Source organism: Butyrivibrio sp. FCS014, from assembly GCF_000526935.1.
Taxonomy (GTDB): domain Bacteria; phylum Bacillota; class Clostridia; order Lachnospirales; family Lachnospiraceae; genus Butyrivibrio.
The window spans coordinates 1-54,725 of the sequence record NZ_JAHA01000005.1; the positions used below are offsets into that span (position 1 = coordinate 1).

Annotated in this window: 57 protein-coding genes; 37 read left to right on the plus strand and 20 right to left on the minus strand. The window is 42.1% G+C overall.

The genetic code is table 11. The features are described 5' to 3' along the window. The 9 genes from T456_RS19095 to T456_RS0103525 form a co-directional block, all read right to left on the minus strand. A partial coding sequence (locus T456_RS19095; RefSeq protein ID WP_035801152.1) for a hypothetical protein occupies positions 1 to 547 on the minus strand: 547 nt, incomplete at its 3' end. A gap of 13 nt (positions 548 to 560) precedes the next feature. Beyond that, positions 561 to 686: a hypothetical protein gene (locus T456_RS23355; protein WP_278246913.1), complete on the minus strand. Its 126-nt coding sequence runs from the start codon at positions 684 to 686 to the stop codon at positions 561 to 563. A 339-nt stretch (positions 687 to 1,025) separates the two neighbouring features. Beyond that, positions 1,026 to 1,331 (minus strand): InlB B-repeat-containing protein, encoded by a 306-nt coding sequence (locus T456_RS0103495; protein WP_155838013.1) that lies wholly within the window; start codon positions 1,329 to 1,331, stop codon positions 1,026 to 1,028. Between the two features lie 141 nt (positions 1,332 to 1,472). Next, on the minus strand, positions 1,473 to 1,904 hold the full coding sequence (locus tag T456_RS24285; RefSeq protein WP_442855973.1) for an InlB B-repeat-containing protein: 432 nt from the start codon (positions 1,902 to 1,904) through the stop codon (positions 1,473 to 1,475). Beyond that, positions 1,894 to 2,622 carry a hypothetical protein gene (locus T456_RS0103505; RefSeq protein WP_024864935.1) on the minus strand — a complete coding sequence of 243 codons (729 nt, stop codon included), beginning with the start codon at positions 2,620 to 2,622 and terminating at the stop codon, positions 1,894 to 1,896. The genes T456_RS24285 and T456_RS0103505 overlap by 11 nt, the downstream gene beginning before the upstream one ends. A gap of 94 nt (positions 2,623 to 2,716) precedes the next feature. Beyond that, positions 2,717 to 3,013 (minus strand): STAS domain-containing protein, encoded by a 297-nt coding sequence (locus tag T456_RS0103510; RefSeq protein WP_024864928.1) that lies wholly within the window; start codon positions 3,011 to 3,013, stop codon positions 2,717 to 2,719. 26 nt (positions 3,014 to 3,039) lie between these two features. Beyond that, positions 3,040 to 4,251 carry a hypothetical protein gene (locus T456_RS0103515; protein ID WP_024864929.1) on the minus strand — a complete coding sequence of 404 codons (1,212 nt, stop codon included), beginning with the start codon at positions 4,249 to 4,251 and terminating at the stop codon, positions 3,040 to 3,042. A gap of 26 nt (positions 4,252 to 4,277) precedes the next feature. After that, on the minus strand, positions 4,278 to 4,766 hold the full coding sequence (locus T456_RS0103520) for an RNA polymerase sigma factor (RefSeq protein ID WP_024864930.1): 489 nt from the start codon (positions 4,764 to 4,766) through the stop codon (positions 4,278 to 4,280). Between the two features lie 16 nt (positions 4,767 to 4,782). After that, positions 4,783 to 5,025, minus strand: coding sequence for a hypothetical protein (locus tag T456_RS0103525; protein ID WP_024864931.1), 243 nt, complete (start codon positions 5,023 to 5,025; stop codon positions 4,783 to 4,785). Between the two features lie 137 nt (positions 5,026 to 5,162). On the opposite strand from T456_RS0103525, the gene T456_RS0103530 reads away from it, so the two are divergent. Then, positions 5,163 to 5,861, plus strand: coding sequence for a YgjV family protein (locus T456_RS0103530; protein WP_081748974.1), 699 nt, complete (start codon positions 5,163 to 5,165; stop codon positions 5,859 to 5,861). Here T456_RS0103530 and T456_RS0103535 read toward each other — a convergent pair whose 3' ends face one another. Further along, on the minus strand, positions 5,862 to 6,098 hold the full coding sequence (locus tag T456_RS0103535; RefSeq protein ID WP_051464962.1) for a hypothetical protein: 237 nt from the start codon (positions 6,096 to 6,098) through the stop codon (positions 5,862 to 5,864). It lies immediately after the preceding gene. Positions 6,099 to 6,293: 195 nt separating this feature from the next. On the opposite strand from T456_RS0103535, the gene pta reads away from it, so the two are divergent. Then, positions 6,294 to 7,277, plus strand: coding sequence for a phosphate acetyltransferase (gene pta / locus T456_RS0103540; RefSeq protein WP_024864938.1), 984 nt, complete (start codon positions 6,294 to 6,296; stop codon positions 7,275 to 7,277). Between the two features lie 59 nt (positions 7,278 to 7,336). On the opposite strand, the gene T456_RS0103545 is transcribed toward pta, so the two are convergent. Together T456_RS0103545 and T456_RS0103550 are read right to left on the minus strand one after the other, a co-directional pair. Beyond that, the gene (locus tag T456_RS0103545; RefSeq protein WP_024864939.1) at positions 7,337 to 9,493 is read right to left on the minus strand and encodes a sensor domain-containing diguanylate cyclase; all 2,157 of its coding nucleotides are present in this window, start codon (positions 9,491 to 9,493) and stop codon (positions 7,337 to 7,339) included. Positions 9,494 to 9,506: 13 nt separating this feature from the next. Further along, entirely contained in the window at positions 9,507 to 10,913 is a 1,407-nt protein-coding gene (locus T456_RS0103550; RefSeq protein ID WP_024864940.1) for a sensor domain-containing diguanylate cyclase, read from the minus strand. 200 nt (positions 10,914 to 11,113) lie between these two features. Here T456_RS0103550 and T456_RS0103555 point away from each other — a divergent pair, with 200 nt between their 5' ends. Then, on the plus strand, positions 11,114 to 12,355 hold the full coding sequence (locus T456_RS0103555) for an extracellular solute-binding protein (RefSeq protein WP_051464963.1): 1,242 nt from the start codon (positions 11,114 to 11,116) through the stop codon (positions 12,353 to 12,355). Between the two features lie 153 nt (positions 12,356 to 12,508). On the opposite strand, the gene larC is transcribed toward T456_RS0103555, so the two are convergent. The 4 genes from larC to T456_RS0103575 form a co-directional block, all read right to left on the minus strand. Then, complete coding sequence (larC, locus tag T456_RS19100; protein ID WP_330369680.1) at positions 12,509 to 13,633, minus strand: nickel pincer cofactor biosynthesis protein LarC; 1,125 nt, start codon at positions 13,631 to 13,633, stop codon at positions 12,509 to 12,511. Between the two features lie 12 nt (positions 13,634 to 13,645). Then, positions 13,646 to 13,993, minus strand: coding sequence for a hydrogenase maturation nickel metallochaperone HypA (gene hypA / locus T456_RS0103565; protein ID WP_024864942.1), 348 nt, complete (start codon positions 13,991 to 13,993; stop codon positions 13,646 to 13,648). Positions 13,994 to 14,384: 391 nt separating this feature from the next. After that, entirely contained in the window at positions 14,385 to 15,689 is a 1,305-nt protein-coding gene (locus T456_RS0103570) for an ATP-binding protein (protein WP_024864943.1), read from the minus strand. Between the two features lie 42 nt (positions 15,690 to 15,731). Next, positions 15,732 to 16,910: a replication initiation protein gene (locus T456_RS0103575; protein ID WP_081748978.1), complete on the minus strand. Its 1,179-nt coding sequence runs from the start codon at positions 16,908 to 16,910 to the stop codon at positions 15,732 to 15,734. Positions 16,911 to 20,266: 3,356 nt separating this feature from the next. Here T456_RS0103575 and T456_RS0103580 point away from each other — a divergent pair. Together T456_RS0103580 and T456_RS0103585 are read left to right on the plus strand one after the other, a co-directional pair. After that, on the plus strand, positions 20,267 to 21,094 hold the full coding sequence (locus T456_RS0103580; RefSeq protein ID WP_024864945.1) for a ParA family protein: 828 nt from the start codon (positions 20,267 to 20,269) through the stop codon (positions 21,092 to 21,094). Continuing rightward, positions 21,094 to 21,666, plus strand: a complete 573-nt coding sequence (locus T456_RS0103585) for a hypothetical protein (protein ID WP_024864946.1) — start codon at positions 21,094 to 21,096, stop codon at positions 21,664 to 21,666. Before T456_RS0103580 ends, T456_RS0103585 begins: the two co-directional genes overlap by 1 nt. 89 nt (positions 21,667 to 21,755) lie before the next feature. On the opposite strand, the gene T456_RS0103590 is transcribed toward T456_RS0103585, so the two are convergent. Further along, entirely contained in the window at positions 21,756 to 22,040 is a 285-nt protein-coding gene (locus T456_RS0103590; RefSeq protein ID WP_024864947.1) for an HU family DNA-binding protein, read from the minus strand. 175 nt (positions 22,041 to 22,215) lie between these two features. Then, a complete protein-coding gene (locus T456_RS0103595; protein WP_024864948.1) occupies positions 22,216 to 23,565 on the minus strand; it encodes an MATE family efflux transporter in 1,350 nt (449 codons plus the stop codon). Positions 23,566 to 23,952: 387 nt separating this feature from the next. Between T456_RS0103595 and T456_RS0103600 the strand changes: the two genes are divergently transcribed. The 4 genes from T456_RS0103600 to T456_RS21020 all read left to right on the plus strand — a co-directional run bounded on the left by T456_RS0103600 (position 23,953) and on the right by T456_RS21020 (position 27,345). Then, positions 23,953 to 24,891 (plus strand): type I phosphomannose isomerase catalytic subunit, encoded by a 939-nt coding sequence (locus T456_RS0103600; RefSeq protein WP_024864949.1) that lies wholly within the window; start codon positions 23,953 to 23,955, stop codon positions 24,889 to 24,891. 73 nt (positions 24,892 to 24,964) lie between these two features. Then, positions 24,965 to 25,336, plus strand: a complete 372-nt coding sequence (locus tag T456_RS0103605; RefSeq protein ID WP_024864950.1) for a response regulator — start codon at positions 24,965 to 24,967, stop codon at positions 25,334 to 25,336. Between the two features lie 23 nt (positions 25,337 to 25,359). Next, complete coding sequence (locus T456_RS0103610) at positions 25,360 to 25,764, plus strand: amino acid-binding protein (protein WP_024864951.1); 405 nt, start codon at positions 25,360 to 25,362, stop codon at positions 25,762 to 25,764. A 264-nt stretch (positions 25,765 to 26,028) separates the two neighbouring features. Beyond that, positions 26,029 to 27,345 (plus strand): IS4 family transposase, encoded by a 1,317-nt coding sequence (locus tag T456_RS21020; RefSeq protein ID WP_024864952.1) that lies wholly within the window; start codon positions 26,029 to 26,031, stop codon positions 27,343 to 27,345. A gap of 186 nt (positions 27,346 to 27,531) precedes the next feature. On the opposite strand, the gene T456_RS0103620 is transcribed toward T456_RS21020, so the two are convergent. Further along, complete coding sequence (locus tag T456_RS0103620) at positions 27,532 to 28,314, minus strand: class B sortase (protein WP_024864953.1); 783 nt, start codon at positions 28,312 to 28,314, stop codon at positions 27,532 to 27,534. A gap of 112 nt (positions 28,315 to 28,426) precedes the next feature. Then, positions 28,427 to 28,777 carry a hypothetical protein gene (locus T456_RS0103625; protein ID WP_024864954.1) on the minus strand — a complete coding sequence of 117 codons (351 nt, stop codon included), beginning with the start codon at positions 28,775 to 28,777 and terminating at the stop codon, positions 28,427 to 28,429. 187 nt (positions 28,778 to 28,964) lie between these two features. Between T456_RS0103625 and uxuA the strand changes: the two genes are divergently transcribed. The 28 genes from uxuA (at position 28,965) to T456_RS19120 (ending at position 54,507) form a co-directional block, all read left to right on the plus strand. Then, entirely contained in the window at positions 28,965 to 30,041 is a 1,077-nt protein-coding gene (gene uxuA / locus T456_RS0103630) for a mannonate dehydratase (protein ID WP_024864955.1), read from the plus strand. A gap of 13 nt (positions 30,042 to 30,054) precedes the next feature. Continuing rightward, entirely contained in the window at positions 30,055 to 31,671 is a 1,617-nt protein-coding gene (locus tag T456_RS0103635) for a mannitol dehydrogenase family protein (RefSeq protein WP_024864956.1), read from the plus strand. Between the two features lie 58 nt (positions 31,672 to 31,729). After that, positions 31,730 to 32,227 (plus strand): hypothetical protein, encoded by a 498-nt coding sequence (locus tag T456_RS0103640; protein ID WP_024864957.1) that lies wholly within the window; start codon positions 31,730 to 31,732, stop codon positions 32,225 to 32,227. Positions 32,228 to 32,244: 17 nt separating this feature from the next. Further along, positions 32,245 to 32,775: a CYTH domain-containing protein gene (locus tag T456_RS0103645; protein WP_330369681.1), complete on the plus strand. Its 531-nt coding sequence runs from the start codon at positions 32,245 to 32,247 to the stop codon at positions 32,773 to 32,775. A 16-nt stretch (positions 32,776 to 32,791) separates the two neighbouring features. Next, positions 32,792 to 34,231 (plus strand): AmmeMemoRadiSam system protein A, encoded by a 1,440-nt coding sequence (gene amrA / locus T456_RS0103650; RefSeq protein ID WP_024864959.1) that lies wholly within the window; start codon positions 32,792 to 32,794, stop codon positions 34,229 to 34,231. Between the two features lie 17 nt (positions 34,232 to 34,248). Then, positions 34,249 to 35,097 (plus strand): AmmeMemoRadiSam system radical SAM enzyme, encoded by an 849-nt coding sequence (gene amrS / locus T456_RS0103655; protein ID WP_024864960.1) that lies wholly within the window; start codon positions 34,249 to 34,251, stop codon positions 35,095 to 35,097. A gap of 31 nt (positions 35,098 to 35,128) precedes the next feature. Then, entirely contained in the window at positions 35,129 to 36,598 is a 1,470-nt protein-coding gene (locus T456_RS0103660; protein WP_024864961.1) for a Y-family DNA polymerase, read from the plus strand. After that, entirely contained in the window at positions 36,595 to 36,816 is a 222-nt protein-coding gene (locus T456_RS0103665; RefSeq protein ID WP_024864962.1) for a hypothetical protein, read from the plus strand. The genes T456_RS0103660 and T456_RS0103665 overlap by 4 nt, the downstream gene beginning before the upstream one ends. Continuing rightward, positions 36,809 to 37,555, plus strand: coding sequence for an HAD hydrolase-like protein (locus T456_RS0103670; protein WP_024864963.1), 747 nt, complete (start codon positions 36,809 to 36,811; stop codon positions 37,553 to 37,555). Before T456_RS0103665 ends, T456_RS0103670 begins: the two co-directional genes overlap by 8 nt. 17 nt (positions 37,556 to 37,572) lie before the next feature. After that, complete coding sequence (locus tag T456_RS0103675; RefSeq protein WP_024864964.1) at positions 37,573 to 39,309, plus strand: sensor histidine kinase; 1,737 nt, start codon at positions 37,573 to 37,575, stop codon at positions 39,307 to 39,309. Beyond that, complete coding sequence (locus T456_RS0103680; protein ID WP_024864965.1) at positions 39,258 to 40,889, plus strand: response regulator transcription factor; 1,632 nt, start codon at positions 39,258 to 39,260, stop codon at positions 40,887 to 40,889. The genes T456_RS0103675 and T456_RS0103680 overlap by 52 nt, the downstream gene beginning before the upstream one ends. A gap of 125 nt (positions 40,890 to 41,014) precedes the next feature. Next, positions 41,015 to 42,556 carry an ABC transporter substrate-binding protein gene (locus T456_RS0103685; protein WP_024864966.1) on the plus strand — a complete coding sequence of 514 codons (1,542 nt, stop codon included), beginning with the start codon at positions 41,015 to 41,017 and terminating at the stop codon, positions 42,554 to 42,556. 85 nt (positions 42,557 to 42,641) lie between these two features. Further along, entirely contained in the window at positions 42,642 to 43,580 is a 939-nt protein-coding gene (locus tag T456_RS0103690; RefSeq protein WP_024864967.1) for an ABC transporter permease, read from the plus strand. A gap of 11 nt (positions 43,581 to 43,591) precedes the next feature. Further along, entirely contained in the window at positions 43,592 to 44,506 is a 915-nt protein-coding gene (locus T456_RS0103695; RefSeq protein ID WP_051464964.1) for a carbohydrate ABC transporter permease, read from the plus strand. A 41-nt stretch (positions 44,507 to 44,547) separates the two neighbouring features. Continuing rightward, a complete protein-coding gene (locus T456_RS0103700; RefSeq protein WP_024864969.1) occupies positions 44,548 to 45,426 on the plus strand; it encodes a Nif3-like dinuclear metal center hexameric protein in 879 nt (292 codons plus the stop codon). After that, positions 45,423 to 46,520: an alpha/beta hydrolase-fold protein gene (locus T456_RS0103705; RefSeq protein ID WP_024864970.1), complete on the plus strand. Its 1,098-nt coding sequence runs from the start codon at positions 45,423 to 45,425 to the stop codon at positions 46,518 to 46,520. The genes T456_RS0103700 and T456_RS0103705 overlap by 4 nt, the downstream gene beginning before the upstream one ends. 16 nt (positions 46,521 to 46,536) lie before the next feature. Beyond that, on the plus strand, positions 46,537 to 47,343 hold the full coding sequence (locus T456_RS0103710) for an alpha/beta hydrolase (protein WP_024864971.1): 807 nt from the start codon (positions 46,537 to 46,539) through the stop codon (positions 47,341 to 47,343). An 11-nt stretch (positions 47,344 to 47,354) separates the two neighbouring features. Continuing rightward, positions 47,355 to 48,173 (plus strand): alpha/beta hydrolase, encoded by an 819-nt coding sequence (locus T456_RS0103715; protein WP_024864972.1) that lies wholly within the window; start codon positions 47,355 to 47,357, stop codon positions 48,171 to 48,173. 2 nt (positions 48,174 to 48,175) lie between these two features. Next, positions 48,176 to 48,577, plus strand: a complete 402-nt coding sequence (locus T456_RS0103720; protein ID WP_024864973.1) for a DUF3237 family protein — start codon at positions 48,176 to 48,178, stop codon at positions 48,575 to 48,577. 102 nt (positions 48,578 to 48,679) lie between these two features. Then, positions 48,680 to 49,636 carry an SGNH/GDSL hydrolase family protein gene (locus T456_RS0103725; RefSeq protein WP_024864974.1) on the plus strand — a complete coding sequence of 319 codons (957 nt, stop codon included), beginning with the start codon at positions 48,680 to 48,682 and terminating at the stop codon, positions 49,634 to 49,636. A gap of 49 nt (positions 49,637 to 49,685) precedes the next feature. Next, entirely contained in the window at positions 49,686 to 49,874 is a 189-nt protein-coding gene (locus T456_RS0103730) for a hypothetical protein (RefSeq protein WP_024864975.1), read from the plus strand. Between the two features lie 24 nt (positions 49,875 to 49,898). Next, the gene (locus T456_RS0103735; protein WP_024864976.1) at positions 49,899 to 50,744 is read left to right on the plus strand and encodes an AraC family transcriptional regulator; all 846 of its coding nucleotides are present in this window, start codon (positions 49,899 to 49,901) and stop codon (positions 50,742 to 50,744) included. Between the two features lie 87 nt (positions 50,745 to 50,831). Then, positions 50,832 to 52,226 (plus strand): ABC transporter substrate-binding protein, encoded by a 1,395-nt coding sequence (locus T456_RS0103740; RefSeq protein WP_024864847.1) that lies wholly within the window; start codon positions 50,832 to 50,834, stop codon positions 52,224 to 52,226. Between the two features lie 72 nt (positions 52,227 to 52,298). Then, positions 52,299 to 52,715, plus strand: coding sequence for a carbohydrate ABC transporter permease (locus T456_RS21850; protein ID WP_081748977.1), 417 nt, complete (start codon positions 52,299 to 52,301; stop codon positions 52,713 to 52,715). Continuing rightward, positions 52,684 to 53,028 carry a carbohydrate ABC transporter permease gene (locus T456_RS22985; protein ID WP_242835861.1) on the plus strand — a complete coding sequence of 115 codons (345 nt, stop codon included), beginning with the start codon at positions 52,684 to 52,686 and terminating at the stop codon, positions 53,026 to 53,028. The genes T456_RS21850 and T456_RS22985 overlap by 32 nt, the downstream gene beginning before the upstream one ends. After that, positions 52,988 to 53,185, plus strand: coding sequence for a hypothetical protein (locus T456_RS22990; RefSeq protein WP_242835858.1), 198 nt, complete (start codon positions 52,988 to 52,990; stop codon positions 53,183 to 53,185). Before T456_RS22985 ends, T456_RS22990 begins: the two co-directional genes overlap by 41 nt. Beyond that, complete coding sequence (locus tag T456_RS21025; protein WP_051464965.1) at positions 53,182 to 53,544, plus strand: hypothetical protein; 363 nt, start codon at positions 53,182 to 53,184, stop codon at positions 53,542 to 53,544. Before T456_RS22990 ends, T456_RS21025 begins: the two co-directional genes overlap by 4 nt. Positions 53,545 to 54,156: 612 nt before the next feature. Next, complete coding sequence (locus T456_RS19120; RefSeq protein WP_024864978.1) at positions 54,157 to 54,507, plus strand: DUF4342 domain-containing protein; 351 nt, start codon at positions 54,157 to 54,159, stop codon at positions 54,505 to 54,507. The last annotated feature ends 218 nt before the right edge of the window (positions 54,508 to 54,725 follow it).

The following is a 54,725-nucleotide window of genomic DNA, read 5'->3' on the forward strand; positions in this document are numbered from 1 at the left end:
TTATGATCAGTTTATTTATATTAATCGCCTCATATGCAATCGCATATTCTGAGAATTTGTCTGTCTTAAATGTAATGGTTGTAGGGTCATCTGTTCCAATATCATCCAGTATATCTACAGATCCATTATGATATCTGAGCACACAGAACTTTCTTCCTGCCTTCTGATACTCTTCAGGAATCGGAATCATAACCTCCAGCTCCGCTGCAGTATTATTGATGATCGATGATGTTCCGTCGCTTGTCTTCATGATAAGGAAGTCGAAATAGGTGATTGCCTTATATCCAACCTTCTTCTGCATGGCCGACTTAATGGAAGTATCAACATACTCGGAATTCTCGCTGATATCCACATTAAAGGATATTGGCGTACCGGTAAGCACAGCAAACTTCTCGTCATCAGAGAGCGTCTCAGCAACTACACGCTCAAAATTAAGCAGTGTCGGCTTGCTGTAATACAGCTCTTCCGATGTTTCCTGAGGATTTTCCGCATAAGAGTTATTGATTGTTATCTGCAATGTTCCGTCTTCAAATGCCTCTCTGAGCATAGGATATACAGCGTCATCCCTGATAAGTCTCCTTAACGGTTTCCTCGTCAAGAATTATGCTTGCCATTACGCCTGTTGTAACGATGGTGGCCGTCTGTTGTCGGGCTTTCATCTGCCGGCGTATAAACATCCTCGTCATATTTCCTCGCCCTCAAGACTATCCCTGCTTCGGAACCTCGGCATCAATGATCTGCTGCTCGGGAACAGCAACCTTCTGCAGCAGTTTTTTCATTATATTCTGTCTTCTGGACAGGCTCTGCCTTCTTGGTGTTTGCCGATTTAGCAGTCTGAGAGTTTTTAGAGGAAGGCTGCGGTGCGGGTGCAGGTTTTTTCTCAAAGCTTACTGTAATGGTATGCCCGCCGCGAATATTGTTGAAAAGTATAGCTAGATACAGCACCTATATTCTTTCCGTCAATAATAACAGCAGATATGTTATAATCAGCCTGCGAACCATGTTGTAAGTCAGACTTGCCCCCCTCAGGAACCAAATAATCGCCCGCTTGGTATGATGGATCCTCCCGCATTGGTAATGCCGGAAACCAGCTTATATGTCGTGGCATTCTTCTTCTTAAAGTTTGCAACAACATTTATGTCGCTCTTAATCTCATTGATAGTATACTTGGCATCCCTCGATACAACCTGACTGTTTATGGTCCATCCTGTAAACTCATATCCATCATATGCCTGTGCTCTGAGTTCAACCTTAGTTCCCTTGTTATAGGTGCCTGCACCTTCGTATTTTCCTGTATCCTGAAGGATAAACCGATACATTAACATTGGCATTTATCCCTGCTGAATACAGCCTGGATGTTCCTGTCACTTGTAATATTATTCAGCTCCAATGAAGAAGCTTTGCTGATGGTCTTGCCATTCTCTACAAAAACCTTCCAAAGGAATAGTTTGCCTTTGCTTTGGCGGTAAGCGTTATCTTTCCGCCATAAGGTACGCTGGCACTGTCTGTAATGGTTCCCACCGTCCCCCGATGTTTACTGATGTTCTTACATAACAAGTGTTTCTTGAAAAAACAGCCTCAATATTTCTGTCTTCTTTAATATTTGAAATGGTAACCTGCCTTGCATTTGAAATAAGAGCCTTTCCTTCATACCACCCTTCAAAATTAAAGTTATTATTGGGAGATGCGGAAATAGTACAGCTTCCGCCGTCTTTTACAGCTCCTCCGCCGGCAACAGCTCCGCCCTCAGAGGGGTTTGCGCCAACATATACATAATGATCTACTGCACTTATAGTTACGATGGCACTGTCCGTTACTGATGAATCCTGAACAGATGTAGCTATGACCGCAAAAGAACCGGATGTTTCATCACTACTTATCTGAAGAAGTCCATCACCATTTATAGTAGTACCGGTACTCTGCTGTCCCGGCTATTGACCATACAACGGCTTCATTATATCCATTACCACCCGAAACAGCAGCCTGAAATTTATAGCTCTTTCCTGTCGGAAGCGAAACTGAACCGGGAGTGATATCGACGCTTGAAACATATGGCTCATTTGCTTTAATGGTCATTGTTACAAGAACTTCCGCTCTGTGATGTCGCCTGTAATCGTTAAGTGAAAAGAACTGATACTTTGCAGTGTACTTACCTGCAGGAAGATTCGTATTGGGCTTAATTGAAAATGTCGTTGTTGCTCCGGGCTCAAGATCCCTCTCCCCTTTTACGAGAGCAACGTCAAAAGCCGTACTCTCATCAAATTCTTCCCAAGTAAGCGGTATAGTTGTAAGACCGATGTTAACTATACCTATTTGTTTATCGCTTATGCTGGTTCCCTGATACACACTGCCAAAATCCACATTTGGTGTATAGCAGGTCAAATCATAATTATCAAACGGATCTGACTGTTCTTCCTGCTGACGCTCAGGCTCAGGTTCAGTAACCTCCTGTTCTGTAACAGGTTCCGGAACAGTTTCCTCAATAGTATTCTCCGGATAATCGCCGCCCTCTTCAGCATATACTCTGATGATCTGAACCGCTGTAATACTGGACACGACTACGCAAGCTATCAATAGCACCGCGCATATTCTGATAAACACATTCTGCAAAGATTCTTTCATTCCTCATTTCCCTCTCTAAAAAATACTTTTTGACATTCAATCAGTCCTATAAAACAATAAGCAAAAGGCCAGGCCTCTTGCTTATTGGGTTGTTTTACTCGATTGTAAGGATGTCGACGAATCCGGTTACTTCAAAGATCTCATTGATCTCTTCGCCTACATTCTTGATGACCATGCTACCCTGCTTGTTCATCACCTTCTGAGCTGAGAGAAGAACTCTCAATCCGGCAGATGAGATGTATTCCAGCTTGGAGAAATCAAATTCAAGCTTCTCTATTCCCTCGAGAGCTGTCTTAAGCTCGTCGTCCAACTGTGGAGCAGTTGTAGTATCAAGTCTTCCCTCCAACGCTACTGTAAGGTCTTTTCCGTTTGCAATTTTGTTGATAGTCATAAAAGTGTCTCCTCTCTAAATAAGATTCATGAATTAAGGTCATAAACTATTGTTATATCTATTCGATCGCCCTTAACACCCACAAGGACGTCTTTCGCAAGACTAGCTACGATGGACTTCTCCAACTCATCCCAGGCTTCTTTTGCGCTGTCATTACCATCCAGGGCATCCGTCAGCGCGTCCTTATACTCGTATAACGACCACATAATACCGGAATCAGCCATTCCTTCTACGCTTCCGTACATACCCATGGTACCATAATTTACGTACCCGCCGCCATATTTTTGCTGTAAACTCATAACTTCTGAATAGTTAAGAAGGCTATTCTCGATAATATCGCTTACCTTGCCCATAAAGCCATGTACAGATGTGTTTTCCTTGTCTGTTGCGATTTTCAGAAGACTGTCCTTTTTGGAGGCATCCATCTCTGTCTTGCCTGTTAACCTTAAAGCACATTCTTCTTTATACTTCTCGAACCAGACTTCAGCATGATAGTCCATAGTCATAGACTTTAGCATTCCCAGGGTTTCCTCAAAAAGAAGCTTCATATGAAGCGTATCCTTCGGGGAAAGCTGCAGGCTTTCTATAAGGTCATCGCCCTTTTCCAGAGTTTTTGCTTCATCCAGCTTGGTACTTTCGATAAAAGTATACTCTGTCTGGGTTTGGGGCTTTCTGGAACCGATAGCACTTAGGGCCTCGGAGAAATCCTTGGTAACCTTCATCTCTATCTTATCCTTATTAATACCCACCTCAATATCATCAGCCAGTTTAGCAACGAGCGATCTCTCCAGATCTGCCCATGCTTCCTGTGAATACTTGTCTTCCTCTTTTTTGTGCCTCAGTTCTTCCTCATAATCCTTCAGAGACCATTTCTCGGCTCCCGGAGCTTCCATTGTGAACATGGACACCAGCTTTCCGAAAAAGCCTTGTTCCATGCTGTTCTCGCCGGTAGTCGATACTGAAATCAACTCTTCCTGTTTGGACTTGTCGATATGATTATCTGCTGTGAGATATATGTATGAAACTCTGGAATTTCCCTCTACCCAGAACTCCATTAATCCATATCCCATAATAGACTTTGCAAGCCTGAGTACCTCTTCAGACAACAGTTTAAGCCTAAGAGCACCTTTTCCCTTTAGACCCACATCAAAGATATAGTTCTCAATCAGCTCCTGTGCTGTGTCCATCTTGGTTTCAAGATTGGCAATTTTGATATGCTCAGATTGAACGTAACGCATGACCCCTCCTTGTGCAATACTTGTTATTATGACGCCAGCATCTCATTGAGTCTGCCCAGCGCTTCTCTATGTCTTAGCTTGGTCACTCCATAAGACAGATGCATAAGCTCTGCCACTTCCTGGAGAGTATATCCTTTGTAATACCTAAGAACTATGATATCCATCTGTTCCTGAGGCAGATCTTTTAAAGCTTTCGCAAGAAGTGAGAGGTTCTCCTGGCTGAGGACCTCTTCCTCTACGGTACTTCTTTCATCCGTCAGATCCTCCGGTATTTCGGAATGGATGTGATTAGTCCTGTAGAAATCAATAACCGTATTGCTTGTCACCGAATAGATCCATGTGGAAATGCTTGCTTTTGAACTGTCGTAAGTATCCAGCTTCTGATATATCTTTACAAATACATCCGCACAAAGATCCTCAGCGTCCTCGGGACTGTTTACGTGATTTCTGATGTACGCAAAAACCTTATCTTTATACTGTAGGTAAATCTCTTCCTTGGAAAGTGCCCCGCTCATTAGAAACTCCTAGTGTTTACGGCCTCTTGTCGGGAATAATTGGGTTTGATACCACACCCGCCTTATTCTTCTCCTTGGGCCTTAGTTCTTTCATCCCAGCCTGGTCAGGTATCCCTGCTGCAGCAACAAACTCCAGCTCATCGTCCGAAAGTGCCCGGCGTTTGTCGGGGTATCTTGACTCAACATCACTAATAATGTCGGCTAGTTCTGAATTGGATTCATATTTCTGATAATCAAACAATCTTGCTATTTTGTTCATATGCGCCTCCTGTGAAAAGCAGTTGTATTGTATTCTGTAAATTTATACGAACTACCCGTCACTATGGCAAAAGAATTTTCATGTATTTTATTTTATCATAGTTTTTTACCAATTAACAATCTATCAATCCACTTATCATGCCTAATTGCGTAAAAAGATGTATTCTGATAACATTTATTATAGTAAAAACTGTTCTTACGAGAGGGATTGATATGACAAATAAAATGATAATTGAAGCGATCGGATACACAGGATCTGCATTAGTGCTGATTTCTTTTCTCATGGTATCGGTTGTAAAGCTGAGGATAGTGAATTCAATAGGAAGCATTATATTTACTGTTTATGCCTTCATCATCCATTCATATCCCACAGCAATCATGAACCTTTGCCTTGTTCTCATCAACATTTATCATCTGGTTAAGATGAGTAATACAAAAGAATCCACCAGAAGCTACGATCTTGTATCCGTCTCAACTGTGGATTCCTTCTTTACTTATACAATTGATAAATTAAAAGAAGATATACTCAAATTCTTCCCAAATACGTCCTTGGACTTTTCCGATGCGAATACTGCCTTCATTATATGTCATGAAGGTGCCCCCTGCGGCATTTACGTGGGCAAAAGAAATCCCGACGAAAATTCTGTTATTGAAACCCGCCTGGATTATGTAACCCCCGAATATCGCGACTTCTCCATTGGAAGCTTTCTATTCTCTCAGCTGCAAAGGCAGGGAATCAAGGCTGTGACCTATAGCGGCCCCGATACCCTTAACAGCGAATATCTGAAAAAATACGATTTTGTTAAGTCAGGGGATCAATACATTAAAAACCTGTGATCACTGACCCTCCGGATCCATCATCATTCTTATGGTATCGATATCGTTAGCCGTAAGCTTGATGTTGGATTCCAGAGTTCGCCCATCTTTCGTTGTAACTTTCATAGCTATAACCGTACCCTCTTCAAGGGCATGATCTTTAATTGCAGTCAAAAAAGGCAGAACCTTAGGATGTTCCTGCTGAAAAGTCTGTATTCTCTGCTGTAATTGCATTATCATCATCGGATTCATATTCATAGTCTTTTCTCCTTGTATACCATAAGTATACCCTTCTTATTAATATTTTAAATGTTAGTTAAAAAACAATCAAGATTTCTTGAGCGAAATCAAACTTTTTTAATATTTATTGTTCTATAATACGACTTGCGCATTTTTGCATGTATGCGCTTACAAAGCAGCAAATGTCTGATACATATTAAGGAGGATAAATAAATGTACGGATTTGGCGATATGATTCAAAAGCTTAAAAAAGACCCCAAAACCCTTGTATTTCCCGAGGGATCTGATCCCAGAATTCTCGAGGCCGCATCAAGACTTCTTGCCGGAAACTTCATTAAGCCCATTCTTCTCGGAAATGTAGACGAGATCAACAAGGCTGCTGAAGATGCCGGATACAATATCAGAGGCGCCGAGATAATCGATCCTGAAAACTACGACAAATTCGACGAGATGGTTGCAGAGTTCTGCGAGCTCAGAAAAAGCAAGGGAATGACTCCCGAAAAGGCTATTCCTATTCTCAAGCAGACCAACTATTTCGGAACAATGCTTGTTAAGATGGGACTTGGCGATTGTCTTCTTGGCGGTGCAACCTACTCTACAGCTGATACTGTAAGACCTGCGCTCCAGATCATCAAGACCAAGCCCGAAAATACCATCGTTTCATCTTGCTTCATCCTTGTTCGTCCTTCAGCTACCGGTGAGAACGAAGTCATTGCGATGGCTGACTGCGGCATCAATATCAACCCCAACGAGGACGAGCTTGTAGAAATCTGCGGAGAGACCGTAAACTGCGCTCAGAGATTCGGTGTAGACCCCAAGGTTGCATTCCTTTCATTCTCTACAAAGGGCTCAGCCAAGGATGATACAGTTACAAAGATGCAGAACGCAACCAGAAAAGCTCAGGAGAAATACCCCGAGATTCCTATCGATGGCGAGCTTCAGTTTGACGCCGCTGTTTCTCCTCGTGTAGCTAAGCAGAAAGCACCCGGATCTTCAGTAGCAGGTCATGCCAACACCTTCATCTTCCCTGACATCAATGCCGGCAATATCGGCTACAAGATTGCTCAGAGAATGGGTAACTTTGAGGCATACGGCCCTATTCTTCTGGGACTGAATGCTCCTATCAATGACCTTTCAAGAGGATGCAATGCTATTGAGGTTTACTCAATGGCAATCATCACTGCTTCTCTTGCATAATATATAAGGTATCTGATGACAAACCCCTTCGCCTTGACTGGCGAAGGGGTGTTTTTTTATTAATCGGATCTAGGCCTTCTTCGATTGTTCTTTTTATAGTAATTTGCCTTATCCTCGTACATTTTCTTATCCGCCTCCCTAAGCAGCTCTGATACTTCTTCGGAATGAGCGGTCCAGCTACCTCCAAGCGCCACCGAAAGGTCTTCTGCCTTTCCAAAGTCTTCTGCAAGCTCTTTATATCTCTTTTCAAATTCAGCCTTAGTGGAATGAGGATAAACTACCACAAATTCATCGCCACCGGCCCTATATACATATTCATCACCAAAGTGCGAAACCAGAATATTGCTCAGGCGCTTTAAGAGTTCATCTCCGGCTTCGTGACCTTTTGTGTCATTAACTATCTTTAGGCCGTTAGCATCTGCATATATAACCCCAACTGAAGTATCAACCCCATGTTTTAAAACCCGGATAGCGCGTTCCAACGTGCTGCGGTTTCTGACATCGCAAAGTCCGTCATAGGTGCTCTTTCTCTCGATCTCTCTCATCAGCCTTCTTCTGTTATATTCGGCAGTAATAAAATAGGAGATAGTATCGAACAATTCTCTGACATCAAGGCCTTTACTGTTTGAATAATCAGTGCACCCAAGATAAGCAGCCAGTTGAGCATTATCATACACCGGAACCTCAACAATATTGTGAACCCCAAAGTCATTCAGTATCTGATATATCTTTTTATGGCCGCTTTTTAATGTCTCTACATCGTCTACAACCAGGCTTGTTGCACCAACAAACTCATTTTCCCAGTTCAGCATATCCGCTCTTTTCATATTCTGAAAAGCTGTTATGGCCGGCTTGGTAGATGCACTTGTCCACTCATGAGTTTCGGAATATACACTCCCGTCATCCCTGCTTTCCACAAGGTAGACCCTTCTTGCTCCAATGGAATTTCCTATCTTATCAAATACCGCATCCACTGCCTCATCAAACGGAAGGCCGCCATGAAGTAACTTCGTGCAGGCTATTATAAGGTCATCTGTTCTCCATTCTCGTCCAATCCTCTCGCTGGTAAGTCTTTCTTTTGTAATGTCCTCAAATATGACGGCGCATCTGCCCTTACCCGCAGCTTGACTTGTATTGGCAAGAACCCACTTGTCATTGTGCTCTGCAAAATATGACACTTTTCCGTTCTCATTCTTATATGCGGCTTTGTACACATATTCCACGAGCTCCGGATTATGCATTATCTCTTTTCCGTAAACAGATATCCCCGGGCTGTCTGCCAGCTTAACTCCCATTAGCTCATCCAACTTTTTACTGGCAAACATACATTTTATGTCATATATTTTATCAACATCCTCGCCATCAACTTCAAAAATGCCATAGGCCAGAGGCATTTCATTTATGAGCCGGACATAATCATCCCTGATAAGTACATGCTCCATGGAAGCATCCACTCCTCGGACACATGAATAGACCATATTTTCCTCTTCCAGGTTCGTCCGCATAATGATATAGGCCTTCCATTTGTAATCATCCCCCAGCAAAGCGGTTTTATAGAAAGAGATGAGAAAACGCTTACCTGACTCTCGAAATCTCCGTACAATCTGTTCTCTGTCAAAATCATTTAGAAAAGCTTCTCGTTCAGAAGGATGAATGTGGGCTTCAGCATAATTGGCAAGGTAAGAGTCAAAATCATAAACTCCAAGCCTATATTCATTATCTACGGAATTATACAGCCTCCTGATCTTGTTGCCGTTAAGATCCAGAGCATTAATGTAATCATACAGAGAATAAAGATTCTGCAATGCTTCCTTTCTCTCAGCTTCGACTTCGGACCTGTCATGCTCTGATAAGTTAAAAAAGATAACTTTACACTTAACATATCGTATGCTATCTTTAACCTCTTCACAGTACATGCTGATTTCGATATATTTGCCTCGTATTACAAAGTCCATTGTTTCTACTTTTCCGGACTTTAAACATTTGTCTCGAAACTCAATGAATTTTTTGTGAACTCCATGTTCTGCGCTGTTAAAGAATCCTTCTGCCACCTCGAGCGAAGGCACTCCTATGGATTTTAGCTCATTAATATAGGCCTCATTGGCTTGTACAACAATCACTCTTTCGCCTCTGAACTCCATATTGGCCATGGGAAGATCATCATTTGAAAGAGTAAAACCATCCATAAGATATTGCTCTATAAGCTTCTTGTCCATAGATTACTAACCTCTAGTGTTTGTTAACCTGTCGTCTGTCATGTTCCTCATAGAAACTGGCTTTTTCTCTGTACATTGCCTCATCTGCCTTCTTTATAAGGTCATTTATTCCTTTGGAAGACTTACTCCAGGCATAGCCTACCGAAAGAGAGACTTCCTTACTATTCTTCAATAGTATCTTAGCAATCAATTCTTCAAACTTTTCTTTTTCTATATCCGGAACGATTGCAACAAACTCATCTCCTCCAATCCTATAACAATACTTCTTTTTGAATATGCTCCCAAACATCATTCCTATATCAATAATTATCTGGTCTCCGGCTTCATGACCCTTCTCGTCATTTATCAATTTCAATCCGTTTATATCTGTATAACATATTCCTACCGGAGATGTCTGGCTGGAAAGCGATATAATTGCTTTATTAAGCGCGTGCCTGTTACCCAGTCCTGTCAGCGCATCGTGACTTCCCAGGAATACCAGCTCATCCTTCAGCAACTGATTTTTAAGCTGCGTACCTACAAACATAGCGATTGTTTCCATTGCACGAACCGTCTCAATCTGCTTTTCAAGGGAATAGTTATCTGCAATAAGATAGCCCAGTATCTCCTCTTTATCCTTCAAAGCTGCCACCATATATCTCGACACCTGCCCTGCAAGGTATTTTGAATACAGCTCAGGCTGAGTATCCATTACCGCCGTCATATCATCTCTGAAAAATACTGTTTTATCCCCTAGAACGCCGTTAAATATCCTGGCCATTTCAAACTCTTCAAACATCTTTCTGGCCGGCAGATCTGTCGAGCAGGATTTGCTTACCCACTCATACATTTTTTCAACTTTCTCTCCATTAGTTCTGACAACATAGACCATATCAGCATCAAGGGCCTGACCAACAATCTTAAGTGCTCTTTTAATTCCTTTACCAAAGTCCGATGTAGACACAGCTTTGGCACACTCAATCACAAGTTCATTGGTATTAGATTCACGGGCTCTGATTTCAGAATCTCTTTTCTCAGCAGTGGCATCATGAATAATAAAGGCGCAAAACCCTTTCTGATAAACCGGAACAGCCCAGAAGTCAAACCATTTATCCAGTTGACTGTTATATGTTCTGTTTATGGATGATTGACGCAAAATAGCAGCCTGATAACTGAATTTGATCCAGTCCTCATCATGATTTCTGACTGTTTTATAAAATGTCGAGCCAATCAGCTCAGCTGTCTTTGTTCCTGTCATGGCAGCATATTTCTCGTTGGCAAACAAAAATAACATATCTTTAACTGTACCGAACGGATCAGTCAATACTTTGAAAATACAACATGCATCCGGTAAGTCCTTAAGCATGTACAAAATATCACTCGGAGCAAACTCTACCATCGGCAGATATCCTATCTTTCCTTCGTTATTGTTGGCCGGCATACTATTCTCCTTGTTGTTATAATGTTTGAATTTATCCATGATAATTATACTACAAAGCGTATATATTTAGTGCTATAATTACACTTTTTCTCACAAACGATATGCGAAATTTAATACTAAATTACCTAATTTTTAACACATTTATTAAATTGATATGCTATCATTCAGGTATACTGGATACTGATTTATCGGAGGAAGATATGATAAAAAGGAAAAATGCAATATTGATTATATGCATTTTAATCTTATTGTTATCGTTGATTGGATGCGCCAATTCACAAAGTCTTAGTCAGAAAAGCGCCGGCCAAAAAAACACAATAACTATCGCAGCCAGAGATGGATCTCATTCAGAAATCATAAGCGCCGTAAAATTCAAGTTTGAAAAAGATTACAATTGTATAGTGAATATCGTATCTCTTGACGCCAAGGAACTTAGAGACACTATCATTGATGACGCAAATAACGCCGAAGGAATGTACGATGTTATTATGATAGATGATCCGTTGATGCCGGAATATATTGAAAAAAATGTTCTTTGGAATCTCACTCAGCTAGGATATTCTGATGACGAAGACTTTGTGGAAAAATCCAGACTTCTCGGAAAGGATCCATATCCTCTTGGCGCCACCTATGCGCTTCCATTCTCAGGAAATGTCCAGCTCATTTTTTATAATCAGACTGTTACAGGAGCTGATCCCCGTTTAGACAACTGGTCCGATATACTATCTATTTGTCAAAACGCAAAAAGAAACGGAAAAATGGGATACGTAATACGAGGTCAGGCGGGTAATCCTATCGTTTCAGACTTTCTCCCTATATTATGGGCATTCGGGGGTGAATTGTTCGATGAAACCGGCAAGGTTGTAATAGACTCGCCTAAGGCTAAAGAAGCCCTGGTATTTTTCAAAAGCCTATATGGCACCGGTGCAAATTATGATAAAAACGCTCTTACTTCCGCTATTTCGCAAGGTGATGCTGCCATTGCTCTGGGCTGGCCCTCATGGTTTATTACAGGAAGCGGGCCGTCTGCATCTATTGCCCCAATACCCGGGAAGGTAACACCATCCTCGGACCCCTGCGCCACAGGCGAGATTGGTAACTGGCTCATAGGTGTCACCAGCAATTCAAAGAATCCGGAACTTGCTCTGCAGCTAGCCATTTATCTCACCAGCGAAGAAGTCCAGAGAGAAGCATTAGTTTACGGAGGTATTCCCACAAGGAAGAGCATATTTAAAGACAAAAAAGTCATTGCCCAATACCCTTACTTTGAGCAGATCTATAACGGAACAAATAATTCACGGGTTAGACCAAGGACTGCCAAATGGTCTCAGATTGAAGATGTCTTTGGAGCAGAGCTTGTTAAATATATTAGCGGAGAGCAGTCAGTCGACGACACCCTGATGCATTCACAGGTAAAAATTGAACTTATATCTGCCAACTGAATATTTGACAAAAAAGCCTAAGCCGGATTACGGCTTAGACTTTTTTACTCTCTTATAATATCCTCTATCTCTTTTCTCAGACTCATGATCGACCTGCCAGTTCTTCTGGCTATCCCGGCCAGATCATCATATTCAACCTTTTCTCTTTTTATATCATATCCGTAGGATTTTTTTTACTCTGACTTGCCCGTATGGCGTATCCACAGTCTTTACTTCTCTGGAAAGAACAAATCTGTTACATAGATTCTCCCGGATTCCTATGGTAGTAGTGTGATTAAATATAGTTTTAACAATCGCATCTCTGCTGTCTTCATGGCACATACAAACCAATAATACTCCGGGCCTGTTCTTTTTCATACCAATCGATATTGTATATGCTTCGACCGCTCCTGCTTCAAACAGCCTTTCAGTAGCAAATGCCACTTCTTCAGGAGTCATATCATCAATATTACAGGACAGCTCGATAATGCGTTCAAGCTCTTCACTTGTTTCGCCCAAGATAGCCCTAACACAATTCGCCTGAGCAAAATCCTTTTTGCCCATTCCGTATCCTATCTTATTTACCCTCATTACAGGCTGGGATGAAAATTCAAAAGCAAAATACTTAAGCAGTGCTGCTCCGGTAGGTGTACACAACTCTCCTGTATTATCCGATGAATATATTGGAATCTCTTTCAACAGCTCTGCTGTAGCAGGAGCTGGAACCGGAAGTATTCCGTGTGCGGTCTTTACGCTTCCTCCGCCTACGTTCACAGGCGAAACCAGCACTTTGTCCGGATCGAGTTCATGCATCAGACAACACACCGCTACTATATCAGCAATAGCATCCAACTCTCCTACTTCATGAAAATGTATCTCAGATACGGGTTGTCCGTGAACCTTGCTTTCTGCTTCTGCAAGAAGCTGATATATCTCACGAATATCGCTCTTGGTCTCTTTTGATAATCTCAAGTTTTCAATTATTTCTTCAATGTCGTAGAGAGTATGCTGCGCGTGATGGTAGCTGCCCTCATTCACATTTGCACCCTTTATACTGTGACCGCTTTCATGATCAGATGCATCTTCTGCGTGCTCCTCTTCTCCCTCTATAAGCGCGGAAAGATGTCTTCCCACTATCCCACACTTTGTACTTTCCTCAAGGACATATTCTACTTTCGGGATACCAATGTCATTAAGCTTTGCCACTAATTCCTGCTTGTTCTCAAAAAGATCAAGCAGTGAAGCCGCAAGCATGTCACCGGCAGCACCCATCTTACATTCCAAATATAACGTTCTCATAATGTTTCCCTCTCAGTCTTCTATGACAACATTGTTAAGGGTTACTCCTTTGCCCTCAATGATATGTGCTTTTCTTCCTCCGCACTCAGGGCACAAATATCTATTATCCTTGTTTGGAAAATACTCACAGCCACATTCTTCACAAAGAGCCTTTACCGGCACCTCTCTGCAAATAAGTTCTGCGCCTTCCAGGATAGTTCCTTTAACCGCATCAGGATAATACTTGTGCATATAATATGGCATAACTCCACTGGTCTTGCCAATTAGTACCTCAATCTCTTTGACTTTTTTAGCATTATTATCCTGTGCAACTTCTATGGCCAGAGACACCATACGGGAAATATAGCTCATTTCATGCATCTGTTCTTCTCCAGCTACGTAAAATCATATATTTTATTATCATTTTATTACATTTTTATTGAATATGTCTTGTTTTCTGCAATAATTATATATAGGAGGTGCGATATGGCCCATAATATAATGATCACATGCATGGGGTGCGGACGATCTTTTATTGCAAGAAACAGTTCTAATCCCTTCTGCTGCAAGACCTGCAAAATCAGATACTCATATCATTATACATTTAAATGCAGGGAATGCCGCAATGCATCCTGTGAAGTTCGCAATAATTCACTACAGGGCTGCGCCTTCGACTGTCCAAACTTAAAATGGAATCCTTAAAATCCAGGGAAGTTATCCCTGGATTTTATTTATCAAATATATTCTATACATCCTATGTATGTTATATATCTTATATATTCCCCAAAAGATGAGTGATAAACTGCTGTGCGGTTCTTCCTGACAGCCCTCCATGGTTCATTTCCCACCTGTCTGCCTCCAAAAACAGTTCTTCCTCCCGCATCGATATTCCATAGCGCTCCGCCAGTTCTGATACTATGTCGTGATATTCCTGCCTTGAAGGCTTGTAATAACCGATAGTTACACCGAATCGATTGGCAAGCGACAACTTCTCCTCCATGGTATCAGATCTGTGAATATCTGCATTCTGCTCCATATCATTCCTGTCTCTCCATGTCTCACGAATCAAGTGCCTTCTGTTTGATGTGGCATAAATAAGAATGTTATCCGGCTTAGTCTCTACACCACCTTCAATAACAGCTTTCAGGAACTTATAGTCTATTTCGTCTTCCTCAAATGAAAGATCATCCATATAAATAATAAACTTGTAATTTCTGTTCTTAATCTGAGCTATAAGTTGTGATAACAGCCTGAACTGATGCTTATAAATTTCTATCATTCTAAGACCGTCACCGTAAAACTGGTTTACAATCGCTTTAATGCTTGTGGATTTACCTGTTCCGCTGTCTCCGAATAAAAGGACATTGTTGGCTTTTTTGCCCAAGATGAACGCTTTGGTATTATCTATGAGTTTTTTCTTCTGAATCTCGTAACCCACAAGATCATCCAGCATGACTTTGTCCATATTGCTGATAGGATTAAACAAAACCTGCCCGGAGTCACTCTCTCTTATGCGGAAAGCCTTATTCAAGCCAAAAGCACCGACACCTATATCTTTATAAAAAGATGTAACGCGGTCAAAAAACTCTTTTTCATCAGCCGAATCTTCAAGTTCATCGCTGAGTCTTCTCACTTTCTCGCTTACATTCCCGTTATACATAAGTTCAGGCTTGTCGATAGCTTTATAATTTGTTATGCAACTGAAACAATCTATTCCCAGTTCTTCTTCAATTTCTGAAAAATCAAAGTCAAACAGCTCTTTGAAAGTGCGAAAATCATTAATTGCAAAGTGGTTGACACTTCCGTCCTTACTCCCAACTTTCTCGCAGGTAAGGCTAAATGGATTCTCGTCCATAACAAGAAGATAAGTCAGATAATTGTGCCATAAATTCTTGTCAAAAGCACACCTTGTCCCCAGTTCCAGAAGACGCTTTATCTGTTTGTAACACCTGGCTATCAGATTCTCCTTATTATAGCCCCCCATATGATAATCACGGTAAACCATTGACAGCTGCGTGAGTATTTCATCCTCCGGCAAATCACCATATATCAGAAGCTTCGCCACTATTCTTTCCATACAATCTCCATTATTAAATTGATATATGTTATATAATATATATCAATTATCTAAAAGCATCTTCTCCAGGTCATCCATGTCTAAGTTCTCGCGGTGCTCAAATCCCATAAATCCGCCCTTGCGTGGCTTTTTAGGTTCAGCTTTTTTCAGATAATACTTGTTTTTAATGCAATCTTTCATAAAAGCAATGGGAATTTCAATTGTTGTAGGATAATCCTGCATATATTCGTATGCAAGTTTTATGCTTTCGCAGTCATAGTCGGCTTCTTCTGCTATTTCACGAACTTCCTTTAGTTTAAAATCTGCATGCATGAGTTCATATAATTCATCAAGAATATCATCTTTAACTTCAGCACTGAGTTTTACCGGTTCCTGCTTTACTGCAGACTTCTTATTAACAAAAAATCTTACCCCAACTGTCTTTCTACCGCTTTTGATTGGCTCATATTCCACGATCAGTGATGTTTTCTTATTCAGCTCGTCTCTGACCTTGGACAGTACGTTTCTATTAAAAATCTTATATTCTTTGTACATCGTCTGCCCTGATTTCTCTGCCAGAAGCTCAATTCTGTCATAATCAGGATTTTGTTTCTCAAGCTCAGTCTTTATTTCTTTTGATCCCCCGGAATTAATAATTCCAAGATCTAATTTGAGTTCCGTAAGCATGAACTCAAATATATGCTCCCCGGAAATCTTTGTAATATATTCTTTGCGATCATATGCAGACATTAACATCTCATATAATCTAAGCGAATATACACTCTTTAAGCTGATCGTCTCTTCCAGGCTGAGAATGGTATAACCCTTTTGAAGGTTGACAATTTTATCGGTAAGGGAATTATTATACCTGAGTTTTAAAGTACCGTTTTTAAAAGAGGCGTCTGTTACAACCTGATGAACCTCAATCTTACCGTTCTCTTTATCTTTCATCATCAGTTTCCAGTCAAAAATAGTTGACGTCCCTTTGACCTGGCTGTCGCAGAGAGCCTCAATATGTTCATATAATGACCCGGAGTTGGAATTAAACATCTTTCTTAAATCGGATCCGTATATTGTCGCAACAGCATTATTGGTCTCGTCAATAACTATATGTTGCATACCGATGGCAAAGAGCTTCTGGCTCAGTGCCGTTCCTTTGCCCATGGCATTGATAAGCTCATTAGACTTCTGGTAAGTTTTATTTCTTACAATAAGCTGTTCCCTTTTTTCATCCTGCTGCATGAAGCCACCCCAAATTCCTTTTTTAATCACCTTTGACATTATTTAGAGAAAAAAGTGCTGAAACGCTCTTCCCTTTTTACTGCCCTTACGATTATTATATTCCTTTTTTTGTCACTTTCAATAGTAGAATCACTATATTTTGTGGCTTTATGGATGTTTTAATACCAAAAATAGTTAACTAATACAGTCAACTTTACATTTCCTTTTTTTGTCACCGTTTACATGGGATTTTAATACTTGATTACAAAATTGACTTTTTAGATTAATATAATACGGTCATTTTTGTCCCCTTTTTTGTCACCTTTCCCAAGCCCATCATAATTTGCATTTTTTTGTTTTGCCCGTTCCCTTTTTATTCACCTTTAAGCCCTTTCATTTCCCTTTTTGGTCACTTTTATTTTCACATCTTCCCTTTTTGTTCACCTTTAGTATAATTTATCGCTTATGCCGTTCCCTTTTTAGTCACCCACCGCCCAATATGAATCCCTTTATCTTCCCTTTTTAGTCACTTATCTCTTTCAGGACTATATTACAGATCTCAAATATATATATGGCAAAAATGATTCTTCTTATGCTTCTTTAATCATATATACTAATGCTATTCGGGTGCGCCCTTTTGCATCACTTTACATTCCCTTTTTGTACACCTTTCTTATCTTCTATTCAGGATATAATCCGTAAAAGCCGCTTGATACAAGGCTCTGATACGTGATCCACTTTTTATAACTTAAAATTCCATCCACTATATACGACTTCCCTTTTTAGTCACCCTTTATACCCTTTATGGTACTTGTATTTCCTCTTTCATGTCACTTTTACGGTATCCCGGGTGCGCCCTTTTTAGTCACTTTAAATACTTGTTTGATACACTTCTCGTACCTTTTTACTGCACTTTATATACCTGTTTTAGTCACTCTTAACTGCAACAAACCGCGAATTTATCGCATTTTCACGCCTATCTAATTAATAAAAGAATTGTCGTTTATATATAAAAATAAAACAACACAAAGTCACATAAAAATAACCATCTGCTCCTATCTTAGAACAGATGGCCAAATATTATATAAAATAATAGGCTATCAAGCTTTTAATGCTTTTAATGCTTTCAGTATGGTTTATATTGTAATCCCTGAAGTAAGTACTGCAGTAAAGTATGGTAGATCATTTTTCCATAGGTCAGATTTATGAATGGTTTTGGAGCTTCTGGTCTTTAATTGAACCCAAAAAGATCTTTTATTCAGTTCTAATACTCATATCAATAATAGTGATCGGATAAAGCAGCGAATAATCATATATTGATACTTTTACATATTTGAGCAGCTATGCTTATATATTCTTCGAATATCATTTGAACTCATACTTTTTAGAACTTTAAATTAATGCATCGTTGGAGATGCTATATAGATTTTAAAAATTAACAAATAATATGGAAATAGAATGTTAAATAATCACATAATTAGTACATATAAATAATAACATAAGATATTAAAATAAGACTTAATAAAATGCATAAAATCTGATGCTTGGGTGTGCATATCAATGTGAATAATTAAATAAATTAGGCATATGAGGGATGAGCGATATATTATAAAATTACAATAGATATAGTAAAGAAATAACAAACGGGATCATTTTAAAAGAATGGCGTAAAATGTAATGACTGAACAGATCAATTATTCATCTTAATTTGTTGCATTTTAAATCAAAAACTCTATAATAATAAAATTATATTTAATAAAGGCTTTAAAGGTTGATTAAAACACATAAATACCATGAGTTATTGTAATGCAATTTTACGGTTCCTGACAAATATTATGCAAGAAAAAATGCATTATTCTGTAATTATATCCGACAATAAATGGTGCATGTGATATAAACCCGCATTATTACTGGGATTATACATATATATTGATGCAAGATGAACATGCAATTGCTCGATTTTCTAAAAATAGTTTATATAAATTTTATAAAATTCATTATTCCATCATATATTCAAGTAGATTTATCGTACTAATACCCTCAAAAATCAATACAGAGAAAAACAATTAATAGCACTACAAAATTGATAATAATTAATGATTAAATTCCACACAATGATCCTGAAGCTGGGATCCTGGTTTTCTTGAGAGATTCTTATGCGTAAGTGTATAAAATGTATTGTGTGGCAAGGCTCAAAAAGCTGCCGGATCTTAATGCTAAGTTGGAAATTGACTACGCCAGGCCACCTGGGCAATTGAATAATATGTATTATATATCAATCATATTTAATATACAACAGATAAAATACAAATATATTATAAAATAAAAATATAATATACATGCTATAAACTACAAATAACACATCTGAAAAATATGATATATATTAGTACTATAATATAATTATATCATAATAAAAATATAATACAAATAAAATATCTAATATATTAAATGTAAAGTAAATACATGTAATATATAAAATATAGAAAACATAATTAGTATATAAAATATAATAAAAATATATAATATATAATTATACAAATGATGTATGTAATATATGGCATAATACATCTATAGGATATTCGGGATATATAACATATTTAATGCAAATACCATATAATTATATTGCTGATATATCTAATAGAAACTATAAAAGTCAAATAAATAGTATGACATATATAACATACATAACATACATATCATATATGCAGACATAATACACGAATAAAGTCTATGAAAAAAAATGACATATATGATATATATAATATGTATCGCCAATAAAAAGTATATAAGAATATAATGCTGGCCACTGAGCCTTTTATGTCAGCTTGATCAACAGTAATGCGGAAATGTTGGAATATAAACGAAAAATGTGGAATAGAGTAGTATATCAATATATAACATATATGATATACATAACTATACTTAGTGCTCCGATAACTCATTGAATTTAGTTTAAGTTGCCAGTGTAAGATTAAGGATAAATATATAGCAAATAGAAAATGTTTGGCTCCCGTCAATATTATGCTGACCACAAATAAAATACATAATATATACTGAAAATATGTTATATAACATCTATAATATTCGCAAATGCTCTTAGTAAATTTCAAGTATTGTACCTGTAAAAATAGTACATATAGATGCTAAATGATTTATATTTGATATATAACATATACAATCTGCGGTCATCCGGCTTGTATATTATAGAAATCTCAGAATAAAGAGAATCAATATAAATGTCTCATATATGTTATATAACATTCATAAAAGATATATTATATAAACTACATATTTCTTATTGAAATCAAATAAAAAATCTATTATAATACTTGAGGGAAATAATATATATAACACATATATGTTCCATAGGAGGAGTTATGCGAATAGTAGCTTTTAGTAACCAGAAGGGTGGGGTTGCTAAGACCACATCCAGTTATGCAATGGCTGTTGGCCTTGCAAAAAGGGGGAATAAGGTTCTTGTAATTGATGCAGACCCACAGGAAAATTTATCAATGACAGCAGGAATAGATCTTAATGACATTGACCCTGATCCTGAAGATATAGATGCCTTGTCGCCGGAGGAACAGAAATATTTTGAAGAAAATGTACCGGCTAAACTATTCGAGGTAATGAAGGGAGAGAAGGATATAAATAAAGCCATTATCCCTATTGCGGAGAATCTTGATCTCATTGTCGGAGGGATTGATCTTGCTTCTGCAGATATGACCTTTAATGATCTTGGAAGAGAAAGACTTATTAAAACAGCATTTAAGAAATTAAAAAAGAAGTATGATTACTGCATTTTTGATTGCAGCCCTGCGTTGGGCGTAGTTTTAATGAACATTCTTACGGTTGCTGATGAGGTTGTTATTCCTTTGGAACCGGGGGCATATTCTTTACAGGGATTAAGTCGACTGTATAAGTTTATAGATCAGATTCATGAGTATACAAACGATAAACTTAAGGTTGACGGAATTTTGGTCACTAAAGTCAGAAACACAGCAAATTCCAAGATTTGGATCAATGATATTGAGGAAAAGGCGGAACTTCTTGGAACCAAGGTATATAAATCCAAGATTAGATTAAATGTTTCGGTAGAAGAAGCTCAGACGATGAAAATGGACATATTTGAATATTCATCTGGATCGGCAGCTGCGAGAGATTATGACGATTTTATAGATGAGTTCCTTGAGGAGGATGAGTGATGGGTAAAGCAGACAAATTGCAAATGGGCGCAAAAAAGACCGGAAGAGGATTGTTTGCAGATATGCAGTCGCTGAAAGGCAGAGAAGAAGCGGCAACAGCAGACAATAAAGTAACAAGCGATACCGTAAAAACAGAAAAAGCGACCAAATCAGTCAAGAAATCAGAGCCTGTTATTGAGGCTCCGGCAAAGAATGAAGATATTCTTAGTACAATTATGGAACCTGCGCCGGAATCTGTGCCTATTGAACCAAAGGCTGAAATAGAGAGCAAGCCTATTGAGTCACCATCGGAAATTATCGAGGAAGTTCAGACAGAAATTAATAAAATGGAAAATAAGCCCAAAAGAGAGGTAGATAAGTCCACCAGCAGATACGAAAAAGATAAATTCCTTTTGCTGGATATCAGAGGATACAGAGATTACGTAGAGCATATGTCCAAGGCGGCAAATATGTCCGCAACAAAGTATATCAGAGGCCTTATAGAGAAGGATATGGAAAAAAACAGGGATATATATGATGCCCATAAGAAACTGGAACAGATGTTGATGAACAGAACTGCCGGACAGCAGTAAGTATATCAAACTTGCGGTTACAGCAATAATATCAATAAAAAGCCCCCAGATCATAGATCTGAGGGCTTTAGTTATTTCATAAACAGAGATTATTTCTTCTTTCCGTTAACAGCGTCCTTGAGAGCCTTACCAGCTTTGAATTTAGGAACTGTAGCTGCAGGAATCTTAATAGCTGCACCAGTCTGAGGATTCTTACCTGTTCTAGCTGCTCTCTTAGCAGTCTCGAATGTTCCGAAGCCTACAAGCTGAACTTTGCCTTTTTTCTTAAGCTCTTTAGCAACAACATCTGTGAAAGCCTTAACAGCCTTCTCAGCGTCCTTCTTGGAGAGCTCAGTAGCCTTTGCGATAGCATCAACAAGTTCTGTCTTATTCATGGATTATACCTCCCTCAAATAGAGTTATTTAACTACTAAACAAGATTTTACACCTATTTATGCGCCATCACAAGATTTTAAAGACGAAAAACTGCATAAATTAAAAGTGTTTTTTAGTGCATAATTCTGAAAAAGCGCAGAAATATTGACTTTTTTCGAATTGTGATGCTGAGATTTACAGTACAGACACGGTTTGGCGGTATAGCTTTCTGAAAAAGTACGATGATAGCAGTAAAGAAGAGAGTTCAGCAATAGGGAATGCACACCAGACAAGATCAAGAGATCCTGTTTTCGATAAAAGCCAGGCAACGGGGATCAAAACTACAAGCTGCCTTCCCACAGATATGGCAAGTGAATAAATACTCTTCGAAAAGGCCTGGAATATAGAACCCATTGCTATACATAGGCCGGCCAAAGGGAACGAAAGGCTTATTATTCTAAGAGCCGGTATACCCATTAGAAGCATATTATCAGAAGCAGTAAAGAAGCTAAGTAGAACATCAGGAATAACCAGGAAAGTGACCATTCCTACAAGCATTATGGAGACAGCCAAAATAATGGCAAACTTTAAGGCTTCTATTATCCTGGCCTTTTTCCTTGCTCCATAGTTATATGCAAGGACAGGAATAAGACCGTTGTTCAGGCCAAATACAGGCATAAAGAAGAAACTCTGAAGCTTGAAATAAACGCCAAATACAGCTGTAGCTGTAGATGAAAAACTTTCCAGTATCCGGTTCATCATATATGTCATGGCTGATCCTATGGACATCATGAGAATAGAAGGAACGCCTACAAAATATATTTCCTTTATGACCTGGAGACTTGGATGGAATATAGACTTCAGGGACAGCTTTATATCTTTATTATAATGAAGATTACAGTACAGACCGATAAGAGAGCCAACCAGCTGCCCAAGAATTGTTGCATAAGCGGCACCGGCAACTCCCATTTCGGGGAAGGGACCAAGTCCGAAAATAAAGACAGGGTCAAAAATAATATTTGTAATAGCTCCAGAAGCTTGTGAGATCATGCTGAATACAGTCCTTCCGGTAGACTGAAGAAGTCTCTCGAAAGTGACTTGGAAGAATAGAAACACTGAGCAGGTACATATTATACTAAGGTAAGTGTTGCCGTATTCATGGATTATGGGGTTATGTGTTTGGGATGCTATAAAACTGCCAGTAAAAAATATACCTATAAAAAGAAATACAGCGTAATTAAATACAGTAAGCAGCAAAGATGCGTTAGCGGCACTGTCGGATATATCAAATTTCTTTTCCCCAAGAGATCTGGATAAAAGGGCATTAACTCCGACACCGGTACCTGCTGCGAGGGCAATCATAAGATTCTGCATCGGGAAAGCAAGGGTTACGGCAGTGAGAGCTTCTTCGTCTATCTGAGAAACAAAGATGCTGTCCACAACATTGTATAGAGCCTGAACCATCATTGAGATCATCATGGGCAATGACATCGTCACTATCAGCTTTTTTATGGGCATAACGCCCATCTTGTTCTCTTTTGTCATAGTATTTCCTTAATATATTTAATGTTTAAAACGTTGATATTACAGGTTAGAAGTATATCATTTAGAAATAAATGTTTCAATTTAGAAAGGGCGGATTGCAATTATATTTTAAAACATTAAAATTTGTGCAATATTTTGTGAAAAAAGGATTGCATAATTTTTTTCAATATGATAACTTATTCTCGCTCGAGGAGAGCAGTCTGGACGGTTCCGTTAAAAAAATACGCATCAGTCGTATAAAAACTTGATCGCATCACCACTGTATGAGAAGTGGTGGTGCGATTTGTCTTTTCTGCGAAAAATATAATAAAATATAATAGGTATTGATTTTATTTCTATTTAAATGCAAAATGGATAAAGCGCTTTTTAGAAATAAACGGAGTTTTTATGAGTATATACAGATTAAAACCCACCTGTAAGGATTATTTATGGGGTGGGCATAAACTAATAGATGAATATGGAGTGGATTATTCCGGAGATATATGTGCGGAAGCATGGATACTATCAGGCCATAAGGATGGAAAATCTTTTGTCTGTACGGACAAAGGAGATATTTCTCTTACAGACTTCATAAATGATCAGGGAAAAGAAATTCTTGGCGAAAGCTGCAGGCAGTTTAAAGAATTTCCGCTTATTATAAAGCTTATTGATGCCAAGAAAAGTCTTTCTATACAGGTTCATCCGGATGATGCGTATGCACAGCTCCACGAGGGGCAGCTTGGTAAGACTGAAATGTGGTATGTGCTTCAGGCGGAAGAAGGAGCTTTTCTCTATCAGGGATTCAGTCATGGCATAGGAAAGGCTGAGTTTGAGCAGAGAATCAAGGACAACACTTTAGAAGAAGTACTGAATAAGGTATATGTGAAATCCGGGGACGTCGTTTTTATAGAACCGGGGACTCTTCATTCCATTGGAGCGGGAATCCTTTTGCTGGAGGTACAGCAGAGTTCCAATGTGACATATAGGATATATGATTACGGAAGGCTTAATGCTGATGGAAAACCCAGAGACCTTCATATTAAGCAGGCGCTTGAAGTTACTAAGCTGGAAAAGCCCAATATGGAAATACCTTCAAAAGACGGTTCTGCAGTAACATGTGATTATTTTGATGTGAAGCCTGTTAAAGTGACAGATGAGGCTGGCTACACCGGTTTTTCAGGGAAAAGAAGCTTTGAATGTCTTATGGTCATCGAAGGTGAAGGAACAGTGGTTTCCGGTGATGATTCTTTTGCCGTGAAGAAGGGAGACTCACTGTTTATTCCGGCTAATGAGGGAAGCTATACCTGCAATGGGAATTTTGAGGCAATAATAACGTCAATTCCGTGAAAACACTAGCGTATTGTTTATCGGGCATGATAAGATAATAGAAGCAGAAAAATGTTTAATACAGGAGATAATTATGCAAAGGAAAGTACTTATCGCTGATGACACTGCTTTAATGAGAGAACTGATCAGAGGCGCGCTGCCTGCTGAGGAATATACCATTGTGGGTGAGGCCAAGTCAGGCGTTGATGCTGTTGAGATGTATAAGTCAACAAACCCTGACGTAATGATTCTGGATATCAATATGCCCAAGATGAACGGAATCGACGCGCTCAACGAGATCATGAAGATTGATCCTAAAGCCAAGGTTATAATGTGCTCAGATCAAAAGTATGATTCCATGATAATGATGGCATTAAAAAAGGGTGCAAAAGACTTTGTCATTAAGCCTTTTACATCTTATGACATTCTTCTGGCTGTAAAGAAGCTTTTTAATGATCAGGACTAAGAGGTGAAAGAGAGAATAATAATATGCTTAAGCAGATTTCCATATATGCAGAGAATAAAAAGGGATGTTTCCAGGATATCACTGGACTTCTTAACAGTAACGGGATCAACATCCTTGGATCGGTAACTAACGATTCGGCAGAGTACGGTATTATTCGAATGGTGGTTTCGGATCCGGACAAATGTCTTGAGGTGCTTAACTCAAGCGGTTATCTTTGCAAGGCTACACCGGTTCTTGCGGTAGAGTGCCCGGATGAAGTCGGTGCTTTGGATAAAATTTTAAAGACTTTATATGCAGGCAATATCAATGTGAATTATATTTATCTGTCATTTAACAGAGATTCAGGCCTTCCTATCATGGTTATGCACACCGATGATGTGGCACAGGTTGAGAATATTCTTACAAATCACGGATACAACTGTATGTGATGAGACAGCTAATACTTTGTTATATAACATAAATATTATATATGTGGCATTATAAAAAGGAGGAGGCCCTTGGGCCAATGTCATTAAGTTAAGGTGACACTATAAAGATCTCTACATCAGAAATGATGTAGGGGTCTTTTTTTCTGAAAAAATGTTGACATAAAAGCTAAAAAGTGCGGCCGCTTTCGCTACTGATTTTATTTAGAGGTAGCGAAAGCGGCCCTTGAAATTGTAAGCATAATTCTCGATTTCAAGGAGGTGCACATGAAACCCAAACAACTAAAAAATCTTTTGATGTCAAATATTCGTAGAGTAGTGAAAAACTCTAAATTGTATTGCGTCAATCCAGAAAAGGATTTTTCACGCAAAAGGAAACTTACTATGGAGAAATTGATCACAGGCATAATCGGAATGCAAAGTGGAAGCCTTACTAATGAATTGATAGATTTTTTTAATGCATCGTCTGATGTTCCTACTGCTTCAGCGTTTTCGCAACAACGTTGTAAGATCAGTCCTAATGCTTTTCTGAAAGTATTCCGCGAGTTTTCTCATGAAATAACCAGTACATTTAAAGAAGAGATTCATTTATTAGCGGTTGATGGTTCCAGAATTCAAATAGCTACCGCCCCAGAAGATACCGACTCATTTTATCTTGGCTCAAATGGCCAAAAACCATACAACTTACTACATTTGAATGCGCTGTATGATCTTAAGCATTGTATCTATAGTGATGCTATTATCCAAAAAGATAGAATAGCCAACGAACATAAAGCTTTTGCAGAAATGATAGATAGATCAAATATACCAAAAGCCATTGTAATTGCTGATAGAGGCTATGAATCTTATAACAACATGGCTCACGTTCAAGAAAAAGGATGGTATTTTCTTATTCGTATAAAAGATGGAAAAACGGGAATGAAAGAGGGTTATGACCTTCCAAAGAAACCAGAATACGATGTACCTATATCCGTGAATTTGATACGCCGACAAAACAAAGAAACCAAAGAGTTATACAAGGACAGGAATCATTATAAATTTATAGCAGCCACTTCGACATTTGATTATCTTCCATCAAAATCAAGAAAAGCAGATCCAACACTTAGTTATAATCTTAGATTCCGGATTGTTCGATTTAAGATCTCAGAAAATGGCTATGAAACGGTACTCACTAATCTTGAACCAGATACATATCCGCCAGAAAAGCTAAAAGAATTATATGCAGTTCGCTGGGGAATAGAAACATCTTTCAGAGACCTGAAATATACAACAGGAATGCTGGATTTTCATTCAAAAAAGGTGATGTGCATCCAACAAGAAATCTACGCACATCTTATTATGTATAACTTTGCTGAAATGATTACCTCGCACGTAGTCATTGATAAAAAGCAAAGGAAACATACATATAAAGCGAATTTTTCGGTTGCAGTGCATATGTGTAGATTGTTCTATCGAGGAAAGGCATCATCACCTGATTTGGAAACCATTATATCAAAAAATCTAGTTCCTATAAGGCCAGATAGACATCGGGAAAGAAAACTAACTGGCAAGATATATCATAGTTTCCTATACAGAGTAGCATAAAAACAATAAGCTGCATAATTTTATTTTGGCGGAGAAAATCCGTCTATTTGCTATGCCCTAAAAAGAAGAAACTGAGGATGAAGAGTAAAATACTTCATCCTCAGTCTGTTGCCATTTTTGTATTGTCATACTAACTTAATGACATTGGGCCCTTGGGCTTCCTCCTTTTTGCTGATGTCATAAAAATCACGGTGTTTCCCAGGTCTGAACCTTTGCGGCATGGATTACAAATCTTCTTCCACTGCCTGACCTTCCGCTGCAGGTAGAAAGCGTCAGGATTGATGGCCTTTCGGAAAAGCTCATGTCCTTAGGAATCTGGAATATGGTGTTTCTCTTGATATAACCAAGGAAATCGTCATACTCTTCATCGGTTGTAACCACGGAATAGGCATCGCTGCCGACTGTGGTCACGTAGTATGCAAATATTTCATACTTGTATACGGCTTTTTCAGTGTATACGTAGATAAATGGATCAGATTTTATTGCATCACGATCTTCGGTCTGGCTAAGCTGTTTGAATTTGCCGAACATGGAGCCGTTTCTCATGTTATGACCAAAGATTATATCATGCATACCGTTGAAATCGGGGCTGCTTAGGATATCAATAAACAGGCATCCTGCATTGTTTCGGGTGCCGTCAAAAGTCTTTTTGATATATTCGTCTATTTCATTCTCCTGAACCACAGGATAGCTTATATCAAAATATGGGAAATATAGCCAGCTGACAAAATCCGGGTTGATTGCCTCAAGCATGCTATAGCTGACACCAAGGTCCGGAAAGGTTTCTCCGCCATCTGCAGGTCCTGCCTGCTGACCTGTGGAGACGCCGGTATTATTATTTAACAGTTGTTCATATTCAGTGTCGGCAATCGCATACTCCTTGTTGTCATTATAAAGGCTGATGGCCTCGTAAATAATAACAATAAGGCATATAAGAATGGCAACAATTCGCAAGATCTTGAATTTCATGCGCAATCCTTTCGTTAATATGTTGTATTCAATTAATTCTATATCTCATATGGTAATAATTCAAGTATGGTTAAAGGGCAAAAAAATACTGCACCTTTGCAGGTGCAGCTTTTTATAAGATACTTTCCATTGCGGAGTTCATGGCAAAGCTGACTCTGTCGTTCATATCGTCGGTCAATTGAACATTGAGCATCTCTATAACTCTGTTATCAATGGAGTAGCCCAGGCGGCTTGCATGCATCCTGAAATCATCCTGATGAGCCATTTCATAGCTTTGCCGCATGCTGCTGTTAACAGCTTTTGTGGCTATCATTGAATCATAGGCTTCTTCAAAGGCTTCTCCAAACTTTCGTTTAAGCTCGTCATCGATCACGGGAGAGCTTGAAATGGCATTTTCTACAGGCTCTTTATTGAGGTATGTACTTGTGATTCTGTTGGCTGAAGCTAAAAAGTTGAAATCCATACAAATGTCCCTTCCAATTTTTACAAATTATATATCGGAGCCGGTTTTGATTTCTTAAGGGCAATATTATTGACAGCAATATTTGCAAAGTTGGCAACAATTTATTCTATTCATATTTCAAGATTTCAGGCCTATAGTACAGGTAAATACTTAGTAAATCACTAATCGAATATAAAGGAGAAAGACTATGGAAATGACACTTCGCTGGTACGGGAGCAAGTATGATACTGTAAAGCTTTGGCAGATCAGACAGATTCCCGGCGTAAAAGGTGTAATCACCACTCTCTACAATAAACAGCCCGGAGAACTGTGGGAGCAGGATGAGATCAGTGCTCTGAAGAAAGAGGTTGCGGCTGACGGGCTTCATATTGCGGGAATAGAATCAGTTAATGTTTCAGACGCCATAAAGGCAGCTACGGCAGACAGAGATCTGCATATCGAGAACTATATCAAAACACTTGAAAACCTCGGAAAAGAGGACATTCACCTTGTGTGCTATAACTTCATGCCTGTATTTGACTGGACAAGAACAGAACTTGCAAGAAAAAGAGAAGATGGTTCAACGGTTCTTGCCTACAAGCAGGAAGCTGTAGATGCCATAGTCCCGGAGAAAATGTTTGAGACCCTTGCGGGAGATACAAACGGCGCAGTGATGCCGGGCTGGGAACCTGAAAGAATGGCACATGTAAAAGAACTGTTCGAGTTATATAAAGGCATTGATGAGAATAAGCTTTTTGAAAACCTGGTATATTTCCTTGAAGCGATCATGCCTGTTTGCAATAAGTATGATATTAAGATGGCAATTCATCCCGATGATCCTGCATGGTCAGTGTTCGGGCTGCCCAGGATAATCAACAGTGAGAAGAATATCCTAAAGCTCATGAAGGCTGTTGATGATGTTCACAACGGAGTTACCTTCTGCTCAGGGTCATATGGTACAAGCCTGGAAAATGATCTGCCACATATGATAAGAGCCCTTGAAGGAAGGATACATTTTGCACATGTTCGTAATCTGAAGTTTATTTCTCCCACGAACTTTGAGGAAGCGGCGCACCTTTCTTCTGACGGAACCTTTGATATGTATGAGATCGTAAGGGCACTTTATGAGACCGGTTTTGATGGTCCCATCCGTCCGGATCACGGAAGAATGATCTGGGGAGAAGTGGCAATGCCCGGGTACGGACTCTACGACAGGGCATTGGGGGCTACTTATATAAACGGTCTGTGGGAGGCAATAGAGAAGGCTGCCACAGCCAGAAGGTGAGGTAACATGCGTTATGAAAATAAATGAAGAAAATATGGCCAATACCAAGTGGCAGGATAAAGGTTATTTTGTTCCATCATTTGATAGAAAAGCTATGGTGGAGAAGACAATGGAACAGCCCAAGTGGATTCACTTTGGAGCTGGTAATATTTTTCGGGCTTTTCAGGCCAACCTCGCACAGAGGATGCTGGAGAACGGATGGGACGATACCGGAATAACCGTTGTAGAAGGCTATGACTACGAGATCATAGAAAAGATGTATCGGCCACACGACAATCTTTCTTTGCTGGTAACTTTAAAGGCCGATGGAAGCGTGGATAAATCAATAATTGCAAGTATTGCGGAATCGTGCATTCTTGATTCTTCAGATCCGAAGGAGTTTGACAGGCTAAAGGAGATTTTTAGTGCTGACTCCCTTCAGATGGCCACATTTACCATAACTGAGAAGGGCTACAGCCTTACCAATGCAGCCGGAGAAACAGTTTCTGCTGTTGCGAAGGATTTTGCAGAGGGGCCGATGCAGCCTGAAAGCTATATCGGAAAAGTGTCAGCTCTTTTGTATGAAAGATTTTTAGCCGGCGAAAAGAAGATAGCCATGGTCAGCACAGATAATTGTTCTCATAATGGCGATAAACTGTTTGATGCAGTACATGCTTTTGCCAAGGCCTGGGTAGATAACGGGAAGGCTGAAAAGGCCTTTCTTGACTACATTGAGGATGAAAACAAGGTGAGTTTCCCCTGGTCAATGATTGACAAAATAACTCCAAGGCCGGACGATTCAGTCAATGAGATTCTTAAAAAGGACGGAGTAGAGGATCTGGATCCGGTGGTAACCTCACTGAAAACCTGGGTTGCACCATTTGTGAACGCTGAGGAAAGTGAGTATTTGGTAATTGAGGATAAGTTCCCCAACGGAAGACCGCTGTTGGAGAAGGTGGGAGTGATATTTACCGATAAGGAAACGGTGGACCGGGTTGAGAGAATGAAGGTTTGCACCTGTCTTAACCCTCTTCACACTGCGCTTGCGGTATATGGCTGTGTTTTGGGGTACAAAAAGATCTCGGATGAGATGAAGGATCCTGCTCTTCTTAGTCTTGTAAAAAACATAGGTTACAAGGAGGGACTTCCGGTAGTTACCGACCCGGGTGTCATAAAGCCGCAGGAGTTCATCGATACTGTAGTTAATGTACGTATCCCCAATGTGTTCATGCCTGACACACCTCAGCGTATAGCGACAGATACGTCACAGAAGCTTGCAATACGATTTGGCGAGACGGTTAAGGCATATTCTGCCTCTAATTGTCTTTCTGTGTCAGATTTAAAGTTTATCCCATTGGTATATGCGGGATGGCTCCGTTACCTTATGGGGATCAACGATGCGGGAGATGCTTTTGAGCCCAGCCCGGATCCGCTGCTTGAGAAAGCTCAGAGTTATGTAAAGGATATCTGTCTTGGGGAAACCAATGAAGATACTTTGAGAGCTGCTGTTTTGCCCCTTCTTAAAGATTCGGCCATATTCGGGCTGGATTTGGAGACAGCGGGGCTTTCTGATCTTGTGATAAGCTATTTTGCGCAGCTCAACGCAGGAAAAGGCGCAGTCAGAGCTACATTGGACAGGTATTGCAAATAACCCGGAAATTCGGGTATCATGGTCATAGAAACGTCCACTAATTAAAAGGTAGACCACTATGACCAATATCGACAAGAAAATAAAGAAGAATCTGTCCGCCGAGAGGCGAAAACGGGCTGAAAACAGCTCTTTTGACAAATGCTTTTTCAGTCTGAAGAACGTAGATGACAACTCCTACGATATGGTTGAGAAGCTTAATCGTCTCTTTGGACCCATTGGGGCAGAATTCAAGATAGAACACAGGGAGCTTTCCGATGAAATATCATCGGACTCCCTTGTTGTGTTTTTCAGGCCTGAACAGGTGAAGTACAAGACTAAGCGGGCTGCCGGGAGAAAGCGTAGCTATATCTCCTATGAGGAAGACGGAATAACCTACAGGGCAACTGTAAATCGTATCCGGCAATTGATTTCACGATATGGTGCGATAAGAGCGGCAGAAATGATAGGGATGAACAAGTCCGGAATGTACAAAAGACTCAAAAAGGCCATGGATTCCGGTATACGGCTTCAAGCCGGTGACAGGGATGCTCTCGGTGAAGACGATATTCTGTTTTAGCAAAAGGAGGATAAACTATGGGAATCGAGATAGAGAGGAAATTCACGGTAAGCACTGCGCCTGAGAACCTGCAGGAGTATCCGGTACATGAGATAGAGCAGGGATATCTTAATGTCAGTCCTGCAATAAGGGTAAGGCGTCAGGACGATAAGTATATTATGACCTACAAAGGGGAAAAGTCCCGGGTAGAGGGCGAGATTGGACAGGTAGAGTATAATATGCCTCTTGACGCACAGTCTTACGAGCACATGGCAGCAAAGGCAGACGGTATTGTTATCAGGAAAAAGAGATATCTTGTCCCGCTCAACAGCGATGCTTACACTTCTGAATATCTGAGCCGCCGCCCGGAGATAGCGGAAATGCTTGCGGAGGGGAAGATAAAGATAGAACTTGACGTGTTCTCAAGCCCCGCTGATATAGGAATGCTGGCGGAGGTGGAGTTTCCTGATGAGGACAGTGCCAGAAATTATAAGAAAGCAGATTGGTTTGACGAGGATGTTACAGGTAATATCCGGTACAGCAATGCACAGATGAGCCGCGGTCAGTAACGGAAAGGAGGCAGATATGCCGATTTTAGGAGCGTTCATGGTACCACATCCCCCTATTATCCTTCCGGAAGTAGGACATGGGGAAGAAGAAAATATAAAGGCCACAACACAGGCTTATATGCAGGTGGCGCAGGAAATAGCGGAGCTTAAGCCTGACACAATCATTATTTCCAGTCCCCACAGCATTATGTATTCGGACTATTTCCATATTTCGCCCGGGAAAAGAGCTACAGGCAATATGGGACGTTTTAATGCATCCGAGGTGAGCTTTGATGAAGAGTATGATACGGAGCTCGTTGATGAAATATGCCGGATCTGCGATGGATACGGCAATGGAGATGGAGAAGCCGCAAATATCCAGGAATTTCCTGCGGGAACTCTCGGAGAAAGAGACAGCTCCCTTGACCATGGGACCATGATTCCGCTGTATTTTATCCGACAGTTTTATGGCACCTTTAAAATCGTCAGGATCGGCCTTTCCGGCCTCTCTTTGCCCATGCACTATGAAATGGGTCAGATAATACAAAAAGCCGTGATTTCGACCAATAAACGCGCTGTATACGTGGCCAGCGGAGATCTGTCCCATAAGATGAAAAAGGAAGGCCCCTACGGTTATGCCAAGGAGGGCCCGGAGTATGACGAAAGGATAATGGAAGTCTGCGGAAGCGGAGATTTTGAAAAGCTTTTAGACTTTGATGATGTTTTCTGTGAAAAAGCAGCTGAGTGCGGTCACAGGTCTTTTGTCATGATGGCGGGAGCTCTTGACGGACTTGATGTAAAGGCTCAGAAGCTGTCCCATGAGGCAACTTTCGGGGTTGGTTATGGAATATGCCGCTTTGAAGTGGGAGGGACAAATGATAACAGGCGTTTTTTAAAGAGCTGGAGAGCCGCTAAAACAGCGCTTCTTAAACAAAAACAGGCTGATGAGGACCCATATGTTCGCCTGGCCAGATTCTCTTTGGAAAGTTATATAACCATGGGTAAGAGGATCACCCGGAAGGATCTTGAGGATGACAGATGGAAGGATCTTCCGGAGGAGATTTTTAAGCAGAAAGCAGGAGCTTTTGTTTCCATACATAAGGACGGAGCACTAAGGGGATGTATCGGAACGATACTGCCCACCTGCAGGTGTGTGGCGGATGAGATCATGCAGAATGCCATCAGCGCCGGCACCAATGACCCAAGATTTCCGATGATAGGCGAAAATGAGCTTGATAGTCTTGAGATGAGCGTGGATGTGCTTGATGAGCCGGAGCCCATAGACGGGCCCGATCAGCTTGATGTAAAGCGATATGGAGTTATCGTCACCTGCGGCCGCAAGAGAGGGCTTCTTTTGCCTAATCTTGACGGAGTGGATACTATTCCGGAGCAGATTGAGATAGCATGCCGTAAGGCCGGAATACGAGACGATGAAGAGTACAGTTTAGAGAGATTTGAAGTGATCCGGCATAACTGAGGGTCAGAAAGTGCGGTATTATGCCTAAATGCGATGTGTGTCACAATGAATGCAATCTTGAGGAAGGGGTTGTTGGTCTCTGCCGTGCAAGAAAGTATGAGAATGGCGGCTTTAAATGTGTCAATTATGGACTTGTTACTTCAATCGCCCTTGATCCTATAGAGAAAAAGCCTTTAAACAGGTTTTTCCCTGGATCAAATATAATTTCGGTGGGAAGTTTTGGCTGTAATCTGCGATGCCCCTTTTGTCAGAACCATGAGATTTCCTATGGATTCGGGCAGGAATACAATATGGGCTATCGCTACATATCTGCTGAGGAACTGGCTGATATCGCTAAGGAGTACAGTGATCGAGGCAATATCGGAGTAGCTTTTACCTATAACGAGCCGCTTATTGGTTATGAATATGTGATAGATGCCTCCAAAGAAGTTCATAAAGCAGGCATGAAGACCGTACTTGTGTCGAACGGATGCGTATCTGAGAGAGTAAGGGACCTTGTGCTGCCCCATATCGATGCTATGAATATTGATCTGAAGGGCTTTACTGATGCGTACTATAGTGATGTACTAAGAGGCAATCGCAGGCTGGTGATGAGTTTTATTGAAGCCGCAGCTGCAATATGTCACGTGGAGGTGACAACTTTGGTGGTTCCGGGGTTTAATGACAGCGAGCGGGAAATGGAGCAGATAGCCTCCTGGCTTGCGGGGCTTAACAGAGGCAGGGGAAAAGAAAATGTGGCTCTTCACATAAGCAGATATTTCCCCAGGTTTAAGATGGATGTTCCCGCAACTGATGTCAGATTGGTTTACAGACTGGCGGATGTAGCCAGAAAGCATTTAGACTACGTTTATGAGGGGAATTGCTGATCGGTAGTGTCTGAATATGAAAGGTTTGATTATGAGCGGTGATAGCAGGATTTATGCGGCAATTGATCTGAAATCCTTCTATGCTTCCTGTGAATGCGTTGACAGGGGGCTTGATCCGCTTGCCACAAACCTTGTGGTGGCCGATCCTACAAGGACCAATAAGACCATATGCCTTGCGGTGTCACCTTCCCTTAAAGCCTATGGAATTCCCGGAAGACCGAGACTATTCGAGGTAGAGCAGGCAGTGGATAAGATAAATGCCGCCGGGAAAACAAAGCTGGAGTATATTGTCGCTCCGCCAAGAATGGCCAGATACATGGAGGTAAGTGCAAAAATATACAGTATTTATCTTAAGTATGTAGCGCCGGAGGATATCTTTGCCTACAGTATCGATGAGGTTTTCATTGATCTTACCGCATATCTTAAGACCTACAACAAGTCTGCCCACGAACTTACCATGGAGATGGTCAGGGATGTACTCGGGGTGACGGGGATTACGGCTACTGCCGGTATCGGGAGCAATCTTTTTCTTGCAAAAGTTGCCATGGATGTGGTCGCCAAGCACGCTGATCCTGACAAAGACGGGGTTCGTATAGCCGAACTTGATGAGATGTCCTACAGAAGGCTTTTATGGTGTCATACACCTATCACCGATATATGGCGTGTCGGGGGCGGAATTGCCAGACGGTTGGCCAAGCACGGCATCTTCACCATGGGCGATATTGCCAGGGCATCGGTAAGTGATGACAAGTATATCGGTGAGCCGATGCTATACAAGGAATTCGGGGTGAATGCCGAGCTTCTTATAGACCATGCCTGGGGATATGAGCCATGCACTTTGGCGGATGTTAAGGCATATGAACCGGAGAATACCAGTATCAGCAGCGGCCAGGTGCTGATGCGCCCCTATGAGTACGATGAGGCCAGGATCATTGTACAGGAGATGACAGATCTTCTTGTGCTTGATCTTGTGGACAAGGGACTGGTGTGTAATGCGGTCGTACTTACAATAAGTTATGACAATGAGAATCTTACTGATCCCGAAAAGCTGGCAAACTTTGAGGGGAATATATCTGTGGATTACTATGGACGCCTGGCTCCTGAGCATGCTCACGGAACAGCGGCTCTTGGAGAGTATACAAGCTCCACAAGGAAGATAATCAGTGCTATGATGGAACTCTATGACCGGATTGTGGATCCTAAGCTTCTGGTGCGCCGGGTTAACGTTGTGGCGGTGAATACCATGAAGGAGGATCAGGCCCCGGGAAGGCCCGGAGGAAGCATGGAGTTTGAGCAGTTGGATCTTTTTACAGACTATTCTGCTCTTGAGGCCAGGCGGGAAGAGGACCGCATTGAGGAGGAGAAGGAAAAGCAGCTCCAACATGCGGTGCTTGATATAAAGAAGAAATTTGGGAAAAACGCCATTCTTAAAGGGATGAATCTTCAGAAGGGCGCCATGACCATAGAGCGTAATAACCAGGTGGGAGGACACAAGGCATGAGGCAGTGGACCAGAACTCTTGATGATTACAAGGATATAATTGATATACCTCGTCACGATCCTATTGGAAGGGCAAGAATGCCAATGGAGAAGCGGGCGGCGCAGTTTTCTCCCTTTGCAGCTCTTACAGGATATGAGGATGCCATAAGTGATGCCGTAAAGCGAACGGAAGAAGAGGTAGAAGAAAGAAATAAAGGCTGGAAGATAGAAGATGATTAGAGCTGTACTTTGGGATATTGATAATACTTTGCTTGATTTTGATGTGGCTGAGCATGCCGCATTGAATAAGGATTTTGAAGAATTTGGCTTGGGAGAACTGACAGAGGAGATGCTCTCTGAGTATATGGCGCTTAATAAAAGGCGCTGGCAGGCTCTTGAGAGGGGAGAAATGGAAAAACAGGAGGTACTGGAGGGAAGATTTAGAGAGTTTTTTGGTATGTACGGGCTTCCCACGGATATTGCAGCGGCTTTTAATGCCAGATATCAGATACTCCTGGGAGAAACCATCTGTTTCAGAGACAATTCCTATGAACTTATAGAAAGCTATCGCGGCAAGGTGCTTCAGGCGATTGCTTCAAACGGCACATTGACGGCTCAGACCGGTAAGCTTAAAAACTCAGGATTTGACAAGCTTTTTGACCTGTTTTTCATATCGGAGCAGATTGGATATGAAAAGCCTGCCAAGGAGTTTTTTGACCTGTGCTTTAAAGATATGAACAGCTGGCTCAAAGAGAATGAGGCTAAATTATCCTATTCCGGCGGTCAGTACCTTGGCGACCTGAAAAAAGATGAGGTTATCATCATCGGCGATTCCCTTACCAGTGATATTATGGGGGGCAATAACGCGGGTATTCGTTGCTGCTGGTATAATCCCAAACACCTTCCGGGGCGTGAAGATGTAACCTTTGACTATGAGATCACCGATCTGCAGGAAGTTCCCGGAATTCTTGGTTTCTGAAAAGGCAGATAAAAGGCATGGAAAGACGCATCAAGAAAGACTCTTTTATGAGGACCATAACCATCGGCGTGGTAAGCTATCTTATCCTTATGATAGTTATTCTTTCTGCGGTTTGGCGAAACACCTCTGCCACGCTGGAAGATGGTGCCGGGGCAGCTCTTATTCAGGCCCGGGATATCAGCCTTTATCAGATGGATGACGTTCTAAAGGCCAATGAACAGGCTCTTGCATCGGTTCTTCAGAATAATGACAATATCAAGGTCTTTGAATATGGAACAGAGAATCAGCGGGCGATTGCAGCTCAGAATATGATCCAGATCCTGCAGCGATCCGCCCTTACCAGCAGTGATGTTGAGACGCTTGTTTTCTATGACCTTGTTGGTGATACCTACATAGCCAAAACCGGAGATAACGCCACTTACGAGGAGACGGTACTGATTGAAAAGGCAGTGAGAAAGTTAAAGGATGAGAATCCCGGAAACATGCCTTCAGAGTGGTTTTACAGCAAAATCGGGGAAAAGAACTATGCAGTCAGGATGTATAAGAATAAAAAGAGGATGCTTGGGGCGCTGGTAGAGGTATCAAATCTCTTTGACATCTCTTCTGCAAGTGACACCATCACCTATACTCTCACCGATGAGGCAGGGGCTATTATTACGCAGTTTGGCGGCACCGATGCCCCTCAGCAGGGTGATATATCTGAGAGGTTTATCGGAAACGGAGGATGGTCTGAGGGAAAAGACTTCTATATAACCGGAGCAAAGTCCACCAGAGGCGCGCTACGGATATATGTCAGCATGCCAAGAAGCCGGGTTTTCGGAAGTTTCCAGACACTTCAGGTGGTTCTTATAGGTCTGGTGGCTGCGGCGATACTGTTGCTTTTGTTGATGGCTCTTTATACCAGAAGGACAGTATATTCACCGCTGGCGGAACTTCTTGCTTCCATGAGGAAGATTGAGAACGGCGATCAGAGCGTAAGGCTGCCGGATGAGGCGGATACTGTGGAGTTTCAGCAGATAAATACCAGTTTTAATCGCATGATGGATACCATCGTAAATTTAAGGATGAGGTCCTATGAGGAGAGAATAGCTTTTGATGAGGCGACACTTAAATATGTTCAGCTCCAGATAAAGCCACATTTTTTCCTGAATGCCCTTACCACCATTCACAGTATGTCTTTCCAGAACAGAAATGAGGAGATACGGGAGTATATCGAGAGACTCTCCAGGAATATCCGTTATCTGTTTAAGTCGGGGCTTCATGCTGTGCCGCTCTCTGAAGAGATGGAACATGCCAGAGACTATATATCTATGCAGGAAATCCTGTATCCGGGATGTGTTTTCGATTTTATCGATATTGAACCCGGAATCGAGGATTATCCTATCCCGCAGCTTCTTGTTCACACTATTCTGGAAAACATCTATAAGCATGCCGTTTCCGTGGACAGGCTTACTTCAATTCTTATTTCTGCCAAAATGCAGGAAAAGGATGGAGAGGAAATGTGCCATCTTATAGTTGAAGACGACGGAGAGGGCTATCCGGAAGAGTTCCTCAAGGAAGTGGCTGCAGGAGATGTCAAGGTCAAGGATGACGGCCACGGAGTGGGACTTTGGAACATGAAAAAGACCCTTAACCTTATGTACAGAAGAGATGATTTGATGGAATTTTCCAACAAGGAGCCCCACGGAACAAGAGTTGATGTGTGGCTTCCAAGGAGAGTAAAGAGGCAGAGCAGCTTATGGACTCAATCGTGATCGATGATGATCTTTCCACGGTGGAGGTAATAGTATCAAACACCGACTGGGACAAATTTCATATTGATAAGGTGTATAAAGCCTACAACATAGCTGCAGCCAAGAAGATATTCCTGGAGCATGACATCAGTGTGGCGGTGTGTGATATTGAGATGCCTATGGGAAGCGGGCTTGATCTGATCAAATGGGCAAGGGAAAACAAAATCGACACTGAATTTGTTTTCCTTACCAGCCATGAGAAGTTTGACTATGCAAGACAGGCCATAGAATACGAAGCATCGGGCTATGTGGTGAAGCCCTTTAACGCTGACAGGATGGAGGCGGAGCTCACAACAGCCCTGCAAAAACGCAGTGACAGAAGTAAGATCAGGAAGGCGGCTCAGTACGAGGAGTGGTACGCCGGAAGCCTTGAGTACGTAGAAGGTTCCTTTTGGGACGATGTGCTCCAGCAGCGTATTCTGGCAGATCGCGCAATTATTGGCAAAGAAATAGAAAGACGCCGTCTTTTGGTGGATCCTGATGCCGAATACAGGCTTATACTTATAGCCAGCGGAAACCTTGAGGGTATTGAAGAGACCAGGGGCAAAGATCTGGCAGGTCTTTATGAAAAAGAGCTGGCGGATTATGCGGCAGAGCACCTTGGCGGAGGAGCTATCAGCAGCCGTATTGTCAATTATCACCTTAAAAACCTTATTTATACCGCTGTTATAGCAAAGGCCGATATCTCTTTTCCCGAGCAGGAATTCGTGGATGAAGCAAAAGAGAAGCTGAAAAACGTGATAACTGTCTATATCAGCAATCCCTGTAATATAGAGAAATTATATGAGGCGAGACTTCATATAGAAGAGCTGGACAAGAACAATGTGGCGTCCAAAGGGCGAATTTTCCATGAGAACGATGAGATCGTGCTGGCTTCGGAGAAGGGGCATATGCTGGATCAGGAGCAGATAAGGCTCCTTCTTAATGAGAAGAAGAAAAAGGAACTGCTTAATCTTCTGAAATTCAGCATGGAATCCCTGGCGGCCCAGAAGAAACTATCGGCAGCGGTACTTACAGAAATAAAGCAGGATCTTTTACAGATCGTGTTTGTGTATCTGCATAGCAAGGAGATCCAGGCAAATCAGCTCTTTGCCAATGAGGCCTTTGTTTCTCTTGAGGATCAGGCCACGGAGTCTTTAGTGAACATGATGCGATACCAGGTACACCTTATAAGCCGTACTATCGATTATGTCTCAGAGGTTGAGCAGTCTGACTCCATCGTTCAGAGGGCCAAGAAGTACGTCCATGATCACTATAAGGAGGACATTTCCCGGACAGAGGTTGCCGAGAGTGTGTTCCTGACACCGGAATACATGGCGAAGATGTTTAAAAAAGAGACTGGAATCAGCCTCAAGCAGTATATAAGCGACTATCGTATTTCTGTGGCAAAAGAGCTGCTGGCAAGCCCCGGGGCAAGAATAAGCGATGTGGCAAGTGAAGTGGGTTTTGACAACTTCTCTTACTTTTCCACCGTATTCAAGAAGACCACGGGCTATACGCCCAATGAGTATCAGGCCATGGCCACAGGGCAAGATCAATAAACCTTAAAATTGAAAATATAAGTCTTATTTTTAAAAGAATCGAAAATACCTCCCTTTGTATAATGAGTACAACTCAAATGAAGCGTGCCTTTTGACGGCGCGCCAATGTACAAAGGGAGGTATTTATGTTTAAGAAATTAGTAAGCACACTTCTTGCGGGAGCTATGGTGCTCTCACTCGTTGCCTGCGGCTCATCTGAGGGAGCAGGACAGACTGCTACCACAGAGTCAAATGACACAGCGGTAGCACAGACCGCTGAAGCAGACGGAGATTATACACAGATCACATATGCATTTGTGACCTTCAATACTGTTCCGGATGATACATCCGAGGTAGAAGAGGCACTTAATCAGATCACAAGAGATAAGATTGGCGTTGAGGTTCACCTGATGCCTCTTTCAATCGCTGATTACACTCAGCAGGTAAGTCTTGCTGTACAGAACGGAGAAATCGATATTTTCCACACACTGGGCGATCTTGGAAACAGCATTGCCAGTGACATGTGCTACGACATCACAGATATGATCGATGTAGATGCACCTGAAACAAAGGCTCTTTTCGAAGAGGAGTGGCTCAAGACTACTATGCAGGACGGAAGACTCTATGCCATCCCCACCCTTAAGCCCTTTGCTCTTCAGCCTATGCTGATCTACAGAAAAGATATTGCCGAGGAGCTTGGTCTTGACCTTTCATCAGTAAAGTCCGCAGAGGATCTTACACCTATCTTTGCTCAGGTTAAAGAAGCTCATCCTGAGCTCACACCTCTTGCACCTGTATCACAGGGCGACAGCGGCCTTACAAGATGGATCCCCAGCATTGACTGGCTTGGCGATTCCTTCGCATCACCCACAGGTGTTCTTCAGGGAACAGATATGACAGTAACAAGCTACTATGACCTGGCTGATTTTGAAAAATATGCCGGAATCGTAAGAGACTGGTACAAGAATGACTACATCATGAAGGATGCAGCTACTACAACATCCGCAGCTGCCGAGCTCATGTCATCAGGCGGATACTTCGCATATTCCGCTTCCTACAGCTATCCTCTCGAGGATACAGCGGCATCACTTTCAGCTCCTTCAGGCTACGAAGTAGGTGCTATCGCTCTTGGAGATGCATATCTTGATACTTCTTCAATGAACGCCGTTGCACAGGTAATCGCTTCAACATCCGAGAATCCCGATGCAGCACTTAAGTTCCTTAACCTTACATACACAGACGCAGACGTTATCAATACAATGCTCTACGGTATCGAAGGCAGGGATTATGTAAAGAACGACGACGGAACAGTTTCATATCCCGAGGGACAGGATGCAGCTACAGTTCCTTACACAGCGCAGCTTTCCTGCGGTGTACTTGGTAACTTCTTCATTCAGTGGCCTCTTATCGGATCAGGCTCAGCAGAGTCTCTTGCCTGGGAGGATGAGCAGAATCACAATGCACCTACATCACCTGCAATGGGATTCACCTTTGATGCTTCAAATGTTCAGACTCAGTACACAGCAGTAAGTAATGTTATCCAGCAGTATCTGCCGGGAATTGCCTGCGGTTCCGTTGATACAGAATCAGCTCTTGCAGAGTTCAGACAGGCTCTCAAAGATGCCGGTTATGACGATATCCTTGCAGAGAAGCAGACTCAGCTTGATGCATGGTTACAGGCTCAGTAAAGAGCAGTAAACATATAAACCCAAATGTGCAGGCCGGTAGGATTCATATACTGGCCTGCATTACTGAAAAAGGGAAGGAATATAGATGTCTGAAAACAAGTCCAAGCCAATAAAAGTAAAAACTAAATATGCCAAGTCAGGTCCGCTGCTTCTTATTGCAGCTCCGGGAATTCTCTATCTTTTGATAAATAACTATATTCCCATGTTCGGAATATTCCTGGCTTTTAAAAATTTCAGTTACAAAAAAGGTATCTGGAAGAGTCCCTGGAACGGTTTTCAGAACTTTAAATTTCTGTTCCATACAAAAGATGCCATCATAATGACCAGAAATACAATTCTTTATAACCTGGCATTTATAGTAATAGGCACCATCTTTGCAATAACAATAGCTATTTTATTAAATGCCCTGGGAGACAGCATCAGGACCAAGTTTTTTCAGTCATCTCTTTTGCTGCCGAACCTGATGAGCTGGGTTATCATCGCCTATATGGTATATGCGTTCCTTAATTCCGACAGCGGCTTTATCAACAATACTATCCTTGAAGCTTTGGGAAAAGAGGATGTGGCCTGGTATATGGAACGTGGCTACTGGCCGTTTATTCTCACCATTGTTTATCTTTGGAAAAACGCCGGATATATGTCCATTATCTATCTGGCAGCCATTGCGGGTATAGATAAATCGGTTTATGAGGCAGCAAGCCTTGACGGAGCGACAAAAATGCAGCAGATATTCAGGATAACGCTTCCGCTTCTTAAACCTACAGTGATCATCATGACACTTATGGCGGTTGGAAGGATCTTTTTCTCGGATTTCGGACTGTTCTATCAGGTGCCCATGAACTCCGGAGCCCTTTACGCCACAACACAGACCATTGATACCTACGTTTACAGAGGCCTGATGGAACTCAATGACGTTGGAATGTCAGCAGCGGCAGGTCTTTTCCAGTCTGTCCTCGGTTTCATAATTGTTGTGACTGCCAATGCTGTAGTCCGTAAAGTAGACAGCGACAACGCACTTTTCTAAAGGAGTAAACGATGGCAAAATTAAAATCAGCAGAGCACGTGGCATCAGACGCCAAGCGCTTTGAAATAATATCAACTGTTATACTTGGAATTTTGGCGGTTATAGCGCTTCTTCCGATAATCCTGATCGTCATAGCATCATTTACAGACGAGACTACGCTTTTGAGAAATGGATATTCATTCCTGCCTGAAAAGTGGTCCACAGATGCATATGTGTATATGCTTCAGCAGGGAGCTACTATTTTCAGGGCATATGGTATATCTGTGTTGGTAACACTTGTAGGAACAGTGATAAGCGTGCTTATTACCACGATGATCGCTTATCCCATGAGCAGAAAGAACTTTAAGTATAAGAATCTTCTGGCATTCTTCGTGTTTTTTACCATGCTTTTCAACGGCGGCGTAGTTCCCTCTTATATGATGTGGACCCAGGTATTTAACATAAAAAACACCATCTGGGCATTGATCCTCCCCAATTATCTTTGCGGAGCCTTCAATATTTTCCTGGTAAGGAACTATTATGCTAACAGTATCCCGGATGCACTCATTGAGTCAGCGCAGATTGACGGAGCCAGCGAGCTTACCATTTTCTTTAAGATAATCTTCCCGCTGGCGGTACCTACAGTTGCTACGATATCTCTTTTTACAGCCCTCACCTACTGGAATGACTGGGTAAATGCGCTGTATTATATTCAAAAGCCCCAGTTTTACGGGATTCAGAATCTGCTCATCAGGATAATGAACAACATTCAGTATCTTAAGAGCGGAGCTGCCAGTGTGGCTGTGGGAACCGGAGCGATTCAGCTTCCCAGTAACGCCGTAAGGATGTCCATGGCTGTTATAGGAATTCTTCCTATCGTGGTTATCTATCCTTTTGTTCAGAAATACTTTGTTAAGGGTGTTGTTGTAGGTGCTGTAAAAGGCTGAGGACAGAGGTTTTTTGGAAAAACTATTGGAGGGATCACATCATGAAAATCAGTGAAGTTTTGGAAAAAGTTGCCGCATATCATCCGGACCTTGGCCCTGATTACAACGGCTGTGACGGGATAAAGTGCGGAGATCCGGAAAAAGAGTGCACGGGGATAGCATCAGCTCTTGTTCCGAATGTGGATGTCATCAAAAAGACCATAGAGCTTGGCTGCAACCTCTTGTATGTGCATGAGCCCACAAGTTACCTTACCCCGGATGAGGCGGGATGGAAGGCTGACTTTAAGTGCGAGGTTTACGACGAGAAAATGCAGCTGCTTAGTGACCACGGCATTGTGGTTTACAGAGACCATGACCATATGCATGCTCACAGACCTGACAGTATCTTTACAGGTGTGCTTAAGTATTTGGGCTGGGAGGAATATGTGGTTGATGCCGGAAAGACAGTGCCCTTCGGGCATCTAGTGGAGTTCCCTGAGCCCAGAACGGTTGAAGATATCAATGAGGAGCTTATTAAGAAGGTGGGGCTTCATGGGACCAGATATATCGGAAGGCATGTAGATAAGATAAAAAGGCTGGCGCTGGTGGGACACCTGTATCCCGGTGCTTTCATTCCCGAAACGTATAAAGACGGCTATTATACCGATTATTCCACAGAGATCATTCGTGCAATGCAAAATGAGCATATTGACGCAATTATTCCCGGGGAGATCATTGAATGGAATCTGCTCTCATATATAAGAGACGGCATTTCTCTGGGAAGGAGCATGGCGTGCTTTAACATCGGCCACTTTAACTGGGAGGAACTGGGGGCAAAATATGCCGTGGACTGGCTTTCAGAGCTTGTGGAAAATAAAGTTCCGGTAACCTATGTTCCCGGGGGCGACCTTTGGAACTACAAATTAGGGGGAGTCAGATGAATACAGCGTTATGTTTCAATGATGTCATCCCCTATGACGGGAGGCCAAATCCTGTAGTGATGCGGGATGGTAAATATTTCTTAAGGCTACTGGAAAAAGATGCGGGGTCTGTACAGATGCTGTTTGCGGAGCAGCTGTACGATTTTAAAAAGACAGAAGATGGAATCTGGGAACTGGAGCTTCCCTTTACCACTGCTTTTAACTGCGTGCAGATCAGAGTTGACGGAAGGGACACATTGTCAGCTCTTTTGCCCATATCCTATGGATACAGCAGGCCCTACAACTATGTTGAGCTCCCGGCCAAGGATGGCGACTTCTATGCACTTAAGGATGTTCCCCACGGAAGTGTAAGACGGGAATATTTCTTTTCCGGGGTAACCGGAGAGTGGGAGTCCTGCCTTGTGTATACCCCGGCGGAATATGACGTGAATCCGGACAAAATCTACCCTGTGCTGTATCTGCAGCATGGGCATGGGGAGAATGAAGTGGGGTGGACTTATTCCGGTAAGGTCAACTTTATAATGGACAACCTGATTGCAGAGAGGAAGGCTACGCCCTTTGTGATCGTTATGAATAACGGCATGGTGCAGAAGAGGACCTTGGATGGGGAACATATTGTGGACCATCTGCTTTTCGAATCCATGCTTCTTGAGGATGTGATACCTTTTATCGAGAGCAGGTATCACGCGGGTGGAAACAAAGAAAAGAGAGGAATGGCCGGGCTTTCCATGGGGTCAATGCAGACATCCATGACAGTTATGCGCCATCCGGAGATGTTCTCGGAGGTTGGGATCTTCAGCGGGTTCCTTCGGGACTGGATCAGCGGAAGCGAACTCGACATGAGCTGCCATGAGCCCAGTAGTGACGAGCATCTTGCCGCTTTCGACAATGCGGCAAAGTTCAATGGATATTTCAGGAACTTCTACAGGGCAATGGGAGATGAAGACCCGTTTTTTGAACATTTTCTTGGAGATGACAGACTTTGCAGCGACAAGGGCATACATTTCCAGCGCAAAGTCTATAAGGGAACCCATGATTGGAATGTATGGAGAATGTGCATCAATGACTTTGCACAGATGATATTCAAGAAATAACAGGAAGGTGAGAATAATGGCAACAGGAAGACTTAGATTCTATTCACAGGCTCAGAACGGACAGGTGAATATAGCATATGTTATACCCAATGATGTACCGGAGATTATGACTGCCGGCAATGAAAGCTTTAAAAGGCCCATGAAGACACTGTATCTTCTTCATGGAATGTCAGGAAATGAGAGTGATTGGGAGTATAACGGAATCGCCGAAGACATCGCTTTTACTTATAACATGGCAGTTATCATGATCACTGCAGGCAACAATTTTTATCTGGACAGAAAGGCCACGGGCTGCCAGTACTGCACCTATGCGGGAAAAGAGGTGGTGGAGTACACAAGAAAGCTCTTTGGACTGTCAGATAAAAGAGAAGACACTCTTATCGGAGGACTTTCCATGGGTGGATTCGGAGCACTTCATACGGCACTGACTTATCCGGAGACCTTCGGTGGGATAGTGGCTCTTTCATCCGCTCTTGTCATTCACGAGATTGCCGGGCTTAAACCCGATGATCCAAGCGAGGGTCTTCTTGCCAACTACGAATACTACAGAGAGGTATTTGGAGATTTGGATACTCTTGAAGAGTCTGATGCTAACCCTGAGGTTCTCTACACAAGGCTCAAGGAGGCCGGGGCTAAGATCCCGCCTATATACATGGCTATCGGAACCGAGGACTTCCTCTATGAGCACAATCAGATACTCCGAAGATTTCTTAAAGAGAATGAGGCCAACTTCAAGTATGAAGAGGGCCCCGGAATCCATGACTGGAAATTCTGGAATGCGTATATCACAAAGGGCGTTGAGTGGGTCCTTGAGAACATGTAAGGAGAGGTGAAATGTCTTTTTCTGAGATACATTTTTTGTCGGACAGCTTAAAACAGGGAGTTTCAGCAGCGGTATTCATGCCGGAGAGAGGGCCTTTCGGGTCTGATGCACGGCCTCCGTACAGGACAGTGTATTTGCTCCCGGGGTACAGCGGAGACTATCCCAGCATATACACCATGCTTGGAATAAGAAAACAGGCGGAGCTCAAGGGGCTTGTTGTGGTGATCCCCAATGGGCAGAATGCCTTTTATGTGGATCATCCCGAAAGAAATGCCAATTACAGCAGATTTATTGGGGAGGAGCTTATTGATAGAACCAGAGATATGTTCCGCCTTTCTGACAAAAGAGAAGACACCTACATTGCAGGAATCTCAATGGGAGGATACGGAGCGCTCCTAAATGGCCTAAGGTACCATGAGGTTTTCTCTAAGGTTGCGGCTTTTTCTCCGGCTACCAATCCGTATACTCTTATGGAATACCCCGAAAGAGGCGGCTTCGGAAGCAATGAGTTTGCAAATATGTTCGGCTCCAAGGATGAGTTTGAAAACAGCGAATGGAACATAAACAGGAGCTATTCTAAGGCGAATAAGTCTGATATTCCCGAGCTTTTTATAGGATGCGGAGACAGAGATATTGCTGTGGATTCCCAGGTAAAGGAATTCAGGAGCGTTCTTGATGCATCGAAGGTCCCCTACAGCTTCTTTGGAACAGCCGGGAATCACGACTTTGATACCTGGGAAAAGATGCTGGATCCGGCATTTTCTTTCCTTGCCGGAATTCCTGCAGGTACCAGAAACAGCATGGCTATTCCGGATTCTATCGGAGGGTGAGTATGAGCGAAGCGGTATTGACCATAGACGTGGTGCTTGACGAGATAATCGAAGTGACCGGCAGCCGGGGCAAGGCTGCCATGATTCTCTTCCACGGAGAGAGTAACTGCGCTAATTTCAAGGGAAAGATCCTGCCGGGCGGGGTAGATACCCAGAAGGAGCCCAGCGGGGAAAAGAGACTTCTTTCAGCCAGATACATCCTGGAAGGAACAGATAGCGAAGGAGAATGGTGCAGGATCTTTATTGAAAACAACGGAGAAGTAGAGGAGCCGGGCGGGATGGTTAAAACAACACCCGTTATTTATACTGACAGCAAGGCACTAAAATGGCTTGAAACAGCCAATCTTAGCGGAACTGTAGAAGGGAAACCCGGCGGAGTACTTATTTCGATTTATGAAAGCTGATAGATTCGGTTATAAAAAATGACAACCACGGCAATAAGAATTGCAAAGTCATACGCATATATTCTTCATATAATTTAAATCGATAATGGAGGTAAATGGAGTATGAAGTGGGTAAGTGTCTTTAAATATCAGAGTATCGAATACGGTGAAAATATTGCTTTTGCCATGGATCAGACTCAGCGGGTATCCTTTGAGAGCAATATTGACGGCGATAGAATGCGTATCCGGTTTACAAACCGCTACGGCAGAAATGACCTTAAAATTGAAAGAGCAACCATTGGGAAGGAGAAATCTCCCTATATTACCGATGTGGAGAATATCACCTTTGGCGGAAAGCAGGGAGTTGTCCTTGCTCCGGGCGGGGAACTCTTTTGCGATGAGATAAACTATGATGTATGGGCCGGAGATCGCCTTGTGGTAAGTATCTACTTTAAAGGCAGGCAGGATATTGATTCCATCTGCTGTTTCTGGGCCGACGGCGGCGCCAGAGTTCAATGGCTTTTAGGAGATGTGACAAACGGACTGGATGCCGACAGGGCTCCTGTGGCAGTAATTGCACCTTATATCAAAGATGACCCGAATTTTCACATGATGAGGATGTTTACGGGATTTGATGCCGTTCAGGTGATGGCTTCGGATGATATCAGGACAGTAGCGGCTTTTGGTGATTCCATCACTCACATGTCTTTCTATACCAATGCACTGCAGAGACGGCTTTATGATGGCTTTTTTGGCAGGGTGTCCTTTATAAACTGCGGCATTGGCGGCAACAGGCTGGTGGACGATGCAACCTTCGTGCCTGAAGCAGGGAAAAGACTCATTTTCTTTGGGGAAGCCGGAGTTAAGCGCTTTGAACGCGATGTCTTTGAGCTGGACGAGGTGGATACTGTGATGGTGTTGATAGGGATCAATGACATCATGCATCCGGTGCAGCTTGAGGGTAAAAAACAGCAGTACTCCCGCAGCGGATATTATCGAGGGATACAGAAAAATAGCGGATTGTGCTCACGAGAATGGAGCGGAAGTATTTTTTGGCACCATAACTCCTTGCGGAAATGAAGATTATCCGAAGGCGTGGTTACCGAAATTTGAAAAAGTAAGAAACGAAGTGAACGACTGGATAAGGAAAGGTGAGTCCATTGATGGATTCTTTGACTTTGACAGAGAGGTTGCAGACCCGGCAAAGACGGGATTCATGCAAGGCCCCTGTCATATCGGAGACGGCCTCCATCCTAACAGCCGTGGAGGCAAAAAAATGGCTGATTGCGTAGATATCAAGACGGTGATCGGCAGTTAAAAGCTGTGCTTGGGGAGAGTATAAATGGCAGAGCACTACGAGAGCGAGGCATTTATCTATAATCAGGTGCCCGTTCGGATTTTCAACCATTCTTTTGATGGAACTGATATTTTTACATCGTTGCATTGGCATAGGAATGTGGAGTTTAACCTTACAACAGAAGGCCGGATAAAGATGAACATAGACGGCAAAAACATGCAGCTTCTTCCCGGAGACTGGTGCATTGTGAACAGCGGAGAGCTTCACTCCAATCATTGGATAGAGCCCACGGACCACTTTGGCGGCATCTGCGTGCAGATATCCAAGAGTTTTCTGGACAGATGGATCGGGGAAGGAGTAAGGTTTGACCTTCCGGGAAATCAGGCGGCATCTGACAGGATAAGACAGACCCTGATTAAGTTCGGTGAATATAAGAAAAATGGGGTTGATGACCTGCGGAAAATGGAACTTGTTTTCTCTTTCCTTAATCTTCTTCGGGATAACTGCGTTTATGAAACAGTCTCTGGAGAGAAGACAGAGCATGAAGGGGATGCTAATATCAAGTCCATAATAAACTACATTGACGAGCATTACATGGATCAGCTGGATCTTTCCTCTGTCGCCGCAAATTTCAATTATACCCCTACATATCTTTCGAGGATGTTCAAGGAGCATGTTGGCAGGAACTTCTACCAATATCTTCAGAATGTCAGGCTTATGAACTGCGTCGAGGAGATGAAGGAAGATGAGAACGTACGTCTTATGGAATGTGCCTTAAACCATGGATTTCCCAATGTAAAGTCTTTTATCCAGACCTTTAAAAAGACCTTTGGATGTACCCCTTCCGAATGGGTAAAGCAGGGTAAAAAAGCACCAATTCAAGAGATATAAAAATTGACAACTTGGCAGATAATTAAAGCAAAGCCTCCCACAGGTGACCTGGGTTATCCTTAAATCACTTGAAGGGAGGTATTTTTTATGAAGAAAAGAGTAATCAGTTTAATCATGACAGGAGTAATGGGAGCAACGCTCCTTACAGGATGCGGCAATGCTTCCACAAGTGCTCCCGCAGCTACCACAGATGAGAATGCGCCTGCTGCTACGCAGGAAGCACCTGCAGCAACAGAAGAGGCTCCCGCAGCCGAAGCTGCAGCTACAGAAGTGAACATTTCATTCTACACCACCGAGACCGGTAAGGATGATATGTATCAGGATCTTATTTCCGACTTTGAGAGCAAGAATCCCGGAATAACTGTTGAGTATATCGCAGCCGGAGACGATCAGCTCCAGCAGTGGATGGCTCTCTATGCCAGTAATGAAGGCCCTACAGTGTCTCTTATGGATCCCATCAATATCTGGGAGAACCAGGAGAGAATGCGTCCTCTTTCAGGCGAGGCAATGCTTGACAACATCACAGAGTCATCTCTTTCAACCATGACTTTCAACGGCACTGTTTATGCGGTTCCCATGTCCGCAGCAGGTATCGGTATCCTTTATAACAAGGCAGTATGCGATGCAGCTGTAGGCGGAGATTTCGATCCCAGCTCAATCAAGACAAGATCGGATCTCAAGGATCTTTTTGACAAGATCGAGGCAACCGGCGTAGCAGCTACCTGTATTACAGGTGTTAACTGGTCCCTGGGAGCTCACTACCTCTGCCAGTCCTACGGCGAGGCTATCGGTGACACAAAGGCAAGAGTTGATTACGTTAACTCCATCATCTCCGGTGAGACCAAGGAGATCGACAATGACGTATTTAATGGCTTCATGGACACTCTGGACATGATGGCACAGTACAACTACAACAAGAACGATCCCCTCGTTGGTGACGTAAACCTTGATGCTATGGCTCTTGCAGAGGGCAAGTGCGGCACATGGTTCATGGGAGACTGGGCATGGACATACATGGCTGAGCTGGTAGAGCCCGGCGCAGAGTTCGGTCTTATGCCTGTTCCTCACAGCGATGATGCAAATGATGTTACAAATCAGTATCTTCCTACATCCTTTGCTAAGGGCTACTGCATTGATGCAAGCCAGAACACAGAGGAACAGCAGCTTGCAGGTCTTAAGTTCATCGAGTATATCTCATCAGACAGCTACTCACAGGAAGTACAGGCTAAGAGACTTGGCCAGGCTCTTCCTTTCAAGAACTGCACAGCAACAATCGAGAGCCCTCTTGGAAATTCAACAGCCGGATACATTGCAGACGGCAGAACAGTTGATTTCTACGGAACACCCAGCCTTTGCCCTTCAGACATCTGGTATGAGTGCGGCGCTTACATGTGCGAGTACCTGACAGGTGCATGCGACAGAAAGACACTGGCAGACAAGATTGATGCATACTGGGCAAACCAGGAAAAGAGAGAGTATTAATAGCCAGACTTTTTGGGGGGAGGGATGCGTCTCTCCCCCTCTTTTTACAAGTATTACAAGGAGAGAGGAATTATGCACGGCAGGAAAAGAGCTATCACAAATGCGCTTGAATTTTCATTATTCGGGTTGCCATCTTTTCTGATCTGGTTTTCTGTTGTTATCATTCCGTTCATCTACGGATTCTGGATCACATTTACAGACTGGAACGGATTAGCACTTCACATAAACTTTATCGGACTTGAAAATTACAGACATATTCTTACGGATTCTGCCTTTTTGGGCGCCTTCGTTAAGACGGTTATATATGCGCTGTTTACGGTTATATTAAGTAATCTGGTGGGTTTTATCCTGGCACTGGTGGTTACCAGCGGTATTAAGGGACAGAACTTATTCAGGACAGGCTTTTTTACCCCCAATATCATCGGCGGTATTATTCTGGGTTACATTTGGAAACTTTATTTTCTCATTTGGCCTTACAAAATTCGGTGAATTCACCGGAATCTCATGGATGCAGACTTCATGGCTGACCAATCCAACCAGAGCCCTGATGGCTCTTATCATTGTCAGCGCATGGCAGATGAGCGGTTATCTTATGGTTATTTATATCGCAGGACTGACCGCAGTGCCCTCGGACCTTTTAGAGGCGGCAAGAGTTGACGGAGCTACAACCTGGCAGACAGTTACCAAAATCAAGATTCCCATGATAAGGGGAACTATCGCGATATGCGTATTCCTGTCCATCTCAAGATGCTTCATGTCCTTTGACACTAACCTGTCCACTGACTGCAGGCGGACCGTATAAATCCACAGAACTTATAGCCTACAAGATCTATCAGACAGCATTTACCAGCATGAACTTCGGTGAAGGTCAGGCTCAGGCCATTGTGCTGTTTGTGATCGTGGCGATCATATCACTGCTTCAGGTTTACTTTACAAGGAAAGGGAAGGTTGATGCATGAGAGCAGAAAGAAACAGAAAAAAGCATAACCTTCGCCATAACACTGGTAGTACTTATATTGTTCATGGTGCCTTTCTATATGCTTGTAGTGAATTCCTTCAAGCCTACAGCAGAGTTTTGAAGAATCCTTTTGCACTTCCGCAAAGTTTTAATGTTGATAACTTCATCACGGCAATAGACAGAATGAACTTTGGCAAATCACTGTTTAATACTGCAGCCATTACAGTGACTGCAGTAGTGGTAAACATGATAGTTTCGGCTATGACAGGATATCTTTTTGCCAGAAGGAAGTGGAAGATCAACAAGATCATATCATGGCATTTCTGGCATCCATGGTGGCTCCTTTTCAGGTATATATGATACCCCTTGTAAGGATATATGCCGGAGTTCTGGGTTTTTCCAACAATCTGATGATGGTTGCTTATATTGCGGTGGGGACTTAATATACCCTTTGCGGTATTTCTGTATTCGGGCTTCGTGGAAGGAATTCCCTCTGAGCTTGATGAGAGGCAGCGCTTATAGACGGATGTGGTTTCACAAGGACATTTTTTCCATATCATCATGCCGCTATTGAAGCCAATCATTATCACCGTTACTGTTTTTGTCCGCCATGGGTGTATGGAAATGATTTCCTGATGTCCAGCTTATTCCTTACAAAAAGTGGACACCAAGACACTGGCAAATTTCCATCAAGACATTTTGACCAATCATTCAGCTGAAGTATGCGCCTATGATGGCGGGACTTCTTCTTAGGCGTTCTGCCTGTTCTTATCTTCTATCTGATAGGGCAGAAATACATCATTGAAGGTGTTATTGCAGGCAGCGTAAAGGGTTAATTCGCAAATTTGGGGAAATAGACAGTTCTTTTTCCGACAATGTGCTATGTAAGCAGGTATCAGTCAGCGATATACTTATTTCAACCTCTTAAATATAGATGTTAATTGAAGTAATTTGTTGAAAGGAGAACAGGTTATGGAAATCAGATTAGAAGACGTTGAAAAAGTAATGGAACAGACGGGAGTCGAGTACAAAGTCGCCAAGGAGGCCCTTCTTAAATCAGACGGCGATGCGGATGAAGCAATAAAGCTAATCACAAAGGATACCATCGATATAGGTGAGGAAGCAAAAGCTGCTGTTGAGAAGCTCAAAAAGAAGGTTAAGGAAGGCAATGTAGACAGAATCCAGATTCGCAAAGACCAAGAGGTTGTCTTTAGCGTTCCCGTTAACATCGGAATCGTGGGGAGGAATCGTCGGATTTGCCACAATCCCCTGGGCACTGATCGCTGCAGCGGTTGCAGCATTCGGACTGGGATGCAAACTTGAAGTAGTCAAGAAAGATGGCTCTTCTGATGAGATCAATTGATAACTAAACAGACTCGGCACAGGCCGGAGACGAAGGTAACGTCTCCGGTCTTTTTTGACTTGCACAGGTGAAAAACCTGCTCGATAATATTAGTTAGAGTGAGGTAATTGCCATGAACATCTGCTTATTGAATGATTCTTTTCCGCCTGTTATAGACGGAGTTGCAAATGTGGTTATG

Bases quoted from the DNA above. Each gene is read 5' to 3' on its own strand.
- T456_RS0103520 (WP_024864930.1), bottom strand. From the start codon at position 4,766: ATGAGCGGGGCACTTTCCAAGGAAGAGATTTACCTACAGTATAAAGAT.
- T456_RS0103660 (WP_024864961.1), top strand. From the start codon at position 35,129: ATGAGCGGTGATAGCAGGATTTATGCGGCAATTGATCTGAAATCCTTC.
- T456_RS0103600 (WP_024864949.1), top strand. From the start codon at position 23,953: ATGAGTATATACAGATTAAAACCCACCTGTAAGGATTATTTATGGGGT.
- T456_RS0103695 (WP_051464964.1), top strand. From the start codon at position 43,592: ATGGCAAAATTAAAATCAGCAGAGCACGTGGCATCAGACGCCAAGCGC.
- T456_RS0103700 (WP_024864969.1), top strand. From the start codon at position 44,548: ATGAAAATCAGTGAAGTTTTGGAAAAAGTTGCCGCATATCATCCGGAC.
- T456_RS0103735 (WP_024864976.1), top strand. From the start codon at position 49,899: ATGGCAGAGCACTACGAGAGCGAGGCATTTATCTATAATCAGGTGCCC.
- T456_RS0103525 (WP_024864931.1), bottom strand. From the start codon at position 5,025: ATGAACAAAATAGCAAGATTGTTTGATTATCAGAAATATGAATCCAAT.
- T456_RS0103675 (WP_024864964.1), top strand. From the start codon at position 37,573: ATGGAAAGACGCATCAAGAAAGACTCTTTTATGAGGACCATAACCATC.
- T456_RS0103740 (WP_024864847.1), top strand. From the start codon at position 50,832: ATGAAGAAAAGAGTAATCAGTTTAATCATGACAGGAGTAATGGGAGCA.
- T456_RS0103620 (WP_024864953.1), bottom strand. From the start codon at position 28,314: ATGAAATTCAAGATCTTGCGAATTGTTGCCATTCTTATATGCCTTATT.
- T456_RS0103725 (WP_024864974.1), top strand. From the start codon at position 48,680: ATGAAGTGGGTAAGTGTCTTTAAATATCAGAGTATCGAATACGGTGAA.
- T456_RS0103645 (WP_330369681.1), top strand. From the start codon at position 32,245: ATGGGAATCGAGATAGAGAGGAAATTCACGGTAAGCACTGCGCCTGAG.
- T456_RS0103610 (WP_024864951.1), top strand. From the start codon at position 25,360: ATGCTTAAGCAGATTTCCATATATGCAGAGAATAAAAAGGGATGTTTC.
- T456_RS0103710 (WP_024864971.1), top strand. From the start codon at position 46,537: ATGGCAACAGGAAGACTTAGATTCTATTCACAGGCTCAGAACGGACAG.
- T456_RS0103495 (WP_155838013.1), bottom strand. From the start codon at position 1,331: ATGCCAATGTTAATGTATCGGTTTATCCTTCAGGATACAGGAAAATAC.
- T456_RS0103635 (WP_024864956.1), top strand. From the start codon at position 30,055: ATGAAAATAAATGAAGAAAATATGGCCAATACCAAGTGGCAGGATAAA.
- T456_RS0103515 (WP_024864929.1), bottom strand. From the start codon at position 4,251: ATGCGTTACGTTCAATCTGAGCATATCAAAATTGCCAATCTTGAAACC.
- T456_RS0103595 (WP_024864948.1), bottom strand. From the start codon at position 23,565: ATGACAAAAGAGAACAAGATGGGCGTTATGCCCATAAAAAAGCTGATA.
- T456_RS0103530 (WP_081748974.1), top strand. From the start codon at position 5,163: ATGCCTAATTGCGTAAAAAGATGTATTCTGATAACATTTATTATAGTA.
- T456_RS0103585 (WP_024864946.1), top strand. From the start codon at position 21,094: ATGGGTAAAGCAGACAAATTGCAAATGGGCGCAAAAAAGACCGGAAGA.
- T456_RS0103505 (WP_024864935.1), bottom strand. From the start codon at position 2,622: ATGAAAGAATCTTTGCAGAATGTGTTTATCAGAATATGCGCGGTGCTA.
- T456_RS0103640 (WP_024864957.1), top strand. From the start codon at position 31,730: ATGACCAATATCGACAAGAAAATAAAGAAGAATCTGTCCGCCGAGAGG.
- T456_RS0103575 (WP_081748978.1), bottom strand. From the start codon at position 16,910: ATGCAGCAGGATGAAAAAAGGGAACAGCTTATTGTAAGAAATAAAACT.
- T456_RS0103720 (WP_024864973.1), top strand. From the start codon at position 48,176: ATGAGCGAAGCGGTATTGACCATAGACGTGGTGCTTGACGAGATAATC.
- larC (WP_330369680.1), bottom strand. From the start codon at position 13,633: ATGAGAACGTTATATTTGGAATGTAAGATGGGTGCTGCCGGTGACATG.
- T456_RS0103590 (WP_024864947.1), bottom strand. From the start codon at position 22,040: ATGAATAAGACAGAACTTGTTGATGCTATCGCAAAGGCTACTGAGCTC.
- T456_RS0103665 (WP_024864962.1), top strand. From the start codon at position 36,595: ATGAGGCAGTGGACCAGAACTCTTGATGATTACAAGGATATAATTGAT.
- T456_RS0103535 (WP_051464962.1), bottom strand. From the start codon at position 6,098: ATGAATATGAATCCGATGATGATAATGCAATTACAGCAGAGAATACAG.
- T456_RS0103715 (WP_024864972.1), top strand. From the start codon at position 47,355: ATGTCTTTTTCTGAGATACATTTTTTGTCGGACAGCTTAAAACAGGGA.
- hypA (WP_024864942.1), bottom strand. From the start codon at position 13,993: ATGCATGAAATGAGCTATATTTCCCGTATGGTGTCTCTGGCCATAGAA.
- T456_RS0103510 (WP_024864928.1), bottom strand. From the start codon at position 3,013: ATGACTATCAACAAAATTGCAAACGGAAAAGACCTTACAGTAGCGTTG.
- T456_RS0103555 (WP_051464963.1), top strand. From the start codon at position 11,114: ATGATAAAAAGGAAAAATGCAATATTGATTATATGCATTTTAATCTTA.
- T456_RS23355 (WP_278246913.1), bottom strand. From the start codon at position 686: ATGACGAGGATGTTTATACGCCGGCAGATGAAAGCCCGACAACAGACG.
- T456_RS0103605 (WP_024864950.1), top strand. From the start codon at position 24,965: ATGCAAAGGAAAGTACTTATCGCTGATGACACTGCTTTAATGAGAGAA.
- T456_RS0103690 (WP_024864967.1), top strand. From the start codon at position 42,642: ATGTCTGAAAACAAGTCCAAGCCAATAAAAGTAAAAACTAAATATGCC.
- amrA (WP_024864959.1), top strand. From the start codon at position 32,792: ATGCCGATTTTAGGAGCGTTCATGGTACCACATCCCCCTATTATCCTT.
- T456_RS0103550 (WP_024864940.1), bottom strand. From the start codon at position 10,913: ATGCCGGCCAACAATAACGAAGGAAAGATAGGATATCTGCCGATGGTA.
- pta (WP_024864938.1), top strand. From the start codon at position 6,294: ATGTACGGATTTGGCGATATGATTCAAAAGCTTAAAAAAGACCCCAAA.
- T456_RS19120 (WP_024864978.1), top strand. From the start codon at position 54,157: ATGGAAATCAGATTAGAAGACGTTGAAAAAGTAATGGAACAGACGGGA.
- T456_RS0103685 (WP_024864966.1), top strand. From the start codon at position 41,015: ATGTTTAAGAAATTAGTAAGCACACTTCTTGCGGGAGCTATGGTGCTC.
- T456_RS0103580 (WP_024864945.1), top strand. From the start codon at position 20,267: ATGCGAATAGTAGCTTTTAGTAACCAGAAGGGTGGGGTTGCTAAGACC.
- T456_RS0103670 (WP_024864963.1), top strand. From the start codon at position 36,809: ATGATTAGAGCTGTACTTTGGGATATTGATAATACTTTGCTTGATTTT.
- T456_RS21020 (WP_024864952.1), top strand. From the start codon at position 26,029: ATGAAACCCAAACAACTAAAAAATCTTTTGATGTCAAATATTCGTAGA.
- uxuA (WP_024864955.1), top strand. From the start codon at position 28,965: ATGGAAATGACACTTCGCTGGTACGGGAGCAAGTATGATACTGTAAAG.
- T456_RS21850 (WP_081748977.1), top strand. From the start codon at position 52,299: ATGCACGGCAGGAAAAGAGCTATCACAAATGCGCTTGAATTTTCATTA.
- T456_RS0103705 (WP_024864970.1), top strand. From the start codon at position 45,423: ATGAATACAGCGTTATGTTTCAATGATGTCATCCCCTATGACGGGAGG.
- T456_RS0103570 (WP_024864943.1), bottom strand. From the start codon at position 15,689: ATGGAAAGAATAGTGGCGAAGCTTCTGATATATGGTGATTTGCCGGAG.
- T456_RS0103625 (WP_024864954.1), bottom strand. From the start codon at position 28,777: ATGGATTTCAACTTTTTAGCTTCAGCCAACAGAATCACAAGTACATAC.
- T456_RS21025 (WP_051464965.1), top strand. From the start codon at position 53,182: ATGAGAGCAGAAAGAAACAGAAAAAAGCATAACCTTCGCCATAACACT.
- T456_RS0103545 (WP_024864939.1), bottom strand. From the start codon at position 9,493: ATGGACAAGAAGCTTATAGAGCAATATCTTATGGATGGTTTTACTCTT.